General features: G+C 59.8%; 54 protein-coding genes (1 of these 54 cut by a window edge). 29 read left to right on the top strand and 25 right to left on the bottom strand.

Translation table 11 applies throughout. From position 1 onward, the window contains the following. Positions 1-11 precede the first annotated feature (11 nt). Both guaA and guaB read right to left on the bottom strand, forming a co-directional pair. Entirely contained in the window at positions 12-1,589 is a 1,578-nt protein-coding gene (gene guaA, locus B2589_RS02360) for a glutamine-hydrolyzing GMP synthase (RefSeq protein WP_232902268.1), read from the bottom strand. A 64-nt stretch (positions 1,590-1,653) separates the two neighbouring features. After that, a complete protein-coding gene (guaB, locus tag B2589_RS02355) occupies positions 1,654-3,117 on the bottom strand; it encodes an IMP dehydrogenase (RefSeq protein WP_286815481.1) in 1,464 nt (487 codons plus the stop codon). A 190-nt stretch (positions 3,118-3,307) separates the two neighbouring features. On the opposite strand from guaB, the gene xseA reads away from it, so the two are divergent. The 3 genes from xseA (at position 3,308) to B2589_RS02340 (ending at position 7,212) form a co-directional block, all read left to right on the top strand. Then, the gene (gene xseA / locus B2589_RS02350; protein ID WP_286815480.1) at positions 3,308-4,687 is read left to right on the top strand and encodes an exodeoxyribonuclease VII large subunit; all 1,380 of its coding nucleotides are present in this window, start codon (positions 3,308-3,310) and stop codon (positions 4,685-4,687) included. A 70-nt stretch (positions 4,688-4,757) separates the two neighbouring features. Next, positions 4,758-6,674, top strand: coding sequence for a propionyl-CoA synthetase (locus B2589_RS02345; protein ID WP_081697569.1), 1,917 nt, complete (start codon positions 4,758-4,760; stop codon positions 6,672-6,674). Positions 6,675-7,002: 328 nt separating this feature from the next. Next, positions 7,003-7,212 (top strand): cold-shock protein, encoded by a 210-nt coding sequence (locus B2589_RS02340; RefSeq protein ID WP_022989121.1) that lies wholly within the window; start codon positions 7,003-7,005, stop codon positions 7,210-7,212. Between the two features lie 101 nt (positions 7,213-7,313). Here the strand turns inward: B2589_RS02340 and leuA are convergent, their stop codons facing one another. After that, positions 7,314-9,008, bottom strand: coding sequence for a 2-isopropylmalate synthase (gene leuA / locus B2589_RS02335; RefSeq protein ID WP_286815479.1), 1,695 nt, complete (start codon positions 9,006-9,008; stop codon positions 7,314-7,316). Between the two features lie 137 nt (positions 9,009-9,145). Here leuA and B2589_RS02330 point away from each other — a divergent pair, with 137 nt between their 5' ends. Next, positions 9,146-9,643 (top strand): Lrp/AsnC family transcriptional regulator, encoded by a 498-nt coding sequence (locus tag B2589_RS02330; RefSeq protein ID WP_022989123.1) that lies wholly within the window; start codon positions 9,146-9,148, stop codon positions 9,641-9,643. On the opposite strand, the gene B2589_RS02325 is transcribed toward B2589_RS02330, so the two are convergent. Continuing rightward, complete coding sequence (locus B2589_RS02325) at positions 9,631-10,254, bottom strand: TetR/AcrR family transcriptional regulator (RefSeq protein ID WP_286815478.1); 624 nt, start codon at positions 10,252-10,254, stop codon at positions 9,631-9,633. The two genes, B2589_RS02330 and B2589_RS02325, sit on opposite strands and share 13 nt — an antisense overlap. A gap of 123 nt (positions 10,255-10,377) precedes the next feature. Here B2589_RS02325 and B2589_RS02320 point away from each other — a divergent pair, with 123 nt between their 5' ends. Continuing rightward, positions 10,378-12,111 carry a proline--tRNA ligase gene (locus B2589_RS02320; RefSeq protein WP_286815477.1) on the top strand — a complete coding sequence of 578 codons (1,734 nt, stop codon included), beginning with the start codon at positions 10,378-10,380 and terminating at the stop codon, positions 12,109-12,111. 72 nt (positions 12,112-12,183) lie between these two features. On the opposite strand, the gene murB is transcribed toward B2589_RS02320, so the two are convergent. The 9 genes from murB to B2589_RS02275 all read right to left on the bottom strand — a co-directional run bounded on the left by murB (position 12,184) and on the right by B2589_RS02275 (position 21,012). Beyond that, complete coding sequence (gene murB, locus B2589_RS02315) at positions 12,184-13,212, bottom strand: UDP-N-acetylmuramate dehydrogenase (RefSeq protein WP_286815476.1); 1,029 nt, start codon at positions 13,210-13,212, stop codon at positions 12,184-12,186. Further along, a complete protein-coding gene (locus B2589_RS02310; protein ID WP_022989127.1) occupies positions 13,209-13,700 on the bottom strand; it encodes a low molecular weight protein-tyrosine-phosphatase in 492 nt (163 codons plus the stop codon). The genes murB and B2589_RS02310 overlap by 4 nt, the downstream gene beginning before the upstream one ends. Next, complete coding sequence (kdsB, locus tag B2589_RS02305) at positions 13,693-14,478, bottom strand: 3-deoxy-manno-octulosonate cytidylyltransferase (RefSeq protein WP_094624176.1); 786 nt, start codon at positions 14,476-14,478, stop codon at positions 13,693-13,695. The genes B2589_RS02310 and kdsB overlap by 8 nt, the downstream gene beginning before the upstream one ends. 17 nt (positions 14,479-14,495) lie before the next feature. Then, positions 14,496-14,684 carry a Trm112 family protein gene (locus tag B2589_RS02300; protein ID WP_286815475.1) on the bottom strand — a complete coding sequence of 63 codons (189 nt, stop codon included), beginning with the start codon at positions 14,682-14,684 and terminating at the stop codon, positions 14,496-14,498. Next, positions 14,677-15,738 carry a tetraacyldisaccharide 4'-kinase gene (gene lpxK, locus B2589_RS02295; RefSeq protein WP_286815474.1) on the bottom strand — a complete coding sequence of 354 codons (1,062 nt, stop codon included), beginning with the start codon at positions 15,736-15,738 and terminating at the stop codon, positions 14,677-14,679. The genes B2589_RS02300 and lpxK overlap by 8 nt, the downstream gene beginning before the upstream one ends. Beyond that, a complete protein-coding gene (gene msbA / locus B2589_RS02290; protein WP_286815473.1) occupies positions 15,735-17,507 on the bottom strand; it encodes a lipid A export permease/ATP-binding protein MsbA in 1,773 nt (590 codons plus the stop codon). The genes lpxK and msbA overlap by 4 nt, the downstream gene beginning before the upstream one ends. Further along, entirely contained in the window at positions 17,504-17,929 is a 426-nt protein-coding gene (locus B2589_RS02285) for an ExbD/TolR family protein (protein ID WP_058340703.1), read from the bottom strand. The genes msbA and B2589_RS02285 overlap by 4 nt, the downstream gene beginning before the upstream one ends. A gap of 5 nt (positions 17,930-17,934) precedes the next feature. Further along, positions 17,935-18,561: a MotA/TolQ/ExbB proton channel family protein gene (locus B2589_RS02280; protein ID WP_022989133.1), complete on the bottom strand. Its 627-nt coding sequence runs from the start codon at positions 18,559-18,561 to the stop codon at positions 17,935-17,937. A gap of 72 nt (positions 18,562-18,633) precedes the next feature. After that, the gene (locus B2589_RS02275; RefSeq protein WP_286815485.1) at positions 18,634-21,012 is read right to left on the bottom strand and encodes a DNA internalization-related competence protein ComEC/Rec2; all 2,379 of its coding nucleotides are present in this window, start codon (positions 21,010-21,012) and stop codon (positions 18,634-18,636) included. 140 nt (positions 21,013-21,152) lie between these two features. Between B2589_RS02275 and B2589_RS02270 the strand changes: the two genes are divergently transcribed. Then, positions 21,153-21,698, top strand: coding sequence for a DUF2062 domain-containing protein (locus B2589_RS02270; protein ID WP_094624180.1), 546 nt, complete (start codon positions 21,153-21,155; stop codon positions 21,696-21,698). Here the strand turns inward: B2589_RS02270 and B2589_RS02265 are convergent. Both B2589_RS02265 and B2589_RS02260 read right to left on the bottom strand, forming a co-directional pair. Continuing rightward, entirely contained in the window at positions 21,686-22,396 is a 711-nt protein-coding gene (locus B2589_RS02265; protein ID WP_022989137.1) for an ABC transporter ATP-binding protein, read from the bottom strand. The genes B2589_RS02270 and B2589_RS02265 overlap by 13 nt on opposite strands. Then, on the bottom strand, positions 22,389-23,633 hold the full coding sequence (locus tag B2589_RS02260; protein ID WP_058340026.1) for a lipoprotein-releasing ABC transporter permease subunit: 1,245 nt from the start codon (positions 23,631-23,633) through the stop codon (positions 22,389-22,391). Before B2589_RS02260 ends, B2589_RS02265 begins: the two co-directional genes overlap by 8 nt. A 273-nt stretch (positions 23,634-23,906) precedes the next feature. Here B2589_RS02260 and B2589_RS02255 point away from each other — a divergent pair, with 273 nt between their 5' ends. The 8 genes from B2589_RS02255 (at position 23,907) to infA (ending at position 29,936) form a co-directional block, all read left to right on the top strand. Beyond that, positions 23,907-24,209 carry a hypothetical protein gene (locus B2589_RS02255; protein WP_286815472.1) on the top strand — a complete coding sequence of 101 codons (303 nt, stop codon included), beginning with the start codon at positions 23,907-23,909 and terminating at the stop codon, positions 24,207-24,209. A gap of 103 nt (positions 24,210-24,312) precedes the next feature. Then, positions 24,313-25,365 carry an agmatine deiminase family protein gene (locus tag B2589_RS02250; protein ID WP_286815471.1) on the top strand — a complete coding sequence of 351 codons (1,053 nt, stop codon included), beginning with the start codon at positions 24,313-24,315 and terminating at the stop codon, positions 25,363-25,365. Continuing rightward, the gene (locus B2589_RS02245) at positions 25,362-26,267 is read left to right on the top strand and encodes a carbon-nitrogen hydrolase (protein WP_094624184.1); all 906 of its coding nucleotides are present in this window, start codon (positions 25,362-25,364) and stop codon (positions 26,265-26,267) included. Before B2589_RS02250 ends, B2589_RS02245 begins: the two co-directional genes overlap by 4 nt. A gap of 7 nt (positions 26,268-26,274) precedes the next feature. After that, positions 26,275-27,186, top strand: a complete 912-nt coding sequence (locus B2589_RS02240) for an AAA family ATPase (protein ID WP_286815470.1) — start codon at positions 26,275-26,277, stop codon at positions 27,184-27,186. A 54-nt stretch (positions 27,187-27,240) separates the two neighbouring features. Next, positions 27,241-28,194 carry a thioredoxin-disulfide reductase gene (trxB, locus tag B2589_RS02235; protein WP_094624185.1) on the top strand — a complete coding sequence of 318 codons (954 nt, stop codon included), beginning with the start codon at positions 27,241-27,243 and terminating at the stop codon, positions 28,192-28,194. A gap of 14 nt (positions 28,195-28,208) precedes the next feature. Further along, positions 28,209-28,922: a leucyl/phenylalanyl-tRNA--protein transferase gene (gene aat / locus B2589_RS02230; RefSeq protein ID WP_273133035.1), complete on the top strand. Its 714-nt coding sequence runs from the start codon at positions 28,209-28,211 to the stop codon at positions 28,920-28,922. After that, entirely contained in the window at positions 28,923-29,636 is a 714-nt protein-coding gene (locus B2589_RS02225; RefSeq protein ID WP_022989145.1) for an arginyltransferase, read from the top strand. A gap of 81 nt (positions 29,637-29,717) precedes the next feature. Then, complete coding sequence (infA, locus tag B2589_RS02220; RefSeq protein ID WP_014421226.1) at positions 29,718-29,936, top strand: translation initiation factor IF-1; 219 nt, start codon at positions 29,718-29,720, stop codon at positions 29,934-29,936. A 53-nt stretch (positions 29,937-29,989) separates the two neighbouring features. Here infA and clpA read toward each other — a convergent pair whose 3' ends face one another. Continuing rightward, positions 29,990-32,260 carry an ATP-dependent Clp protease ATP-binding subunit ClpA gene (gene clpA / locus B2589_RS02215; RefSeq protein ID WP_022987988.1) on the bottom strand — a complete coding sequence of 757 codons (2,271 nt, stop codon included), beginning with the start codon at positions 32,258-32,260 and terminating at the stop codon, positions 29,990-29,992. Between the two features lie 18 nt (positions 32,261-32,278). Further along, the gene (clpS, locus tag B2589_RS02210; protein WP_022987989.1) at positions 32,279-32,638 is read right to left on the bottom strand and encodes an ATP-dependent Clp protease adapter ClpS; all 360 of its coding nucleotides are present in this window, start codon (positions 32,636-32,638) and stop codon (positions 32,279-32,281) included. A gap of 297 nt (positions 32,639-32,935) precedes the next feature. Between clpS and B2589_RS02205 the strand changes: the two genes are divergently transcribed. From B2589_RS02205 to B2589_RS02170, 8 genes are all read left to right on the top strand, one after another. Next, positions 32,936-33,247 carry a cold shock domain-containing protein gene (locus B2589_RS02205; protein ID WP_273133032.1) on the top strand — a complete coding sequence of 104 codons (312 nt, stop codon included), beginning with the start codon at positions 32,936-32,938 and terminating at the stop codon, positions 33,245-33,247. A 127-nt stretch (positions 33,248-33,374) separates the two neighbouring features. Continuing rightward, entirely contained in the window at positions 33,375-34,013 is a 639-nt protein-coding gene (locus tag B2589_RS02200; protein WP_286815469.1) for a pseudouridine synthase, read from the top strand. Continuing rightward, complete coding sequence (locus B2589_RS02195; protein ID WP_199455982.1) at positions 34,010-34,459, top strand: NUDIX hydrolase; 450 nt, start codon at positions 34,010-34,012, stop codon at positions 34,457-34,459. Before B2589_RS02200 ends, B2589_RS02195 begins: the two co-directional genes overlap by 4 nt. 51 nt (positions 34,460-34,510) lie before the next feature. After that, positions 34,511-35,677: a tRNA 2-thiouridine(34) synthase MnmA gene (gene mnmA, locus B2589_RS02190; protein WP_286815468.1), complete on the top strand. Its 1,167-nt coding sequence runs from the start codon at positions 34,511-34,513 to the stop codon at positions 35,675-35,677. Continuing rightward, entirely contained in the window at positions 35,674-36,294 is a 621-nt protein-coding gene (hflD, locus tag B2589_RS02185; RefSeq protein WP_286815467.1) for a high frequency lysogenization protein HflD, read from the top strand. Before mnmA ends, hflD begins: the two co-directional genes overlap by 4 nt. Positions 36,295-36,375: 81 nt before the next feature. Continuing rightward, positions 36,376-37,743: an adenylosuccinate lyase gene (gene purB / locus B2589_RS02180; protein ID WP_286815466.1), complete on the top strand. Its 1,368-nt coding sequence runs from the start codon at positions 36,376-36,378 to the stop codon at positions 37,741-37,743. A 14-nt stretch (positions 37,744-37,757) separates the two neighbouring features. Further along, positions 37,758-38,909, top strand: a complete 1,152-nt coding sequence (locus B2589_RS02175) for a cupin domain-containing protein (protein ID WP_286815465.1) — start codon at positions 37,758-37,760, stop codon at positions 38,907-38,909. Positions 38,910-38,912: 3 nt separating this feature from the next. Next, positions 38,913-39,878 carry a GNAT family N-acetyltransferase gene (locus tag B2589_RS02170; RefSeq protein WP_286815464.1) on the top strand — a complete coding sequence of 322 codons (966 nt, stop codon included), beginning with the start codon at positions 38,913-38,915 and terminating at the stop codon, positions 39,876-39,878. Here the strand turns inward: B2589_RS02170 and B2589_RS02165 are convergent. Continuing rightward, the gene (locus B2589_RS02165) at positions 39,867-40,877 is read right to left on the bottom strand and encodes a LysR family transcriptional regulator (protein WP_022987998.1); all 1,011 of its coding nucleotides are present in this window, start codon (positions 40,875-40,877) and stop codon (positions 39,867-39,869) included. The two genes, B2589_RS02170 and B2589_RS02165, sit on opposite strands and share 12 nt — an antisense overlap. 185 nt (positions 40,878-41,062) lie before the next feature. Between B2589_RS02165 and B2589_RS02160 the strand changes: the two genes are divergently transcribed. Beyond that, a complete protein-coding gene (locus tag B2589_RS02160) occupies positions 41,063-43,036 on the top strand; it encodes an ATP-binding protein (protein WP_286815463.1) in 1,974 nt (657 codons plus the stop codon). 30 nt (positions 43,037-43,066) lie between these two features. Here B2589_RS02160 and B2589_RS02155 read toward each other — a convergent pair whose 3' ends face one another. Further along, positions 43,067-43,552 carry a glutathione peroxidase gene (locus B2589_RS02155; protein WP_199455978.1) on the bottom strand — a complete coding sequence of 162 codons (486 nt, stop codon included), beginning with the start codon at positions 43,550-43,552 and terminating at the stop codon, positions 43,067-43,069. Between the two features lie 248 nt (positions 43,553-43,800). Here B2589_RS02155 and B2589_RS02150 point away from each other — a divergent pair, with 248 nt between their 5' ends. The 3 genes from B2589_RS02150 to htpX all read left to right on the top strand — a co-directional run bounded on the left by B2589_RS02150 (position 43,801) and on the right by htpX (position 46,476). Then, positions 43,801-45,015: a pyridoxal phosphate-dependent aminotransferase gene (locus tag B2589_RS02150; RefSeq protein WP_022988002.1), complete on the top strand. Its 1,215-nt coding sequence runs from the start codon at positions 43,801-43,803 to the stop codon at positions 45,013-45,015. A 12-nt stretch (positions 45,016-45,027) separates the two neighbouring features. Beyond that, positions 45,028-45,501 carry a hypothetical protein gene (locus tag B2589_RS02145; protein ID WP_286815462.1) on the top strand — a complete coding sequence of 158 codons (474 nt, stop codon included), beginning with the start codon at positions 45,028-45,030 and terminating at the stop codon, positions 45,499-45,501. 93 nt (positions 45,502-45,594) lie between these two features. Then, complete coding sequence (gene htpX / locus B2589_RS02140; protein ID WP_058340045.1) at positions 45,595-46,476, top strand: protease HtpX; 882 nt, start codon at positions 45,595-45,597, stop codon at positions 46,474-46,476. 79 nt (positions 46,477-46,555) lie between these two features. On the opposite strand, the gene pdxB is transcribed toward htpX, so the two are convergent. From pdxB to B2589_RS02125, 3 genes are read right to left on the bottom strand one after another with little or no spacing between them, the layout of a single operon-like run. Continuing rightward, the gene (gene pdxB / locus B2589_RS02135; RefSeq protein ID WP_286815461.1) at positions 46,556-47,710 is read right to left on the bottom strand and encodes a 4-phosphoerythronate dehydrogenase PdxB; all 1,155 of its coding nucleotides are present in this window, start codon (positions 47,708-47,710) and stop codon (positions 46,556-46,558) included. 21 nt (positions 47,711-47,731) lie between these two features. Continuing rightward, positions 47,732-49,015, bottom strand: a complete 1,284-nt coding sequence (locus B2589_RS02130; protein WP_058340047.1) for a DEAD/DEAH box helicase — start codon at positions 49,013-49,015, stop codon at positions 47,732-47,734. Continuing rightward, positions 49,012-49,575: an elongation factor P hydroxylase gene (locus B2589_RS02125; RefSeq protein WP_414673917.1), complete on the bottom strand. Its 564-nt coding sequence runs from the start codon at positions 49,573-49,575 to the stop codon at positions 49,012-49,014. The genes B2589_RS02130 and B2589_RS02125 overlap by 4 nt, the downstream gene beginning before the upstream one ends. 147 nt (positions 49,576-49,722) lie before the next feature. On the opposite strand from B2589_RS02125, the gene dsbD reads away from it, so the two are divergent. Beyond that, on the top strand, positions 49,723-51,639 hold the full coding sequence (dsbD, locus tag B2589_RS02120; RefSeq protein WP_286815460.1) for a protein-disulfide reductase DsbD: 1,917 nt from the start codon (positions 49,723-49,725) through the stop codon (positions 51,637-51,639). A gap of 26 nt (positions 51,640-51,665) precedes the next feature. Here the strand turns inward: dsbD and tusA are convergent, their stop codons facing one another. Next, positions 51,666-51,911: a sulfurtransferase TusA gene (tusA, locus tag B2589_RS02115; protein WP_022988009.1), complete on the bottom strand. Its 246-nt coding sequence runs from the start codon at positions 51,909-51,911 to the stop codon at positions 51,666-51,668. A 79-nt stretch (positions 51,912-51,990) separates the two neighbouring features. On the opposite strand from tusA, the gene B2589_RS02110 reads away from it, so the two are divergent. Beyond that, the gene (locus tag B2589_RS02110) at positions 51,991-52,284 is read left to right on the top strand and encodes an antibiotic biosynthesis monooxygenase family protein (RefSeq protein ID WP_058340050.1); all 294 of its coding nucleotides are present in this window, start codon (positions 51,991-51,993) and stop codon (positions 52,282-52,284) included. Positions 52,285-52,288: 4 nt separating this feature from the next. On the opposite strand, the gene rlmM is transcribed toward B2589_RS02110, so the two are convergent. Next, positions 52,289-53,365: a 23S rRNA (cytidine(2498)-2'-O)-methyltransferase RlmM gene (gene rlmM, locus B2589_RS02105; protein ID WP_286815459.1), complete on the bottom strand. Its 1,077-nt coding sequence runs from the start codon at positions 53,363-53,365 to the stop codon at positions 52,289-52,291. Positions 53,366-53,658: 293 nt separating this feature from the next. Continuing rightward, on the bottom strand, positions 53,659-54,312 hold the full coding sequence (locus B2589_RS02100; protein ID WP_286815458.1) for an alpha/beta family hydrolase: 654 nt from the start codon (positions 54,310-54,312) through the stop codon (positions 53,659-53,661). A gap of 234 nt (positions 54,313-54,546) precedes the next feature. Here B2589_RS02100 and ccoN point away from each other — a divergent pair, with 234 nt between their 5' ends. Beyond that, positions 54,547-54,693, top strand: the start of a protein-coding gene (ccoN, locus tag B2589_RS02095; protein WP_286815457.1) for a cytochrome-c oxidase, cbb3-type subunit I. Its footprint extends 1,284 nt past the window's final position; 147 of the gene's 1,431 nt are visible here — the first part of the coding sequence; the start codon lies at positions 54,547-54,549; the stop codon falls past the right edge of the window.

Here is a 54,693-nt window from a genome sequence, read left to right as displayed (position 1 = left end):
GTCGTTGCCGGCTACTCCCACTCGATTGTTGCAGGCGGCTTGGACGAGATGTCGTAGGTTACCCGGGACACACCGGAAATCTCGTTAATGATCCGGTTGGATACGGTTTCCAGCAGTTCGTACGGGAGCCGCGCCCAGCGTGCTGTCATAAAGTCCACGGTTTCCACGGCACGGATCGCGATCACGTATTCGTAGCGGCGGGCATCACCCACTACACCCACGGATTTCACCGGCAGGAACACGGCAAAAGCCTGGCTGGTTTTGTGGTACAGGTCCGCGCGGTGCAGCTCTTCCAGGAAGATGGCATCGGCGCGGCGCAGGATCTCGGCGTACTCTTTCTTCACTTCGCCAAGGATACGAACGCCCAGACCCGGCCCCGGGAACGGGTGGCGGTAGACCATGTCGTACGGCAGGCCAAGTTCGAGGCCGATCTTGCGGACTTCATCCTTGAACAGCTCGCGCAGCGGCTCTACCAGTTTCATCTTCATGGTTTCCGGCAAGCCACCCACATTATGGTGGGACTTGATAACATGGGCTTTACCGGTTTTGGACGCAGCGGATTCAATCACGTCCGGATAGATGGTGCCCTGGGCCAGCCAGTTCACATCCTTGATCTTCGCGGCTTCAGCATCGAACACATCAATAAAGGTGTTACCGATGATCTTGCGCTTCTGCTCGGGATCGTTCACGCCCTTGAGCTTGGACAGGAACAGGTCTTCGGCATCGGCTCGGATAACCTTTACGCCCATATTGCTGGCGAACATGTCCATCACCTGGTCGCCTTCGTGCAGGCGCAGCAGGCCGTTGTCCACAAACACGCAGGTCAGCTGCTCACCGATGGCCTTGTGCAGCAGCGCGGCGGTGACCGAGGAATCAACACCGCCGGACAAGCCCAGCAGCACCTTGTCGGAACCCACCTGCTCGCGAATCTGGCGAACGGCATCGTCAACGATCTTGGCCGGGGTCCACAGAGCCTCACAACCGGAGATGGTCAGGACAAAGTGCTCGAGGATGCGCTTACCCTGCAGGGTGTGAGTGACTTCCGGATGAAACTGAACGCCGTACAGGTTGCGGCTCAGGTCCTGCATGGCGGCAACCGGTGCGCTCTCAGTGGAAGCCAGCAGCTCGAAGCCTTCCGGCATGGCAACCACTTTGTCGCCGTGGCTCATCCATACGTCCAGCAGGGAATCACCGGCCGGCGTCAGGTGGTCGGTAATGTCTGCCAGCAGCGGGCCCTTGGCACGAACCTTAACCTGGGCATAACCGAACTCGCGCTTCTCGGAGCTGGCCACCCGGCCGCCGAGCTGCTCGGCCATGGTCTGCATGCCGTAGCAAATGCCCAGAACCGGGATGCCCTTGTCGAACAGGCCTTCCGGAGCGCGGGGACCACCCAGCTGGGTTACCGACTCCGGACCACCGGCCAGAATGATGCCTTTGGGATTGAACTCGGCGAGTTCTTCGTCTGTGATATCAAAGGCCTTGATCTCGCAGTAAACCCCGATTTCCCGAACGCGACGGGCAATCAGCTGGGTGTACTGGGAACCGAAATCAAGAATCAGGATACGGTGGTCGTGAATGTTCTGAGCCATGGAGTCCTCGGGCTTTAAAAAAACAACGCGGCCCGGAAACCGAGCCGCATCAGATCAGGCTGAATCAACCGATGCGGTAGTTCGGCGCTTCCTTGGTGATGGTCACGTCATGAACGTGGCTCTCACGCATACCGGCATTGGTAATCCGCACAAATTCAGGCTTGGTACGCATGTCGTCCATGGTGGCGCTGCCGGTGTAACCCATGGAGGCACGCAGGCCGCCAACCAGCTGGTGCACGATGTTACGCATCGGGCCCTTGCAGGCAACACGACCTTCGATACCTTCCGGAACCAGCTTCTCAATACCTTTGCTGGCGTCCTGGAAGTAACGGTCGCTGGAGCCCTGCCCCATGGCACCCAGGGAACCCATACCACGGTAGGCCTTATAGCTACGACCCTGGAACAGTTCGACTTCACCCGGGGCTTCGTCAGTACCGGCCAGCAGGCTGCCAACCATCACCGCGTGGGCGCCAGCGGCAATGGCCTTGGCGATATCACCGGAGAACCGGATGCCACCGTCGGCAATCAACGGCACACCGCGCTCTTTCAGGGCAGCGGCTACATTGGAAACCGCAGAAATCTGAGGTACGCCAATACCTGCCACAATACGGGTGGTGCAGATGGAGCCGGGGCCGATACCAACCTTCACAGCATCTGCGCCTGCGTCGGCCAGGGCGATGGCTGCGTCGGAAGTCGCGATATTGCCACCAATCACCTGCACATCCGGGTAGTTCTGCTTGACCCAGCGAACCCGGTCAATCACACCCTTGGAGTGGCCGTGGGCCGTGTCTACCACGATCACGTCTACACCGGCCTCGGCCAGTGCGGCAATACGGGCTTCGGTATCGCCACCGGTACCCACCGCAGCGCCAACACGCAGACGGCCTTGTTCGTCTTTACAGGCCAGCGGGTAATCCTTGGCCTTCTGGATATCTTTAACAGTAATCAGGCCGCGCAGCTGGAAGTCGTCGTTAACCACCAGCACTTTCTCGATGCGATGGCGGTGCAGCAGCTCTTTCACATCCTCAAGGCTGGCGCCTTCTTTAACGGTAACCAGCTTGTCTTTCGGCGTCATGATATCCCGCACCGGGGTATCCATGCGGCTTTCAAAGCGGATATCACGGCCGGTAACGATACCTACCAGGTCGTTGCCATCCACCACCGGCAGGCCAGAGATGCTGTTGGCCATGGTGATATCAACCAGTTCCCGCACGGTGGTGTCCGGGTTAACGGTAATCGGGTCTTTCACCACACCGCTTTCGTATTTCTTGACCTTGCGTACCGCAGCAGCTTGCTGTTCAACCGTCATGTTCTTGTGCATGATGCCAATGCCGCCTTCCTGCGCCATGGCGATCGCCAGCTCAGCTTCGGTTACCGTGTCCATGGCCGCTGATACCAGCGGAATGTTCAGGGTGATACCTTTGGTCAACTGGGTTTTCAGCTCAACCTGGTGAGGTAGAACTTCCGAGAATCCGGGAACCAGGAGAACGTCATCAAACGTGAGGGCTTCTTCGGCAATACGCAGCATTTGGGTCCGCCTTTTGAACATGCTAAGTTTGGAATTTCCCCGCTGCACCCGCGGCGGTGCAACAAAGCAAAATCCTTAATCGATCTATTATAAAGTGGTGACAGAACACAGTAAACCGCAGGGTTTTTGCGGTTTGGTTGCATCTTTCTGAATTTACGTTATTTTTGCCTGTCACCTTCGGCTATTGCGTATGAAAAAACCGGGAGCCCGCCCTTTGATACCCCCCTATCCGGACACCCGCCCAAGAGCACTGAGCGTTTCCGAACTCAATCATCAGGCCAGGCACCTGCTCGAATCCAGCTTCATGCAGGTGTGGGTGGAAGGCGAATTGTCCAGCTTTTCCCGGCCATCGTCCGGCCACTGGTACTTTTCGCTGAAAGACCAGAAATGCCAGATACGCTGCGCCATGTTTCGCGGGGCGAACCAGCGTATTCGCACCCTGCCGAAAGAAGGCGACCAGATCCGCATTCGCGGCAAGGTGACCCTCTACGAGAACCGGGGTGACTTCCAGATCATCGTAGAACACCTGGAACCTGCCGGCCTGGGGCCGCTGCAGCAGGCATTTGAAGCCCTGAAAATGAAACTGCAGGCCGAGGGCCTGTTCGACCCGGCTCGCAAAAAGCCCCTGCCCGTTACCCCGCGCCACATCGGCGTGGTCACTTCACCCACCGGCGCAGCCATTCACGACATTCTCACCGTGCTGGCACGGCGTTGCCCGGCCATTCCGGTCACGCTCTACCCCACTGCCGTTCAGGGGCAGGCTGCGACGGCCGACATCGTAAACGCCATCGATCGCGCCCAGCGCCACGGCGTGGCGGATGTGCTGATCATTGGCCGGGGCGGCGGCTCGCTGGAGGACCTCTGGTGCTTTAACGAAGAAGCCGTCGCCCGGGCGATTGCCGGATGCTCTATTCCCACCGTCAGTGCAGTGGGCCACGAAGTGGACGTTACCATCGCCGATTTCGTGGCAGACCTTCGGGCACCCACCCCCTCTGCCGCAGCGGAAAAAATCTCGCCGGATCAAAGCCAGTGGCTGCGCCGCCTGGCTGAACAGCAACTCCGGCTGGGGCAATCCGCCCGCCGTTTGCTGCTCCGGCTGGACCAGCAACTCGGCCACCTGGCCGCAAGGCTTCGGGACCCGCGCCGGGAACTCCAGGACAAAGCCCAGCGCATGGACGAGCTGGACATGCGCCTGAACCAGGCCATGAACCTGAAGCTGCAGCAACAGCAGCTTAAAACCGGACACCTGGCCCAGCGGCTGGGCACCCAGTCGCCAGCAAAAACCCTGCAGAATGCCGGGGAGCAGGTGCAGCGACTGAATGAACGGCTGAACAAAGCCATTCGCCAGAACCTGCGGCAGCAGCAGGAAAAGCTCCAGTTGAATGCCCAGACCCTGAACGTGGTCAGCCCGCTGGCCACCCTTGGCCGCGGCTACGCCATCGTGCGGGATGACAAGAACCGCATCGTACGGAGTGCCGATCAGCTGTCAGCCGGCCAGGCCATCAGCGCCCGCTTTGGACAGGGCAACGTGTCGGCAGAGGTGACGAAAGTCAATTCCGTCACAGAATAGGCCCGGAACCGATCAAAACTACGCCTATGGTCTAGTAGCCCCCTTTTTCAAAGCCCCTACAGTTGTAGCCATCAACCCTAAAATAAAAAACGATACAACTGAGGTGGAGCACATGAGCTACAACGCCGAATTCCGTCGGTCGATTGATCAGCGGGACGACTTCTGGCGCGACCAGGCGCAAAACATCGACTGGATCGAGCCACCCAAGACCATCTGGCAGGCCAAGGATAACGGCCACGGCGAATGGTTTCCCGATGGTGTACTCAATACCAGTGACGTAGCGCTGGACGCCAACATCCGCGCCGGCCGCGGCGACCAGACCGCACTGATTTACGATTCCCCCGTTACCGATACCCGCCAGACATTCACCTACAACGAACTGCGTGACGAAGTGGCCAGCTTTGCCGGCGCACTGCGTGATCGCGGTATCGAAAAAGGCGATCGGGTAATCATCTATATGCCGATGATCCCCCAGGCCGCCATTGCCATGCTGGCCTGCGCCCGCCTTGGTGCCATCCACTCTGTGGTGTTCGGCGGTTTTGCCGCCCACGAACTGGCGGTACGGATTGAAGACGCCAAGCCCAAGGCCTTGCTGACGGCTTCCTGCGGCATCGAAATCACCAAGGTGATCGAATACAAGCCGCTGGTGGATAAAGCCATCGAGCAATCCAGCCACAAGCCGGAATTCTGCGTGGTCTACCAACGCCCGCAGGCAAAGGCAGACATGCAAGACGGCCGGGACTTTGACTGGAACACCATTTCTGCCGCAGCCAGCCCCGCAGACCCGGTACCGGTTAAAGCCAATGATCCGCTGTACGTGCTGTACACCTCCGGCACCACCGGCAAGCCCAAGGGCGTGGTAAGGGATAACGGCGGCCACGCCGTCGCCCTGAAATACAGCATGGAACTGGTCTATGACGCCAAGCCCGGAGATGTGTTCTGGGCGGCCTCGGACGTCGGTTGGGTGGTTGGCCACAGCTATATTATCTACGCGCCGCTGTTTACCGGCTGCACCACCATCCTCTATGAAGGCAAGCCGGTACGCACCCCGGATGCCGGCGCCTTCTGGCGCGTGGTTGAAGAACACAAGGTGAACATGCTGTTCACCGCTCCGACTGCCTTCCGCGCCGTGCGCAAGGAAGACCCGGAGGCGGACCAGCTGGCCAAGTACGATGTGTCTTCCCTCAAGCGCATCTTCCTGGCCGGTGAGCGACTGGACCCGCCCACCTACGAGTGGCTGAAAGAACACACCGGCCTGCCGGTGCTGGACCACTGGTGGCAGACCGAAACCGGCTGGGCCATTTGCTGCAACCCGGTCGGCATTGAAATGATGGCCACCAAACCCGGCTCCGCCACGGTTCCCTCGCCCGGCTTCAACGTTCAGGTGGTGGATATGGACGGTCGCCAGGTACCCGCCGGCGAGCAAGGCCAGATTGCCGTTAAATTACCGCTGCCACCGGGCTGCCTGATGACCGTATGGGGCGACGACGAGCGCTTCCTGAACAGCTACCTGCGGCCCATCGAAGGCTTCTACAGCTCCGGCGATGGCGGTTTTATTGACGATGACGGCTACGTGTTCGTGATGGGCCGTACCGACGACGTGATCAACGTGGCGGGCCACCGCCTGTCCACCGGCGAAATGGAAGAAGTGGTTGCCTCTCACCCGGCCATCGCCGAATGCTGCGTGGTAGGTGCCCACGACGATATGAAAGGCCAGATCCCGGTCGGCCTGGTACTGATCAAGGACGGCGCCACCATCGACCAGGACGAGCTCGAAGAGGAACTGGTGGAAATGGTGCGGGAGAAGATCGGCGCTATCGCCTGCTTCCGCCGCGCCATTGTGGTGGAAAGGCTACCGAAAACCCGGTCAGGCAAAATCCTGCGGCGGGTGATCCGGCAGATCGCCGACGGTGAACAGTACAACGTACCCAGCACCATCGACGACCCGGCAATCCTGGAAGAAATCAGCGAGAAATTCGGACGCTGATCCGCCCCGGACCCTACCGTAAGAAAACCCATCAAGGCCTGCTCCCGACGGAACAGGCCTTGATGTCATTTTAATTACAACTCATTGTTTTTTATCACCAAAAACAAGAAAATCAATCTTCAGAAAATAATTGACGCCCCACAAACTCGGTCTATACTGAAAATTGCTGTGAACCTCTGCAGCGGTATTTGGCGAATGCGTTCCAACGTCCTGCCCCGGCTTTTCGTTGCCCCTTCCTCAGTACGCTCCGGATGTTTCAGCTCATAACTGCCTAAGTGCAAAAATGAAGGTCCCGTGAGGGCAAATTTCAGTAAGACAGGAAAGATCGATGTCCGATACCAAAACCGGCCACGTGAAGTGGTTCAACGAATCCAAGGGCTTTGGCTTCATCGCCCAGGAAGGCGGCAGTGACGTTTTCGTTCACTACAGTGCAATCAACTCAAACGGTTTCCGTACCCTGGCTGAAGGCCAGCAGGTACAGTTTACCGTTACCCAGGGCCCGAAAGGCCCGCAGGCGGAAAACGTAACCCCTCTGTAAGGGCGCGCGCCCCCGCCGGATGCCCCTCACGGGCAGACGGAAAACAAAACGGCCGGCAAATTTGCCGGCCGTTTTGCGTTCTGGCTTGATCGCCGGAGTCTTCAGGCGGTTTCAGTCGGTTCCGGCGCCTTGACTGCCGGCATTTCCGTACCTACGGCCTGGGCCACAGCAGAGAACAGGGCCTGCAGGGTCGCCGAGGTGGTGTCTTCCGCCAGGGCAGCAGCGCTGCAGTGCTGGCCATTGGCCGTCAGGCGGATACACGCCAGTGCGTTGGCGTTGGTGCCCTCACCCAGCGCAAACTCGTCATAGGCCTCTACGGCGACGGTTACACCGAAGCGCTTGGCCAGACCGTCCGACACCGCTTCTACTGCACCCAGACCACGCCCTTCGAGGGTAACCGGTGCCTTCTCGCCACCTACAACCACTTCTGCGCGCACGCCATCTTCGTCCCGGTGCAGGTCATACGAACGCAATGACCAGTCACCGTACACCTTCAGATAGCGGTCTTCGAACAACCGGTGAATGGTGTGGGAATCGATCTCGCCACCATTGGTTTCGGCCTCACGCTGCACCACCTTGCTGAACTCGATCTGCAACCAGCGTGGCAGGGTAATGTCATAGTCCCGCTCCAGCACGTAGGCAACGCCACCCTTACCGGACTGGCTGTTGATACGCACCACTTCTTCGTACCGGCGGCCCACGTCGAACGGGTCGATCGGCAGGTAGGCTACGTTCCAGACGTCGCCTTCCTTGCGCCGTGCCAGGCACTTGCGAATCGCATCCTGGTGACTGCCGGAGAAGGCGGTAAATACCAGCTCACCTGCATACGGATGGCGCGGATGAGTGGAAATCTCGGTGCAGGCTTCCACCACCTCGGTGATTTCCGCCATACCGGACAAATCCAGGGTCGGGTCGATGCCCTGGGAGTACAGGTTCATGGCCATGGTCACCAGGTCCATGTTACCGGTGCGCTCACCATTGCCCATCAGGGTACCTTCTACCCGGTCAGCGCCGGCCATAACACCCAGCTCAGCGGCGGCAACCGCACAACCCCGGTCATTATGGGTGTGCAGGCTGATGCTGATGTGCTCGCGGTAGCGAATGTTCTCGCAAATCCACTCTACCTGGTCGGCAAACACGTTGGGCGTGGACATCTCCACCGTGGCCGGCAGGTTGATAATGACCGGCTGGCCCTGGTCCGGACGCCAGACGTCGGTGACGGCATTAATCACTTCCGCGGCAAAGTCCAGCTCGGTACCCGTGAAGCTCTCCGGAGAGTACTGGAAGGTCCAGTCGGTATCCGGGTGGCGAGCCGCGATTTCTTTCACCAAGGTGGCGCCATTTACGGCAATCTCGCGGATACCGTCGCGATCCAGGCCGAACACCTGCTCCCGCTGCACCGTAGAGGTGGAGTTGTACACGTGCACAATCGCCTGCTTCGCACCTGCCAGCGCTTCATAGGTACGTTCGATCAGTTCCGGGCGGGCCTGGGTCAGCACCTGGATTTTCACATCCTCAGGAATGCGGTTTTCCTCGATCAGCTTGCGGCAGAAATCGAAGTCCGGCTGGCTGGCCGCCGGGAAACCGATTTCGATTTCCTTGAAGCCAAGCTTGACCAGCAAATCGAACAAACGCTGCTTCTGGGCAACGGACATGGGCTTGATCAGGGACTGGTTACCATCCCGCAGGTCAACGGCACACCAGGTGGGGGCTTTTTCGATAACCTGGTCGGGCCAGCGGCGGTCTTTCTTGGCAACCGGCTTGAAGGCAACGTATTTACGATGATCAAAGGCCATATCTGACAATTCCTTTCACGGGTCTGTGTAATGACACTATTCTAACGCCGCTATGACGCTATTTGGTTGCTATTTCGGGGCGCTTTCACTAACTTTACGCCATATAATTGCCATCATTAAAGGTTATGAAGAATAAAATGCCCACAAAAGAAAAGACCCTGATACAAATCGACAAAACAGACCGGAAAATCCTCGAACAATTGCAGAAAGACGGTTCGCTGACCAATCAGCAGCTGGCCGAAAAGGTAGGGTTATCGCCGTCGCCCTGCCTGCGCCGGGTCAGGGCCCTGGAGGAAGCGGGCATCATCATTCGCACCGTAACCATCCTGGATCACAAAAAACTGGGGCTGGCGTTGACGGCGATTATCCTGATCGGCATGGACCGGCACACACCGGAGCGGTTTGCCGCCTTCGAGGAACAGGTTGCCGACTACCCGGAAGTTCAGGAGTGCTACCTGATTACCGGCCAGAGCGCCGATTACATGCTGAAGATTGTGGTGCCGGACATGGACCACTATCACCAGTTCCTGCTGAACCGGATTACCCGTATCCCGGGGGTCAGTGGCGTACATTCCAGCTTTGTTCTGCGGCGGGTAATCGACAGCACCGCCCTGCCCCTGGGTTACCTCTCCTGACGGATCAGCTCGGCCACATAAGCCTGGGTCATCACTTTCAATTCACCGACCAGTTGCCGGCCCTGCTGGTCCGGCAGTGTCGCTGCCAGGCGCAGAATGGACCCGGCCGCCCGCGGTAGTAACAGGCTGGCATTCCAGCGGCGGTCATCCGGCAGGTCAGGGTATTCCTGTTGCAGGCGGGCATCCAGGTCACTGGCGTTGTTGTAGAGCTCTCGCAGGTCCAGGTCCCGCAACTCGGGCATGGCTTCAACGCCACTCCAGATGGCCGAATAGGCAGGCTCGGTGCGGTAGAAGGTGTAGAACTGCTCGATCAGCACCTCGATGGCCTCATCCAGGCCAAGTTGCGGCAGCTTCTCCCGGAGTGCACGTTCCATTTTCTCCACATGGCCTTCGGCAATGGCGTGGACGATGGCCGCCTTGTTCGGGAAATACCGGTAAAGGGAGGCGAGCGACATGTCCGACTGCCGGGCAATGGCCGACATGCTGGTGCCGTCTACCCCGTTCTCGTGAAAGATCGCAGCGGCGTGCCGCAAGATGGCGTCTACACGCTCCCTGCTCCGGGCCTGTACAGGCTTTCGGCGTGGTGTTACGTCGATAGATTCGTCAGTCATTATCTGTACCTTGTGCAGCAGGCTCCGTACAATAACGCCCACTTTACGACAAAGAAAGGCAGAGTCAGGCCAACAGACCTGCCAATTAGTCTTAACCCCGGATTTCAAAAAACGGAAGACACCATGCGAGCAAGCCGCTACCTGATTGCCACCCAGAAAGAGACCCCCGCCGATGCCGAGATCATCAGCCACCAGCTGATGCTGCGCGCCGGCATGATCCGCAAACTGGCCGCCGGCCTTTACACCTGGCTGCCCATGGGGCTGCGTACCCTGCGCAAGGTAGAGCGGATTGTTCGTGAAGAAATGGACAAGAGCGGTGCCCAGGAAGTGCTGATGCCCGCCGTTCAGCCTGCGGAACTGTGGCAGGAATCCGGCCGCTGGGAGCAGTACGGCGGCGAGCTGCTGCGCATGAACGACCGCCATGGCCGGGATTTCTGCTTCGGCCCGACCCATGAAGAGGTCATCACCGACCTTATCCGTAACGAGCTCAAGAGCTACAAGGAACTGCCGGCCAACTTCTACCAGATCCAGACCAAGTTCCGCGACGAGCGCCGCCCGCGTTTCGGTGTGATGCGCGCCCGGGAATTCATCATGAAAGACGCCTACTCGTTCCACGTGAACGCGGCGTCCCTGGATGATACCTATCAGCTGATGCACCAGACCTACTGCAACATCTTTGATCGGCTGGGCCTGGATTATCGCCCGGTGCAGGCGGATTCCGGTTCTATTGGCGGCAGCGCTTCCCACGAGTTCCACGTGCTGGCCTCCTCCGGTGAAGATGCCATCGTGTTCAGCACCGATAGCGACTACGCCGCGAACATCGAGAAAGCCGAGGCCGTGGCACCGGCGGGCGAACGCGCAGCACCGGGCGAAGCCATGCAGGAAGTACACACCCCGGGCCAGAAAACCATTGAAGCGGTGTCTACGTTCCTGGGCCTGCCGGCAGAGCGCAGCGTGAAAACCCTGCTGGTAAAAGGCGAAGCCGACGAGAACGGCGAATCCGGCCTGGTGGCACTGATCCTGCGCGGCGACCACACCCTGAACGAGATCAAGGCTGAAAACCTGGCCGGCATTGCCGAGCCGCTGACCATGGCCACCGATGAAGAAATCGTGAAAGCCATTGGCTGCAATCCCGGTTCCATCGGCCCGGTTAACCTGCCGGTGCCGGTCATTGTCGATCGCAGCGCCGCCCACCTGGCGGACTTCGTATGTGGTGCCAACAAGGATGACTATCACCTGACCGGCGTGAACTGGGAGCGTGATGTAGCCCTGGGCCGGGTGGAAGACCTGCGCAACGTAGTGGAAGGTGACCAGAGCCCGGACGGCAAGGGCACATTGGAGATCCGCCGCGGTATCGAAGTGGGCCACATCTTCAAGCTGGGCAACAAGTACAGCCAGGCCATGAATGCCACTGTACTGGACGAGAACGGCAAGGCCGTGATCATGGAGATGGGCTGCTACGGCATCGGCGTATCCCGCATCGTGGCGGCGTCCATTGAGCAGAACCACGATGACAAGGGCATCATCTGGCCCGACGCCATTGCTCCGTTCGAAGTGGCTATCGTTACCCTGAACGCCCACAAGAACGCCGTAGTGGCCGAAGCCGGTGACAAGCTTTACGAACAACTTCGCCAGGCTGGCTACGATGTGTTGCTGGATGACCGGAACGAGCGCCCGGGCGTGAAGTTTGCGGACATGGAACTGATGGGCATTCCGCACCGGTTTGTGGTTTCCGAGCGGGGCCTGGCTGCCGGCACCCTGGAATACAAGGGCCGTCGCGATGAAGATAAACAGGATATTGCCCTGGAAGAAGCCCTGCCCTTCCTGGTGAAGGCCTCACCTAAAGGCGGGCTCTAACCCGCCCGTCCGGTCTTTGGCGGGTGGCCGGCTTGGCCGCTCGCTGAAGGCAGGTAACACTGCAACAAAGTCTCAGTTACCGACGATACCCGGTTCTTGCTCCAGCTCCACCCCGAACTTGTTCCGCACCGATTCCCGCACCTCCTGCGCCAGTGCCAGGATGTCCTGCCCGCTGCCCCCGGAATGATTGATCAATACCAGGGCCTGGCGGTTATGCACACCGACCGTTGCGTTTCGGCAACCCTTCCAGCCGGCCTGGTCGATCAGCCAGGCTGCCGCCAGTTTGACGCCTTCAGCGACCGGGTAGGACACCACGTCCGGAAAACGGCTAACAATGTCTTCAAATTGCGCCTGGCTGACCACCGGATTCTTGAAGAAGCTTCCGGCATTGGGCAGCACAGCCGGATCCGGCAGTTTTCGGCGGCGAACTGCCATCACCGCTTCTGCCACAGCCAGGGGCGTCAGTTGATCGGTGTCCTCGCTTCCCAGGTACTCCTGCAAGTCACGGTAACCGAGCTTTATCGGCTCGGTTCGGGACAGGGCCAGGCGGATTTCAAGAATTATGTAACGACCGGGCTGATGCTTGAACAGGCTGTCCCGGTAGGCGAACTCGCAGTCGGCTGCCGGTAACTCGACCACTTCCATGGTCGTGCGATCCAGGGCCGTGACCGTTTTCAGGGTGTCGCACAGCTCCACACCGTAGGCGCCAATGTTCTGGACAGGCGCGGCCCCGGCGGTTCCCGGAATCAGTGCCAGGTTTTCGATACCCCGGTAACCGGAGCGGGCCGCATACAGCACCGCATCATGCCAGTTTTCCCCGGCCGCCAATACCAGTACCGCGTCAGCTTCCCGCACCTGCTCCCAGGTACGACCCCGGAGCGCCATGTGCAGCACCAGACCGTCAAAGTCCCCGGCGAAGACCAGGTTACTGCCACCACCGAGCACCAGCGTTTGCTGGCCATTCTTGCGGGCCCAGTCAAGGGCCGCTTCAAGCTCGTCGGCGGTGGTAATGTCCGCAAAATAACGGGCCTTAGCCGGCACTGCCAGGGTGTTCAGGCCTTGCAGGCTGACCTGCTCACGGATCTCGGGCAGTCGGCTCAAGCCAGCCGCTCCCGGATGGATTCCAGCAGCCCTTCGCTGGCCTCATGGATCAGGTCCAGCACCTGCTCGAAGCCGTCCTCACCGCCGTAGTAGGGGTCTGGCACCTCGGCATGGCCGGATCGACCGAACTCCAGGAACAGCCGGGGCTCTGTGCCACCGTTCTGGTTCCAGATATCCCGTACATCGGCCAGGTTGGAACGGTCCATCACCAGCACATAGTCAAACCGGTCAAGATCTTCGGCCTGGATCTGCCGCGCCCGAAGCTCCGCAATATCGACGCCGCGACGCTCCGCTGCGGCGGTGGCGCGGGCATCCGGGGCCTTGCCGATGTGCCAGTTACCGGTGCCGCAGGAATCAATATGCAGGCTTTCCAGCAAGCCCTGTTCTGCGGCCAGCTGCCGGAATACGCCCTCCGCGCTCGGCGAGCGGCAAATGTTACCCAGGCAGACAAACAGAACGCTGACTTTTCCGGATGCAGCATCAGACATAGCGCCCTCCCGCTTCAAGCAATGCCCGAATCCGGGCCAAGTCTTCTTCGGTGTCCACGCCGGCCGCCGGTGGCCGTTCGGCAATGTCCACATGGATACGGGCACCGTTGTAAAGCGCCCTCAGTTGTTCCAGCGCCTCTACCTGCTCGGTAGGCGCAGGCGGCCAGGTGACGAACTGCCGCAACACGCTGGCGCGGTAACCATAGATGCCGATATGGCGGAAATAACCCACACCGTCGGGCAGGTCTACATCCACCGCTGGCGCATTGGCCGGCCAGAAATCCCGGGCCCAGGGAATGGGCGCACGGCTGAAATAGTGGGCCATACCACGGGCGTCGAACACCACTTTCACCACATTCGGATTAAACACCTGGCGGGCATCGTGGAGCCGCTCGCACAACGTAGCGATCTCGGCTTCCGGGTACAGCTCCAGGTTCTCGGCCACCTGGTTGATCAGGGCCGGTGGAATCAGCGGCTCGTCGCCCTGTACATTCACCACCCGGTGGTCGGCATCGAGCTCAAGCTTGCGGGCCACTTCTTCCAGCCGGTCGGTGCCACTGGCATGGTTCGGTGAGGTCATCACCACCTCGGCCCCGAACCCCCGGCAGGCTTCTTCAATGCGGGCATCATCGGTGGCAACCACCACGCGGCTGGCACGGCTTTCTGCCGCCCGTTCGCACACATGCTGGATCATCGGCTTGCCGGCTATCATTGCCAGGGGCTTGCCGGGCAGTCGACTGGAAGCGTAACGGGCCGGGATAACAACGGTGAAAGACATGGACTACCCCGTACAGATCAGTGCTTGTCGAGACGTTCGTCGGTGCGCAGGGTCCGTGCCTCAACCGCCAGCATCACCGGAATACCCTCACGGATCGGGAATGCCATGGCATCCTGGTAACAGATCAGTTCGGTGCGGGCTTCGTTAAGCTTGAGTTCACCCTTGCAGACCGGGCAGGCCAGCAGGCCCAGCAGTTTTTTATCCATGGTCAGATCTCTCGGTATCATGTGGTTTAAGCTGCCCGGAACACTCCCTGAGCCGCTCGATAAAACGTTGTTCAAAAGGTTCCGATACCCGGGCCTCTACCGTCAACACCCAGGCATTGTCCGGGGCAAAACCGTGACACTTCACCGCATCCTTGGCGGTCATCACCAGCCACTCCAGGGCGCCGGAGGCCAGGTCTTCCGGGCGGAAATGGTGATGGTCAGGAAATGGCACTTCATTCACGTGGGCACCCAGGCCACGAAGCGTGTCGAAGAATCGCCCGGGGTTGCCGATACCTGCTACCGCCCGTACCGGTTTGCCTTTCAGCTTTTCCGGGGGCACGGTCTCACCGGAATTCAGGTTCACCAGGGCGGAGGACACCAGCTCCATGGCATGGATATCCGGATGGTCAACGCCGGCAAAGCTGTCCAGGGTCTCACCTGCTTCGGGGAATCCGGCGCCGTTAAGGATGACAAAATCGACACTGCCCAGGCGCTCGACCGGCTCCCGCAATGGGCCTACCGGAATAATCGCACCGTTGCCGATGCCCCGCCGGGCATCAAACACCGCCAGCTCGATATCTCTTGGCAGCCGGTAGTGCTGCAGTCCGTCATCGCAGATCAGCACGTCGCCCAGACCGTTCTCCAGTGCCCAGGCAGCGCCCCGGCACCGTTCCGGATCCACCACCACCGGGCAACCGGTTGCCTGGGCCAGCATCAGGGGCTCATCACCGCTCACACCCGGCGAAGTGCCTTCACTGACTAACAGGGGGTAGTGATTGCTTTTGCCGCCGTAGCCCCGGCTCAGAATGACCGGTTTCCAGCCTTCCTGCTTCATGCGCTGCACCAGCCGGGCGGTCAGGGGCGACTTGCCGGTACCGCCGGCGGTGATGTTACCCACCACCACCACGGGTACCGGGAGGGATTCGTTACGGGCCTGCCAGGCCTTCCGGCGCCGGGATTCCGACACCGCCCGATACAGCCAGGCCAGTGGCGTCAGCAGGGCCAGTGGCCTGCCCCGCCCGTACCAAAGCCGATCGACCAGGCTGGTACTCATGCCTGCTCGCTGAACTGAATCTGGTGCAGCTGGGCATAGGCGCCATCGGCCGCCAGCAGCTCGTCGTGGTTACCGGATTCAACGATGCGGCCCTTGTCCATCACCAGGATCCGGTCGGCTTTCTCGATAGTGGAAAGACGGTGCGCAATCACCATCGTTGTCCGCCCTTCCATGACCGTTTCCAGCGCTTCCTGGATATGCCGCTCAGACTCGGTATCCAGCGCCGAAGTGGCCTCATCCAGAATCAGGATCGGCGCGTTCTTCAGCAGCGCCCGGGCAATAGCCAGCCGCTGTCGCTGACCGCCGGACAACATCACACCGTTATCGCCGATCATGGTATCCAGCCCTTCCGGCATGCGGTCGATGAACTCCAGGGCATGGGCCTTGGCCGCTGCTTCCCGGATTTCCTCACGGCTGCAATCCCGCAACGCACCATAGGCAATGTTGGCGGCGATGGTGTCGTTGAACAGCACCACGTTCTGGTTTACCAGGGCAATCTGCGAACGCAGCGCCTGCAGGGAGAATTCTTTCAGGGAATGGTCGTCGATGCGGATATCACCGCCGGTGAACTCGTAGAACCGGGGCAACAAACTCACCAGTGTGGACTTGCCACTGCCGGAGCGCCCGACTAGGGCAACGCTCTGGCCCGCCGGAATGCTCAGGGAAATGCCTTCCAGTACGTTATCCAGCTGGTCGCGGTAGCGGAAAGATACCTGGTCAAACTCGATACGGCCTTCCACCCGCTCCGGCGCGAATCCGCCACGGTCTTCTTCCGGCTGTTCGTCCATGGTTTCGAACACGTCGTAGGCGGCGGCCACACCCTTCTGGATCTTGGCGTGCACCGAGGTTACCTGGCGGATCGGCTTCGCCATGGTGGTTGCTGCAGTGATAAAAGCAACCAGTTGTCCGGTGGTCATTTCACCACGAATTTCCGGGGCCAGCATGGTCCAGACCAGGGCCGCAATGGCAACCGCCACCAGCACCTGGATCACCGGCACACTGATGGCCTGGGTAGAAGCCATTTTCAGGCTCTGCTTCAGGTTGCGCTCGCTGACATCGCGGAAACGCTCCCGCTCGTAGTCTTCGCCACCAAAGGTACGCACCACCCGGTAACCGGTGATGGACTCCGAGGCCACGTGGGTAATATCACCCATGGAGCCCTGAATGCGCTTGCTGATCCGGCGGAAGCGTTTACTGGCATAGCTGACCACGAAACCGATCACCGGCCCTACGGTGAGGAACACCAGGGTCAGTTTCCAGTTGGTGTACAGCATGAAGCCCAGCAAGCCGACAATGGTCAGGCCTTCGCGCAGGGTAATGGTGATGGCATTGGTAGCCGCTTCCGCCACCTGCTCCACGTTGAACGTCAGCTTGGACACCAGCCGGCCGGCGGCGTTGTCGTCGAAGTAACGGGATGGCAGGGTCATCAGCCGGTCAAAGACATCGTTACGCAGGGCGTTGATGACATTACGGCCCACATAGCTGATGAAATACTGACTGAAGAAGGTACCCAGGCCGCGCAGGGCAAACACACCAACGATCAGGCCGGTCAGGAGCATCCGGTTCTGGTCGGTGGGGTTTTCGATGGCGGTGATCACATACTCCATGGCTGCCGCCATACCGGTAGACGCCGCCGCGTAGATAATGTTGCCCAGCACCGCCAGCGAAAAGGCCAGCCAGAAAGGTTTTACGTAGGTGAGCAGGCGCTTGTAGGTTGTCCAGCTTCCAACCGGCGGAGCTTTGAGCGGTTCCGGCCTTACATCGATCACTGGCTGTCAGCCTCCCGCTCTGTGGTTATGCTCAGTTTCGCAAACCCCAGGCGACCGGCCACATCCATGGCGCGCACAACAAATTCGTGGGGAGTACGGGCATCTGCCGTGATGATAAACGGCAGGTTGCTATCTCCCTCAGCCAGTTCCCTGACACCCCGCTCCAGGGTCTCGCGCCGGTTGTTCACCAGTGTCCTGTCATTCAGGATGTACTGGCCTTCGGCATTGATCACCACGTCAATCTGGTGCACTTCAGACGGCGTTGCCGGATCACCACTGGCTTGCGGCAATTCCACTTCCAGGTGGCTCTCCCGGGTGAATGTGGTGGATACCATAAAGAAAATCAGCAGCAGGAACACCACGTCGATCAGTGGCGTCAGGTCTACCCCGACTTCCTGGCTTCGTTGGCGCTTGAACTTCACTGTGTTCAGGCTCCTTCCACGTCGATTTCACGGTCACCATGAACCACTTCCACCAGTTTTATGGCTTCCTGTTCCATGTTAACCACCAGCTCGTCAACGCGGCGGATAAAATAGCGATGGCAGATCAGCGCAGGAATGGCAACGCTCAGGCCTGCAGCCGTGGTAATCAGGGCTTCGGAAATACCGCCTGCGAGGTTGCCTGCGTTACCGACACCGGCCAGCTGGATCTCGGCGAACACTTTGATCATGCCGATAACCGTCCCCAACAGGCCCAGCAGCGGGGTAATGGTAGCAATGGTTCCCAGCGGGTTCAGGAACCGTTCCAGCTCGTGGATAACCTGGCTGGCTTCGTGTTCGATGCTTTCTTTCATGACCTCACGGCCATGCTTGGCATTGATCAGACCACCGGCCAGAACCCGGCCCAGCGGAGAGGAGCCCTGCAGGGCTTTGAGCTTGCGACCGTTAAGCTCTTTTTTCTTGATCCAGCGCCAGAGCTCATTGATCGATTGCGGCGGCGCTACGCGGGAAGCACGCAAAGACCAGAATCGCTCCAGAACGATGGCAAGGGCCAGAATGGAACAGGCAACAATAGGCACCATCAGGATGCCACCGGCTTTCAACAGCTCGAACACGCTTGATCTCCCTGATTAATTACAAGCCGCGCTACTTTAGCATAGCTGCCGGTGCAGGCCACACCCGGAATGTCACGGTATATTACATTGGTCACGGGCCAGGCCCGGAGCGGCTACCCAGAAGGGTGCGGAATGGCGGATTTCTTCGATTTCCGGGCCTGTCGCCGGCAAGGTAATGGCAATCTGACCGGAACAGGCTGTATTCAACGCCCGGGCTCCAGCCTGGCGATAGCGGGCCGTCACCTCCGGATGGGGGTGTCCGAAACGATGGCGATATCCGGCGGTGTAGATGACCTGGTCGGGCCGCAGAGTCTCAACCCAGCTTTCTGACGACGAGGTTTTGCTGCCATGGTGGGGTGCCAGCACCAGGCGGTGGGCCGGCTGCCGGTGGAACCAGTCCAGCTCCGGGTCCGCCAGCATCCGGGCTTCTACCCCGTCGCTGATATCACCGGTCAGCCAGATCTCGGTATCGGACAACCCATGGCTTACCCGGAGCACGCAGGATGCATCATTACCCGCCCTTGCATCCGGCGCTTGCCAGAATGCCAGCTCCAGGTCTCCCCAGTGCTCAGCGACTGCCGGGCAGTCATGCACAAGGCGCAGGCCGTCCAAATTCCCGGATAACTCCCCGGCTTCACCGCTGGATATCCTCACCACATCGAAGGTATCGAGCAACACAGGCAAGCCGCCGGCATGGTCGTTATCGGCATGGCTCAGCACAAGGTGGTCTATCCGCCGGATACCCCGGGCGCTCAGCTCCGGTATCAACACCGAATCGGCCGCAGAAAACACGCCTTTCACCTCCGGGCCGGTGTCATAGAGCAGAACCTTGTCATCCACCCGGATCAGAACTGACAGCCCCTGCCCCACATCCAGGATGCGAATTTCCGGAACCGCCACTGACGAGTTCTCCGGCTCGCGATGGTACAGCGCCGCAAGACTCCATAAGGCGATGGCAGCGAATGCCGCGGGCCGGAACCCGGGCACCGGCAGCCGGATCATGACAACCACCACCAGTACCAGCAAGCCGGATTGCGCAACCTTGCCTCCTCCGGGCACAGGCCAGTCCAGCACCCGGACCCACTCAAGCCAGCCCCAGAGCAACGCCAGTGCTCCGTCCATCAGCACCATCGCGAAGCCCGACAACCCGCCGCCGGACAGCATCGACAGCAATGCACCCACAAACAACACCGGCATCACCACCAGGGACACCCAGGGAATGGCCAACAGGTTGGCCAGCAATCCAGCCACCGGCTGGCCCAGGCCGAAGTGCGACAGAACCGGCCACAAACCGGCGAACACCGCAAACTGCGCGAGCACCAGGCCTTTCAGCCAGCCCGGAGTTGCTACCCTGCCGGCAAACACCAGCAACAACACCGCCACTGCACCAAAGGAAAGCCAGAAGCCCTGATCCAGCGGCGCAAATGGATCCAGCAGCAACACCAGGAACAGAGCCGTCACAAAGGGTTGCCAGGCACTGGCTTCCCGCGCCATCAACAGATACCAGCCACCCACAACCACCATGATCAGGGCCCGGCGGGTAGGTACCGTAAACCCCGCCAGCAGGGCATAGGCCAGGCTGCACAGCATCACCAACGCAAACACCGCCACCCGGCCTTGATAAACGGACACCCACCCCGATGGCACCAGCAACAACAGCCGGCGCCCGAGCAACCCCACGGCTACCGCCACCAAGCCCAGATGCAGGCCGGAAATAGCCACCAGGTGAATGGTGCCGGTGGCTTTCAGGGTCTCCCAATGGGCGTTTTCCAGATGCCCTCGGTTACCGATCAGCAGCGATGCAATCAGGGGAAACTGTTGCGCCTCACCAAACCAGCCTTCCACCACAGCCGCCACCGACTGGTGCCAGGCCCGGTATTGGCAGTGCCAGCCACAGGCAAGCCCGGGCTCCGGGGCAACGCTCCTGACGCTTCCAGTGGCCCGGAAGCCGTTCCGGAACAACCAGTCCTCGTAGCGAAAGCCGGCCTGGTTCAGGTTGCCGTGGGGGCGTTTGAGGACGACTTCCAGGCGCAGCCGGTGGTCAGGCAGGTCTTTACCGTCACGCCCGTACCAGGCCAGCCGCAGGGTTTCCGGCAAGCGGGTGCCTTCGGGCACTGCCGCAGGTTCGTACCAGCGCTCGACACAGAAATTGAAACGGAGACTGCCAAAGCTGCCCGGTTGAGGAAGGCTGCACAGATGACCGGAAACTTCCACCTGCTCGCCCTCAAGCCCCTGGGGCAACCGCTCCGCCAGGCGCCCATCGGCATACCAGGTGGCCCAGAGCAGGCCCAGAAACCCGAAACAGAGCAATAAACAGAGACTGGAAAACCGGCTGCCCCGACCCCAAAACGCGGCGGCACCAACCATGAAGGTAAGCACAAACAACCATGTATAAGGTGGTAAGACTATCAGCCAATACAGTAAGATAACGCCGCTAGAGAAGGCGACCATGCAGGATGCGGCCAGCGCCGGTTTTATGCGCTCACAGCCGTTATGAACTTGCCCGGACACTCCCTGTCCTCCTCTGGTAAAAGCTGACAATTTCCGTTTGTCAGTGGTGTTTCACTGCAACGCAACAGGCCGAACTTCCAATGCCGAAGAAGTTCATGAAACGGTATTTGCCCAGCCCCGAGAGAGTGCGCGCCATGCGTTCGCTGCACTTTCTGGGCGATATCCTCCATGAACCCAACCTGTGGCACATCAACCGGCATTGCGTAGCACGGGCGTTCCTGGTCGGCGTCTGGTTCTGTTTTATTCCTATGCCCTTTCAGATGCTGGCCGCGGCCTTCTGTGCCATCTGGATCAACGCCAACCTGCCCTTGTCGGTGGCACTGGTGTGGATCAGCAACCCGCTGACCATGCCGCCCATGTTCTATTTCAACTACAAACTCGGGGCCTGGCTGCTGGATCGCCCGGTGCTCGACTTTGAATTCGAACTTACCTGGCACTGGATCAGCCACCGCCTGGTGGACATCGGCATTCCGCTGTACCTGGGGTCACTGATCATCGCCACCCTCTGTGCCTGCCTCGCCTATCTCGGCATCCAGTACCTGTGGCGGCGAAAAATCCGCACCGACTGGCGCCACAGACGCATAGCCAGGCGCGCTGGCCGCGCGCCCGGTAATCAGACTTCCTGAACCAGCCGGCCCTGTTCCAGGCGCAACACCCGCCCCAGGCTCCGGGCCATGGTCATATCGTGTGTCACCATGATGAACGCGATGCCGGACTGATCACGCAGTTCCTCGATCAAAGCCCGAACCCCCTCACCGGTGTGCTGGTCCAGGTTACCGGTAGGCTCGTCCATCAACACGCAATCCGGCTCGTTCACCAGGGCACGGGCAATGGCCACGCGCTGGCGCTCTCCGCCTGACAGTTCACCCGGCTTATGACGAAGCCGCTCCGCCAGGCCCACACGCCCCAGAAGCGCTTCGGCTTTCGGAAGGGCCTGGGCCGGCGACAAGCCACCCAACACACAGGGCAGCATCACATTCTCCAGTGCGGAGAATTCCGGTAACAGGTGATGAAACTGATACACAAACCCCAGATGGCGATTACGGAAGCGGGCCCGGCCGGCTTCCGAGAGTTTGTGAATGTTCTGGCCACAAATCTCGATCTGGCCGGACGAAGGCTTGTCCAGCCCACCCAGCAGGTTCAGCAAGGTGGTCTTGCCAGCGCCGCTGCTGCCGACAATGGCAACAGTTTCTCCGGGCGTCACCTCCAGCGAGATATCGGAGAAAATCGTGAGCTTCTCCGGGCCCTCACTGTAGGTTCGGGTTACCTGCCGGCAGTCGATCACCAGAGGCTTGCCTGCCTCGTTCGCTGTGACATCACTCATAGCGCAAAGCCTCCGCCGGTTCGACCCGCGATGCACGCCAGGCCGGGTAAATCGTTGCCAGCAGGCTCATGGCAAGGCCGGCACCGCTGATAATAAACACATCCTGCCACTGCAACTGCGATGGCAGATAGCTGATGAAGTACACATCCGCACTCAGGAACTGGTGCCCCATGGCGCTTTCCAGCCAGGCAATAATGCCGCTGATGTTGAGTGCGCCCAGCACGCCCAGGGTGGTGCCGACCAGCGTACCGAACACGCCGATTACCGCCCCCTGGATAATGAAAATGCGCATGATCCGGCCCGGAGTGGCCCCCATGGTGCGCAGAATGGCGATGTCGGCCGTTTTATCCGTTACCACCATCACCAGGGTGGACACAATATTGAAGGCAGCCACCGCCACAATGAACATCAGCAACAAGCCGATCATGGTTTTTTCCATGCGGATAGCCTGGAACAGGTTGCCGTGGGTGCGGGTCCAGTCGGATACGTAATAGCGGCCACCCAGCTCCTGGGCCACCTGGTTAACCACACGGGGCGCGGCAAACAGATCATCCACCAGCAAGCGCACACCTTCCGCCTTGCCACCGGTGCGCATCAGTCGCGCAGCATCGTCCATGTGGATCAGGGCGTAGTTGCCATCGAGTTCTGCGCCGACACTGAAAATACCCTTCACGGTGAAGCGTTTGAGCCTGGGCAACACACCGGCCGGAGTCACCGACGCTTCCGGCAACACCACCGTCAGCTTGTCGCCAATCGCCAACCGCAGGCTGTTTGCCATCAACCGGCCGATAATGATGCCGAATTCACCGGACTTGAGATCGTCCAGCCCACCTTCAATAAAGTGGTTCTCGATAATCGAAACCGAGGCTTCTTGTTCCGGCAGAACACCGCTGAGCATCACCCCGCGTACATTGCCACCACCGGTCACCATGCCCTGCCCCTGGATAAACGGCGCAGCCGCCAGCACCCTGGGGTGTTCCTGCACCAGCTGGTCAATCTGCTGCCAGTCTTCCAGCGGGCCATTGGCGCCCTGAATGGTCGCGTGGGGCACCATGCCCAGAATTCTCTGCTTGAGCTCCCGGTCGAAGCCGTTCATCACCGACAACACAATAATCAGCACCGCCACACCCAGCATAAGGCCGATCATGGAGGTCAGGGAAATAAAGGAAATAAAGTGATTGCGCCGTTTGGCGGCCGTGTATCGCAGGCCTATATAAAACGATAAGGGTCTGAACATTAGGAGGTGCCTGTCGCCACTTTCAGAGGGGTAGATGCCGGCGCGCATTATCGCCTTGGATCAAAATGCGTTGCAACCGCACCACCCGCCGCACCATGGCCGGCAGGCTGCCCGCAAAATTACGCCCGATGTGATCCAATGACTGAAAACACGGGGGCAAACCGGATAAACTCTCGAAAATATACTGACTTTTGCTAATATTTTCGGGATATTACGTTTTATACACATTCCGTGGACACACCACAGCATTCCGGCATCAGTGGAGAGCCATCTATGAACAACAAACGGAACCTGATCGCTGCCTTTACCATGGCCGCAGCAGTGGCGGTTGCAGCCCTGCCCCAGGCCCACGCAGAACAACTGACCGTCCCGGTTGGCAGCCAGGCCGACCGCAGCCTTGTCAAACTGCCGGCCAACGGCATGACCGGGGGTTCCGTGCAAAGCCGCTGGGGTGCCCCTATGGAGATTCGGGGCCCGGTTGGCCAGCCACCGATTACCCAGTGGCACTACCAGGACTTCGTGGTGTACCTGGAACACGACCGGGTTATCCATGCGGTCATGAAGCGCCGCAAATAACCGGTCGGGGGCAATACACCGGTTTTTCATTGCCCATGTCCTGACGTTGCCTTAGCGGTCAGATAGAATGACTGCTTTTTGCGAACCAAGGTGGCAGATAACAGTGACTTCCAGACGAGTGTTGCCTGCGGAATGGGCTCCCCAGAGCGCAGTAATGTTGACCTGGCCTCACCCCGGAACCGACTGGGCCCGGATGATGGCAGATGCAGAACAGGTCTTCCTCGACATCGCCAAAGCGGTACTGCGCTTTGAACATTTGGTAATCAGTTGCGAGTTTGTGGCCGGGCTGCAAAAGCTGGGGCAGGAACTGAACCAGTACGCTGAAGACAACCATCTCCCCGGCCGCGTTGTGGCCGTACCGGCCCCGGCCAATGACACCTGGGCACGGGACCACGGCCCCATTACCGTTACCGATGCTGACAGCGCCACGCTTCTGGATTTCAGCTTCAACGCCTGGGGCGGCAAATTCCCCTGGGAGAAAGACAACGCCCTCAACCGACACCTGGCCAATGCAGGCGTATTCGGCAAGACACCGATGCAAGCAGTGGATTTTGTCCTGGAAGGCGGCTCCATTGAATCTGACGGCCAGGGCACCATCCTGGCCACCAGCGAATGCCTGCTGACCCCCACCCGCAACCCGGACCTTGATCGCTCAGACATCGAACATCGGCTCTCCGAGTTGCTGGGCGCAGACCGCATATTGTGGCTCAACCACGGCTACCTGGCCGGCGACGACACCGACAGCCACATCGACACCCTCGCCCGCTTCTGCGCCCCGGACCACATCTGTTATGTCACCTGTCCGGATGTGGCAGACGAACACTACAGCGCCCTGGCCGCCATGGAAGAGGAACTGCAGGAGTTCCGCCAGCAGGATGGCAGCCCCTACAAGCTGACCGCCCTGCCCTGGCCCGATGCCATCTATGACGAAGAGGGCGAGCGCCTGCCGGCCACCTATGCCAACTTCCTGATTATCAACAATGCAGTTCTTTTGCCGGTCTACGATGTGCCGCAAGATCCGGAAGCCATTCGCATCATGGGTGAGATCTTCCCGGAGCGGGAAATTATTCCCGTTAACTGCCGCCCACTGATCCACCAGCATGGCAGCCTGCACTGTGTCACCATGCAGATTCCTGCCGGAGTCGTTTCCCTATGAGCCAGCTGAAAATCGCTGCTATCCAGCAAAAGTGCAGTAACGACAAAGCCGCCAGCCTGGCAACCTCCGAAAAACTGGTGCGGGAAGCCGCCACCGGGGGGGCGCAACTGGTGGTACTGCAGGAGCTGCACGCCACCCTGTATTTTTGCCAGACCGAAGACACCGCCGTTTTCGAACTCGCCGAACCCATTCCCGGCCCCACCAGCAACCGCCTGTCGGAGCTGGCCAGGGAGCTGGGCATTGTGCTGGTAGGCTCTATCTTCGAACGGCGGATGAACGGGGTGTATCACAACACCTCGGTGGTGTTTGATACCGACGGCAGCCTGGCCGGGATCTACCGGAAAATGCACATCCCGGACGACCCGGGCTTCTACGAAAAGTTCTATTTCACCCCGGGCGACGCCCGCTTCAACAATGGCGACAGCGGCTTTACCCCGATCAATACCTCCGTCGGCAAGCTCGGGGTATTGGTGTGCTGGGACCAGTGGTACCCGGAAGCCGCCCGCCTGATGGCGCTGGCCGGCGCGGAAATCCTGATCTATCCCACGGCCATCGGCTGGGATATTACCGACGAAGCCGACGAACAGGCCCGCCAGCTGGAAGCCTGGGTGACCGTTCAGCGGGGCCACGCGGTGGCTAACAACCTGCCGGTGATTGCCCCCAACCGGGTGGGCACTGAACCCGATCCGTCCGGCCAGGGCGATGGCATCCGCTTCTGGGGCAACAGTTTTATCTGCGGGCCCCAGGGCGAATTCCTGGCCCGGGCCGACGATGAAAGCGAATGTATTCTGACCGCCACGCTGGACCGCGACCGGACTGAATCCGTCAGGCGTATCTGGCCGTATCTTCGGGATCGGCGCATTGATGCCTACGACGACATTCTCAAACGGGTACGGGACTGAGGCCTGCATGAAACAGAAAATGGACAGCGTGGTTGCCGAGCTCAACAAGATCTTGCTGGGCAAAGACAACCAGATCCGCCTGGCCCTGTGTGGCCTGCTGGCCCGCGGCCACCTGCTGATCGAAGACATCCCGGGCATGGGCAAGACCACACTCTCCCACGCTCTGGCAAAGATCATGGGGCTGAGCTATCAACGCATCCAGTTCACCAACGACCTGCTACCCGCGGATGTTCTGGGTTACTCCATGTACGACCGTGAGGCCGGCAGCCTGGTGTTTCACCCGGGCCCGATCTTTGCCCAGGTGGTACTGGCAGACGAAATCAACCGGGCCTCGCCCCGCACCCAGAGTGCGCTGCTGGAAGCCATGGAAGAGCGCCAGGTATCCATTGAAGGCGAAACCCGGCCACTGCCCTCTCCGTTCTTTGTGATTGCCACCCAGAACCCCATTGAACAGGGTGGCACCTTTCCGCTGCCGGAATCCCAGCTCGACCGCTTTCTGATGCGACTGCAACTGGGCTACCCGGATCCGAAAGCGGAACGGGAGCTACTGGAAGGCGAAGATCGCCGGGCCATCACCGGGCGGCTGCAGGCCATACTGCCCCAGCCGGAGCTGGAAGCGGCTCAGGCCGCCGTCGAAAAAGTCGGCGCCAGCCCTGCCCTGCTGGACTATCTGCAGCGACTGCTTGAACAAAGCCGGCGCATGCCGGGCCTGGTCTACGGCCTGTCGCCGCGAGCCGGCCTCGGGCTGTTAAGGGCCGCCAAGGCCTGGGCGCTGATGGCAGGGCGTGACCACGTGCTGCCAGACGACGTCCAGGCAGTGTTCCCCTCCGTGGCTGAGCACCGGCTTGAGCAGGGCGAATCCGGCAAGAGCAAGGATCGGGTGCGACAGCTGCTGACCACGGTCTCGGTACTTGAATAATCCGGCTCCGGCCTCATACATCCAGATTACATATCACATACCAGCGAGATTCCCATGAGCGAAACACAGCACTCCCGACTGATCATTCTTGGTTCCGGCCCCGCAGGTTACACCGCAGCAGTCTATGCCGCCCGCGCCAACCTGAACCCGACCCTGATTACCGGCATTGAAGTGGGTGGACAGCTCACCACCACCACAGACGTGGACAACTGGCCGGGTGACAACGACGGCGTTCAGGGCCCGGAGCTGATGCAGCGCATGCAGAAGCACGCCGAGCGCTTCGAAACCAGCATCGTGTACGACACCATCAATGAAGCCGACCTGCAGAACCGTCCGTTCCGCCTCAAGGGCGACAACGGCGAGTACACCTGCGATGCCCTGATCATCGCCACCGGTGCCTCGGCAATGTATCTGGGGCTCGAGTCCGAAGAGAAGTTCAAGGGCCAGGGCGTATCAGCTTGCGCTACCTGCGACGGCTTCTTCTACCGCAAGCAGAAAGTCGCTGTGATCGGTGGTGGCAACACCGCCGTTGAAGAAGCCCTGTACCTGTCGAACATTGCCGATGAAGTGACCCTGGTGCACCGCCGTGACAAGCTGCGCTCCGAGAAAATCCTGCAGGACAAGCTGTTCGAAAAGGCCGAAAACGGCAACGTGAAGATCGTCTGGAACCACACCCTGGATGAAGTACTGGGCGACGGCACCGGTGTAACCGGCATGCGCATCAAGAGCACCGAAGACGGCAGCACCCGGGACATCGACCTAGCCGGCGTATTCATCGCCATCGGCCACAAGCCGAACACCAGCCTGTTCGAAGGCCAGCTCGACATGGACAACGGCTATCTGCGTATCCAGTCCGGCCTGAACGGCATGGCCACCCAGACCAGCATTCCGGGCGTATTCGCCGCCGGCGACGTAGCCGACCACGTATACCGCCAGGCTGTTACCTCCGCCGGTTTCGGCTGCATGGCCGCCCTGGATGCCGAGAAATTCCTGGACCAGCAGGACTAAACGGCCGACACGGAATGACCTCTCTACCCTGGCTGGAGCCGGAGGAACTCTGGTTCCCTCCGGCCGACGAAGCACTGGACGATCCGGACGGTCTTCTCGCCGTGGGTGGCGACCTGTCCCGGGGCCGGCTCCTGCTGGCTTACCGGAACGGCATCTTCCCCTGGTTCAGCGACGACCAGCCCATTCTCTGGTGGTCCCCCAATCCCCGTTGCGTCCTGTTTCCGGACGAAGTCCACGTATCCCGCAGCCTGCGCCGCACCCTGAACCAGCACCGGTTCGAGGTTACCGCAGACCGATGCTTCAGCCGCATCATCCGGTTGTGTGCCACCACCCGCGCCGAAGGCACCTGGATTACCGACGACATGATCCAGGCCTATACCGACCTGCACCGGCACGGCACCGCACACTCCATCGAAGTCTGGAACCGCAACGGCGAGCTGGCCGGGGGTATGTACGGCATTGCCCTGGGACGCTGCTTCTTCGGTGAATCCATGTTTTCCCTGGAAACCAATGCTTCCAAGGTTTTGATGGTGCACCTGGCCCGCCAGCTGGCACAATGGGGTTACAGACTGATGGATTGCCAGGTCGAAAGCGACCATCTGCTCAGCATGGGTGCGCGAACTATTCCCAGGGGCGAGTTTTTATCTATACTCGGGAAGTACGTGGATCAAAAACCGGAAAAGGAAGACTGGGCCTTCAACTGGCGCTGGCCCGGGCCGGAGGAATGAATGAGCAATCTCAGAACGCTGGTCTTCTTCGCAACGCCGCCCCACGACTGCAGCTACCTGCCGGATCGCGAAGCCACCACCATGTTTGTGGACCCGAGGGCCAACGTCGACAAGAAACTCTACAGCCAACTGACTGCACTGGGCTTCCGGCGCAGCGGCTCCCACTATTACCGCCCACACTGTGAACATTGCAATGCCTGCGTGCCGGTACGCCTGAAGGTAGATCAGTTCCAGCCGGATCGTAACCAGCGCCGTGTCTTGCGCAAGAATGAAGACTTGTCGTGCCGGCTGGTGCCCGCAGCTTTCAGCGAGCGTTATTACCGGCTGTACGCCCACTACATTGAAGAGCGCCACCGGGATGGCGATATGTACCCGCCCTCCAGGGAGCAGTTCACATCGTTCCTGGTAGACGGCGCTACAGACTCCTGGTTCCTGGAAATTTCCCTGGGAGACGAACTGGCCGGCCTGGCAGCGGTCGACCTGCTGGATGACGGCTTGTCCGCCATCTACACCATTTTTGCTCCGGAACTGGAAGACCGGAGCCTGGGCACCTTTGCCGTACTCTGGCAGATTGAAGAAGCCCGGCGCCGCGGCCTGCCCCATCTGTACCTGGGTTACTGGATCCGGGAATGCCGTAAAATGAACTACAAAACCCGTTTCAAACCCATCGAAGCGCTGCGCGACGGGCACTGGCGAGAACTGCAATCAGACTGACTTTTGCCAAACGGCAAGAATTCAGGCAGAATTGCGCAATTTAAAATCACCGAAAAGCATTCCGAACGAGGTTTCTACTGAATGGCGAAATCAGATGTCATTGAAATGGAAGGCGTTATTATCGACACCCTTCCCAACACCATGTTCCGCGTTGAGCTGTCCAACGGCCACGTTGTGACTGCCCACATCTCAGGAAAAATGCGCAAGAACTACATCCGCATCCTGACCGGAGACAAGGTCAAGGTTGAGCTGACTCCCTATGACCTGAGCAAGGGCCGCATCGTATACCGCGCCCGTTAATCTGCTCGAGTGACATCTGAAAAGCCCCGCAAGTGCGGGGCTTTTTTGTTGCTTCAGAGGGCTTCTGCCGGCTCGTTCTCGTACTCGAACACCAGCTCGTCGCCTTTCAGGTGGATGAACACATCCCCACCCTTCTCTGCCAGGCTTCCGAACAGGATCTGCTCGGCCAGTGGCCGCTTGATCTTGTCCTGGATCAGACGCGCCATCGGGCGTGCGCCCATAGTCACATCGTAACCCTTCTCGGCCAGCCACACCTTGGCAGCTTCATCCACATGCAACACCACGTGTTTCTCGTCCAGTTGCGCCTGCAACTCGGTGAGGAACTTGTCCACCACATGGGTAATGGTGGCCTTCTGCAGGTCAGCAAACTGGATAATGCCATCCAGGCGGTTACGGAACTCCGGCGTGAAGGTCTTGCTGATCACTTCCATGCCGTCAGTACTATGGTCCTGCTCGCTGAAGCCGATGGAACGGCGAGCCATGCTCTCGGCGCCGGCGTTGGTGGTCATCACCAGGATCACGTGGCGGAAATCCGCCTTGCGGCCGTTGTTATCGGTCAGGGTACCGTGGTCCATCACCTGCAGCAGCAGGTTGAACACCTCGGGATGCGCCTTCTCGATTTCATCCAGCAGCAACACACAGTGCGGATGCTTGTTGACCGCCTCGGTCAGCAGGCCGCCCTGGTCGTAACCGACATAGCCCGGAGGCGCACCGATCAACCGCGATACAGTATGGCGCTCCATGTATTCGGACATATCGAAGCGAACCAGTTCGATGCCCAGAACCTTGGCCAGCTGCTTGGTCACTTCCGTCTTGCCAACACCGGTCGGCCCGGCAAACAGGAAGGCACCTTCCGGCTTCTCCGGCGCTTTCAGGCCGGCGCGGGCCAGCTTGATGGCCGTGGCCAGGGATTCGATGGCCGGATCCTGCCCGAACACCACCATTTTCAGGTCCCGCTCCAGGTTACGCAGCAGGTCTTTGTCGCTGGTGGAAACGTTCTTCGGCGGAATGCGCGCAATATTCGCCACCACGTCTTCGATATCCGAAACTTCGATGGTCTTCTTGCGCTTGTCTTCCGGCTGCAGCCGCTGCCGGGCCCCGGCTTCGTCGATCACGTCAATGGCCTTGTCCGGCAGGTGGCGATCGGTGATATACCGGTCTGCCAGCTCTGCAGCCACGCGCAAGGCCTGGTCGGTGTAGGTCAGGTCGTGGTGTTTCTCGAAATTCGGCTTCAGGCCTTTGAGAATCTGGTAGGTATCTTCAACACTCGGCTCGTTCACATCGATTTTCTGGAAGCGACGGGCCAGGGCGCTGTCTTTCTCGAAGATTCCCCGGAATTCCTGGAACGTTGTCGAACCGATGCAGCGCAGTTCGCCGGAACTGAGCATCGGCTTGAGCAGGTTCGAGGCATCCATCACACCGCCGGATGCCGAGCCGGCACCAATGATGGTGTGGATCTCGTCGATAAACAGGATGGCATGATCCTGTTTTTTCAGGTCGCTCAGCAGGCCTTTCAGGCGCTTTTCGAAATCACCGCGGTACTTGGTACCGGCCAGCAACGCGCCCATATCCAGGGAATACACCACCGCATCGGAGATGATATCCGGCACCTGGCCGTCAACAATGCGCTTGGCCAGGCCTTCGGCGATGGCGGTTTTACCGACACCGGCCTCGCCCACCAGCAAGGGGTTGTTCTTGCGGCGGCGCACCAGGATCTGCACCACCCGCTCCACTTCGTGCTCGCGGCCGATCAACGGGTCTATCCGGCCCTGCCGTGCCTGTTCGTTCAGGTTGGTTGCGTAGCTGTCCAGCGGGCTGGACTGGCTGCCTTCTTCTCCGGCTTCTTCGTGGGCAGAGTGATCCATCCCGTCCTGGTCCTCTGCACCCTGCACCCGGGAAATTCCGTGGGAGACAAAGTTGACCACATCGATCCGGGCAATGTTCTGCTTCTTCAGCACATACACCGCCTGGCTTTCCTGCTCACTGAAGATCGCCACCAGTACGTTGGCGCCGGTGACTTCTTTCTTGCCGGAAGACTGCACATGGAATACCGCCCGCTGCAGCACACGCTGGAAGCCCAGTGTCGGCTGGGTTTCGCGTTCACTGTCGGTGCTCGGTATCAGAGGTGTGGTTGAATCCACGAATTCGACCAGCTCTTCCTCGAGCCGCTGGAGGTCTGCACCACAGGCTTTGAGAACGCCCACCGCCGATTCGTTGTCGAGAAGGGCCAACAACAAATGCTCCACGGTCATAAACTCATGACGCTTGTCCCGGGCATTTTTGAAGGCCGTATTCAGCGTAATTTCAAGATCTTTGCTCAGCATGGGCCACCCCGCCGTCTATCAGTCAGCACGTTCAATCTCACAAAGGAGCGGATGCTCACATTCCGAAGAATACTGATTCACCTGTGCCGCCTTTGTTTCTGCGATGTCACGGGTATATACCCCACATACGGCTTTTCCCTGCGTATGGACGAGCAGCATCACCTGCGTCGCCTTTTCCTCATTCATTCCGAAGAACTTCATCAATACTTCCACCACGAAGTCCATGGGTGTGTAATCGTCGTTCAGGAGCACCACCCTGAATCGGGCCGGGCGCTTCAGGGCAGGCTTTTCAGGCGCAACACTGACCCCCTCATGGCGCCCTGGCTGTTCGTCCTCCCCCTGATTGAATACTAGTAGAGAATTCTTAATTGTCCGCATGGTTCTGTTTACCGGTTATTCGGTTTCCTGACTAAATGTGGTTGCCCGACTGCGGCTTTTCAAGCCGGAAGCGGAGCAAGCGTGCGTTATTTATCAATACGGACATGATACAGCTTCCAGACCTGCTTCAACCACTCATTCACCCCGTCAGAACTCTTGACTCAGACGCCGGATTGGCAGAGAGTTAACCTGCATTGTAAAACAATGTAAATAAACGCAAGACTTATGTAACCAGAAGCAACACTCGCACAACGCTCAATCCAATAATAAGACAGACAGGGAACAAGGGAGTTCATCATGCCAAGAGGCAAAGTCAAATGGTTCAACAACGCCAAGGGATACGGCTTTATTATCGAAGACGGCTGCAGTGACGATCTGTTCGCCCATTTTTCTTCGGTACAGATGGAGGGTTATAAAACCCTGAAGGCGGGCCAGTCGGTCACCTTCGACAAAAAGCCGGTCGAAAAAGGCGTTCACGCCATCAACATCGTACCCGATGAAGCGCCAGCAAAGCGGGAACCGGGCCAGGAGTCCAGGCAAGGCGGCGAGTCCCCGGATAGCGGGCTGTCAGGCCACTCGGGGTATCCTCCGAGAGCTGTTAACGGCTGAGACAGTCGCGGCGATTATTTCCCCGATTCCTGCCGGGTAGCCGGCAGGCCGTGTTTTTTTGTGCTTTTTCCGGAATTCCGAATCCTTTAGGCTTGCCACTCCTCCGTATTACCAACAGGAACCGTGCATGGCCGAGCTGATTCTGTTCAACAAACCTTTCCAGGTGCTGAGCCAGTTCACCGATGACCGCGCCGGACAACCCCGCGCAACCCTTGCCCAATGGATCAAGAAACCCGGTTTCTACCCCGCCGGCCGGCTGGACTATGACTCCGAAGGCCTGTTGCTACTGACCAACCACGGCGCGCTGCAGCACCGGATCGCCTCCCCCGCCAACAAAATGCAGAAAACCTACTGGGTACAGGTTGAAGGGGAAATCTCCGACGATGCAATCGGACAACTGTGCAGCGGTGTCGAACTGAAAGACGGTCTGACCCGCCCCGCCAGCGCCAGGCGGATAGCAGAACCGGAGGTCTGGGCCCGGGTACCTCCGGTGCGTTACCGTGAATCCATCCCCACCAGCTGGCTGGAACTCACCATTACCGAAGGCCGTAACCGGCAGGTGCGGCGCATGACAGCCGCTGTGGGCTACCCTACCCTGAGACTGATCCGCTACCGGATAGGGGACTGGACACTGGACGGCCTGAAACCCGGCCATTTCCGCCTTGAAACCATTCACTTGCCAGACACTCCGCCGGCTGGCAAGCAAAACCCACGCAAGGCCAAGCCCGGGCGCCGCACGACCAACAGGAGGCCAAGCCGAAAATGACCTGGAAACCCCATGCCACCGTGGCCGTTGTGGCCGAAGACGAACAGGGCCGCTTTCTGCTGGTTGAAGAAGAAAGCCACGGCAAAGTCGTTTTCAACCAGCCTGCCGGGCATATCGAGGAAGGCGAAGCCATTCTGGATGCAGTCCGGCGCGAAGCACTGGAAGAAACCGGCTGGCAGGTTGAGCCGGAGTCCTTCCTTGGCGTTTACACCTACAAGGCCCCGGCCAACGGCGTTACCTACTACCGCTTCTGTTACGCCGCCAAAGCCGTCAGGCAAATCACCACCGAGCTGGATACCGGCATTATCGCCCCGCACTGGCTTACCCTGGACGAAATCCGCAACCTGGGCACCCGGCTGCGCAGCCCGCTGGTGCTGCAGTGCATCGAGGATTACCGAAACGGCCGGCGATTCCCCCTTGAAGTGGTGGTCGACGGACAGACGTAACCGCCACAAGATGGTAAAATCGCCCCTTTTCAGCGGTAACCCGGAAAACCAATGACCCAGACTGCAGAACCCAAGACTCCCCAGAATACCCGCGTGATCGTCGGCATGTCCGGCGGCGTGGACTCCTCCGTAGCTGCCTGGTTACTGAAAGACCAGGGCTACCAGGTGGAAGGCCTGTTCATGAAGAACTGGGATGAAGACGACGGCACCGAGTACTGCACTGCCATGACAGACCTGGCCGATGCCCAGGCGGTGGCCGATGCCATCGGTATCAAGCTGCACACCGCCAGCTTTGCCGCCGAATACTGGGACCGGGTGTTCGAGCATTTCCTGTCCGAATACAGCGCCGGGCGCACCCCGAACCCGGACATCCTGTGCAACAAGGAAGTAAAATTCCGCGCTTTCCTGGATTACGCCGTCACCCTGGGCGCCGACTACATTGCCACCGGCCACTACACCCGCCAGCGCCCCCTCAACGATGGCAGTGGCAAAGCGCAACTGCTGAAGGGACTGGATCCGAACAAAGACCAGAGCTACTTCCTGCACGCCGTCTCCGGCGACCGCATCGCCCGCACCCTGTTCCCGGTGGGCGAACTGGAAAAGCCGGAAGTACGCCGCATTGCCGAAGCCCAGGGCTTTGTAACCCACGACAAGAAAGATTCCACCGGTATCTGCTTCATCGGCGAGCGCAAGTTCACCGACTTCCTGAAGCAATACCTGCCGGCCCAGCCCGGCAACATTGAAACGCCGGACGGCAAGGTGATCGGCAAGCACCAGGGACTGATGTACCACACCATTGGCCAGCGCCAGGGTTTGGGCATTGGCGGCCTGGCGGAGTTTGGCGATGAACCCTGGTACGTCGTAGAAAAAGACCTGTCCCGCAACGTGCTGATCGCCGTTCAGGGCAAGAACCACCCGCTACTGTTTTCCCGGGGCCTGGTCTCCGGCCCCATCGACTGGGTCGCGGGCGAACCGCCGGCACAGCAGTTCCGCTGCAAGGCAAAAACCCGTTACCGTCAGCCGGATCAGGACTGCGAAGTCACGGTCATCGACGGTGGCGTGAAAGTTGTCTTTGACGAGGGCCAGCGTGCAGTCACACCCGGGCAATCCGTGGTGCTCTATCAGGGCGAGGTCTGCCTGGGCGGCGGTGTGATTGAAGAAACCTGGCGCGATGGCGAACCCCTGCCCGCCCGCCTGGCTGCGGAAGCCGACGCATGAGCCGTTCCCTGCACGACCAGACCCTGGCCCTGGCGGGTATCTTTCAGGCAGCCGCGCTGGTGCGGGAAATTGCCCACACCGGCTACTGCAACGAAGCGGCCATGGAAACCTGCATCCGCTCGCTGTTTGCCACAGATCCCGAGACCACGCTGGATGTTTACGGTGGTGAGTTGTCCGACATCCGCAATGGCCTGGAGGTGCTGTCGACCGTATTCGCCCAGCAAGCCCGCCCGCAGGACGCAGAGGTCCTGCGCTATGTGCTGAACCTGATCCACCTGGAATCCAAGCTCAAGCGCAAGGGCGATGTGATGGATGTGCTCGGCAACCGCATTGAGCAGGCCCGCCACACCGCCAGCCATTTCGGTTACACCCACAGCAACCTGCTGAGCAACCTGGCATCCGTATACAGCGACACCATCAGTACCCTGGGCCCGCGCATCCAGGTCAGCGGTAACCCCAACATGCTGCAGCGGGAAGACAACCAGCACAAAGTCCGTGCCCTGCTGCTGGCCGGCATCCGTTCGGCTGTACTCTGGCGCCAGAGTGGCGGCCACCGCTGGCAACTGATCTTCAAGCGCAAAAAAGTGATCCTGCACGCTAGGGAGCTGCTGCGCTGATTCGCAGCGCCCTCTGGTGTATCATTAACGCCTTCGCATTTTTCCGATCCGATTTTTCTTTGATGAACTGAGAGGTTTTCGATGGAACTCACCGCCCTGACCGCTATTTCCCCGGTCGATGGCCGCTACGGCAGTAAAGTCAGCGTATTTCGCAGCATCTTCAGTGAATACGGCCTGATCCGTAACCGGGTAACCGTCGAAATCCGCTGGCTGCAACAATTGGCCGCACACCCGGCCATTACCGAAGTGCCGGCGTTCTCTGCCGAAGCCAATGCCTTCCTGGACAAGCTGGTCAGCGAATTCAGCCTGGCCGATGCCGAGCGCATCAAGGAAATCGAACGCACCACCAACCACGATGTGAAAGCGGTCGAATACCTGATCAAAGAAAAGATCGCCGATGTGCCCGAGCTGCACGCAGTGACCGAATTCGTGCACTTCGCCTGCACCTCCGAAGACATCAACAACCTGTCCCACGCCCTGATGCTGCGCGAAGGACTGGACCATGGCCTGCTGCCAGGCATGGAAAAGGTGGTCGACAAGCTGGCTGAACTGGCCAAGGAACACGCCGAACAGCCGATGCTGTCCCGCACCCATGGCCAGACCGCCTCTCCCACGACCGTGGGCAAGGAACTGGCCAACGTGGTTTACCGCCTGCGCCGTCAGTTGCTGCAGATTCGTGAAGTGGAAATCATGGGCAAGATCAACGGTGCCGTGGGCAACTACAACGCCCACCTGTCTGCCTATCCGGCTGTAGACTGGGCCGCCAACGCCGAAGAATTCGTGGAGAGCCTCGGCCTGGACTGGAACCCGTACACCACCCAGATCGAGCCCCACGACTACATTGCCGAGCTGTACGATGCCGTTGCCCGCTTCAACACCATCCTGATCGACCTCGACCGGGACATCTGGGGCTACATCTCACTGGGTTACTTCAAGCAGAAGACAGTGGCCGGCGAAATTGGCTCCTCTACCATGCCCCACAAGGTGAACCCCATCGACTTCGAAAACTCCGAAGGCAACCTGGGCATCGCCAACGCCATCTTCGGCCACCTGTCTGCCAAGCTGCCGATTTCCCGCTGGCAGCGTGACCTGACCGACTCCACCGTACTGCGCAACCTGGGTGTTGGTTTCGCCCACAGCCTGATTGCCTACGAAGCCTCCCTGAAAGGCCTGGGCAAGCTGGAAATCAACCCGGCGCGCCTGAACGAAGACCTGAACAACGCCTGGGAAGTACTGGCCGAGCCGATCCAGACCGTGATGCGCCGCTACAACATCGAAAAGCCCTACGAAAAACTCAAGGACTTGACCCGCGGCAAAACCATGAGCGCGGAAGTCATCAAGAATTTCGTGGAGACCCTGGAAATTCCGGAAGAAGCCAAGGCCGAACTGCGCACCCTGACTCCGGACACCTACATCGGTAATGCCGTCGAACAGGCCGGCAACATTTAAACGGGAGCAACACCATGGACATGCTTGGCGGATTGACAGCTTCTGAATTTCTGCGGGATTACTGGCAGAAAAAGCCCCTGGTGATCCGTCAGGCATTTCCCGGTTTCCAGTGCCCGGTCAGCCCGGACGAACTGGCCGGCCTGGCTTGTGAAGAAGCGGTGGAATCCCGCATCGTCATCGAGAACGATGCCGGCAAACCCTGGCAACTGCACAACGGCCCGTTCAACCCGGATCGCTTCAGCGACCTGCCGGAACAGGACTGGACCCTGCTGGTTCAGGGCCTGGACCACTGGGTACCGGAAATTGCCGACCTGCTCGACAATTTCCGTTTCGTCCCCAACTGGCGCCTGGATGACATCATGGCCAGCTACGCCCCGAAAGGTGGCAGCGTCGGCCCTCACTACGACATGTACGACGTCTTCCTGCTGCAGGCCCAGGGCCATCGCCGCTGGACCTTTGGCGGCCACTGCGACCACACATCGCCAAGGGTGGAAGGCACGCCCCTGCGCATCCTGAGCAGCTGGGGCGGCGAAGAAACCGTCACCCTGGCACCGGGCGATATGCTGTACCTGCCCCCGGGTATCGGCCACCACGGTGTGGCGGAAGACGACTGCATCACCCTGTCTGTCGGCTTTCGTGCGCCCACCATCGACGACATCCTGACCAGCTTTACCGATTTCCTGAGTCAGAAAGAAAAGGCCGCCGAACACCTGGACGACCCGGACCTGCAGGTTCAGGACAACCCGGGCACCATCGGTGCTGAGGTTATCGACCGGCTGGATACGGTAATCCGCGAACAGCTGGGCGACCGCCGCAACCTGGCCCTGTGGTTCGGCCAGTTCACCACCGCTCCCAAGAGCATGGACATCGTGGTGCCGGCAGAGGAGCCCGCTGAAGCAGAAGACCTGGCGGAAGCCATCCGCGCCGGCGAGCAGCTGCGCTGGAACGAAGGCTCCCGCTTTGCCTACCATGAACTGGCCGGTGAAACCGCCCTGTTTGTGGATGGTGAGCAATACCTGCTGAAAGGCGATGCCCAGCTACTGGCACCCGTGCTGTGTGCCGGAGCCCGCATAGATATGTCGGCCCTGGCCGAATTTGCCGGTGACGAGGCCCTGCTGGGCCTGCTGACCAACCTGTATAACCAGGGTTCATTGTACTTCGAGTAAGCCATGACTCCGAGATTTCGCAAATACAGCTGGCAACTGGCCCCTGCCTCCATCCGCGACATCCGCCAGCGGGTGTTTATCGATGAGCAGAAGGTGCCGCCGGAGCTTGAGTGGGACGACACTGACGAGATTGCCGATCATTACCTGGCAGTCGATCAGGCCAATACCCCCATGGCCACGGCCCGGCTGTTTTCCACCATGGAAGAAACCGGTTTTATCGGGCGAATGGCCGTGCTTCCGGAATACCGTGGCCAAGGTGTGGGCGAGGCGCTGCTGCGGCACCTGATTGCGGAATCTGCCGGGCGCTTCCAGGAACTTCGGCTATCAGCCCAGAACCACGCCACCGGCTTCTACGAGCGCTTCGGCTTCCACATCTGCTCCGAGCCCTACGATGACGCCGGCATCCCGCACCTGGATATGCGTTGCCTGGCGCCCTCGCTGGCCCACCAGGCACTTGCTGACCGCACCCAACCGCTGATTCTCGGGGCCGACACCGAGAGTTGGCTGTTCCACGACGAAGCCACCATGCTCGGCCTGATGGATTCGCTGGTGGGCCAGGCCGGCCAGCGCCTGTGGCTGTATGACAACCTGCTGGACCACGACCTGTATGACCGTTACCGGCTGCGGGAACTGATTTCTGCGGTAGCCCGCCGACACCGCCTGAGCGAAGTCCGCCTGCTGATCCACGACGACAAACCCCTGGTGAAACGCCGGCACCAGCTGGTTGAGCTGATGCGTCGCCTGAGCAGCCGCATGGAGCTAAGGCTTGTAAACGCCGACTACCCGATGGAAGACCAGCCGTTCATGCTGGTTGACCGTGAAGGGGTTCTTTACCGCCACCACTTCAACAAACCCGACGGCTTTGCAGGCTTCGCCGCATCAGGCCGGGTAAAACTGATGGAAGAATCCTTCCAGCGCATGTGGGACGCCGCCCGTCCCTCCATGGAACTGCGGGAACTACCGCTCTGAGTGTTGCCCGTAGATTGCCTGGGGCGATTCGAAACGGGCACCGAACGGCGCAAATTCCTCATCCACCTCCTCGGCCACTTCGATAATCAGCCGGCGCAACCACTGATGGTCACTGTTGTGCTGCAGCAAGGGGCTCCAGGCCATTTTCAGTTCGAACGGCGGGATTTCGAACGGCGGCACCTTTACCACCAGGTTCGGATTATCTTTCTGCAGCCAGGCCGCCCGTGACGGCAGCGTTGCAATCAGGTCGTGCTGCTCGGCCAGCAACATGGCCACCTGGTAATGGCGGGTAAACACGGAAATCTGGCGTTTACGCCCCATCCGCCCCAGAGCTTCGTCTACCCAGCCCAAACGCTGGACATCTTTCGGGTTTACCCCGACACCCACACCAAAACCGGTTTTGCTGACCCAGATATGGCTGGCTTCCAGGTAGGTGTCCAGGGTGAACGGCTGCCTGAGGATCGGATTGTGGGAATTCATCAGGCAGGCAAAGTATTCGGTCCAGAGGGTTTTCTGGTGAAACGACTGGGGAATCTTGTCGAAGCGGTTGATGGCCATGTCGAGCCGGCCCTGCTCCACGTCCAGGAAGCTGACATCACTGGGGGTCAGGACATCCAGGGTCACATGGGGCGCTTCCTGGCGAATCCGCCGCAATACCCTCGGCATCAGGCAGGATTCTGCGTAGTCACTGGCCATGATCCGGAACACGCGCTGGCTGTCGTGGGCCGCAAACGGCGTCTTTTCCTGCACCGCCTGTTCGATGTTCGACAAGATCCCCCGCACCAGGGGCTGCAGCTCCCGGGCCCGTTCAGTCGCGGTCATGCCTTCGCTGGTACGAACCAGCAAGGGATCACCGAACAAGTCCCGCAAGCGGCGCAGGCCGTTACTCATGGCCGGCTGGGTAATGCCCAGATGGTTGGCGGCCTTGGTTACATTGCGCTCCCGCAGCAACACATCCAGGTATACGAGCAGGTTGAGGTCTACGCGGGAAATATCCATGGGCGACTCCATCAGGGGTTCACGGCTTGACAACCGGACGACTATTCACCGCTTCAATATACAGGAATCACATGATTCATTAAATGAATGGGATGATGCGGTTACCCAGGTTAACGGACTGATCCGGAGAATTCTGCTACGCTCTGGCGCAAAACACCGCGCTTATCCAGGGATCAACCACCACCGTGTTCAAAAGTTTCAGGCAACGGCTCTCCTACCGCCTTACCCGGGACACCGTTCTGGTTGCCATGGCCGTAGGCCTGGTGCTGAACCTGATCCAGATTACCCTGGATTATTTTGACGCCCGCGATTCCATGGAACGGGAAGTCAAAGCCCTGATTGAAACCAGCCACAGCCCCGCGTCCCAGATTGCCTACAACATAGACATGCGGCTGGCAGATGAACTCCTCGATGGCCTGCTGCAGCACCCTGCAGCAATCGATGCCCGGCTGATCGACAACGAAGGCCAGACCATGTCGGCCTCCAGCGAAAGCAGCCCGGAATCCCGTTACCGCTGGGCCAGCGACCTGCTGTTCGGCGCGGACCGGGTGTTCCGGGAAGACCTTCGGGTACCCCAGCTGGCAGACCTGCCCCTTGGCCAGCTGGTGGTGACCATCGATACCTACCACTACGGCATAAGGTTCCTTGAGCGTGCCACCTACACCCTGGTTATCGGGCTACTGAAAAGCCTGGCGTTATCCGGGGTGTTGCTGGCCATTTTCTACTTTGTGCTCACCCGCCCCATGCTCAACGTAATCAACGCCCTGAGCCAGGTAAACGCCAGCTCCCCGGAAAAAGTTCGCCTGCCGGTTCCGGAAAACCACCGGGAAGACGAGATCGGCACCATGGTGGGCATTATCAATGAACACCTGGAAAACATGGACAACAGCGTTTCGCAACTGCGAACGGCTGAAGCTACCATGAAGAACTATTCCAGCCAGCTGGAACAGGAAGTTGCGGACCGGACCCGGGAAATTTCCGAGAAAAACGACGCCCTTCAGCGGGGTAACCGGGCCCTGGTCAAGGCAAAGGAGGATGCGGTACGGCGCGCCCGCACGAGGGCCAACTTCCTGGCCAGCATGAGCCATGAAATCCGAACGCCCCTGAACGGCGTGCTGGGGATGCTGGGGCTGGCGCTGGAAAGCGAAAAAGACCAGGGCCAGCGCAATCGCCTGGAAATTGCCCTGAATGCCGGGGAAAACCTGCTTGGCCTGCTCAACGACATCCTGGACATTTCCAAGGTGGAGGCCGGAAAGCTAAGCCTGGAGACCATACCGTTCAGCATGCGCGAGCTGATCGACGAATGCACCACGCTGCATCGCCAACAGGCCGAAGGCAAACAGATCCAGCTGATCAGCGAAACCGATCCGGACTTACCCGCCTGCTTTCTGGGTGATCCCACCCGCACCCGGCAGATCATCAATAACCTGCTGGGCAACGCCATCAAATTCACCGACACCGGCAGTGTGAAAGTACGCACCAGCTGGACCGGTGGCAGCCTGCGTATCGAAGTGATCGACACAGGCATTGGCATGTCCGAGCAGGGGCTGAAAAGCATTTTCTCGCCCTTCTCCCAGGCCGATACCGGCACAACACGGCTCTATGGCGGCACCGGCCTGGGGCTGACCCTTTGCCGGCAACTGGTTGAGCACATGCACGGGCGTATCCTGGTGGATTCCAGCAAAGGAGCCGGCACTCACTTCACGGTCATCTTACCGCTGGCCGTGGCAGAAGCGGACACCAGGCTACCGGCCCCGGAAGCCATCACGGAACAGGCAAGCGACCGGCCTTTATCGATCCTTCTGGTGGAAGACAACCGGGTAAACCAGCTGGTTGCCAGTGGCCTGCTGAAGAAACTCGGGCACCGGGTAGACCTGGCAGAGAACGGTGAACGGGCACTGGCGGCACTGGAAAGCCGCCGTTACGACATCATTCTGATGGATTGCCAGATGCCGGTGATGGACGGTTTCGAGGCTACCCGTGCTATCCGGCAGAACCCGGAATGGGCGGATCTTCCGGTTATAGCGGTAACCGCCAATGCCTTACAGGGAGACCGGGAACACTGCCTGGCGTCCGGCATGAACGACTATGTGACCAAGCCTTACCGGCGGGATGAGTTGCGGGCCATTATCAGCCGCTGGGCACCGCCGGCCGGGTAGTTGCCGGCAGAGCCCGGAGTGGCGCCGGAATCAGAGCAGCTTTTCGATATCCGCCCGGATTTCTTCCGGCTTGGCGGTAGGCGCATAGCGGCGAACAACGCGGCCGTTGCTGTCCACCAGGAACTTGGTGAAGTTCCACTTAACCTTTTCCGAGCCCATCAGCCCCTTGGCTTCTTTTTTCAGGAACCGGAACAGCGGATGGGTGCCTTCACCGTTCACCTCGATCTTGGCGAACATGGGAAAGCTGACACCGTAATTCAGGGAGCAGAACTGGCTGATGGCATTTTCATCACCCGGGTCCTGGCTCAGGAACTGGTTACAGGGGAAGCCCAATACTTCAAAGCCCTTGTCACCAAGCTCCTTGTGCAGGTTCTGCAGACCCTCGAACTGCGGCGTAAAACCACACTTGGAGGCGGTATTGACGATCAATAATACCTTGCCCTGATAGTCCGCCAGCGATACTTCATTACCCTTGATATCCTTGGCGCTGAAATCGTAGATGGTTGCGTCCGACATGGTTTGACTGCCTTGTATTGAATGGGCGGGTTCGCATTGTGCGCAATTTGGTTGTGTCCAACCATCCCTTTATACGGCATTTCGGGACAGAGTTGGCACTTCCGGTAGGCAACCTTCCCGCGATCAATCGGTAATTCGCCACAATTGGTCACAATTGCCCCTGTTACCCCGGTACATCCCTCCGCTAGAATAGTAAGCTTCCGTTATCCGGAAACTTTTCCCGTTTTTCGTTGAGGACGCATCACGCCATGCAGAACTATTTCAAATCCGCCAAACTTGACAACGTATGTTATGAAATTCGTGGCGTGGTTCTGCGTGAGGCGCGTCGGCTCGAGGAAGAAGGCCACCGGGTACTCAAGCTCAATATCGGCAACCCGGCCGCCTTCGAACTGGATGTGCCCGAAGAGATCCAGCAGGATGTGATCTACAACATGCACCAGGCCCAGGGCTATGTGGAGTCCAAGGGCCTGTTCTCTGCCCGCAAGGCGGTCATGCATTACAGCCAACAGCGCGGCATTCCCCGGGTAGACATCGATGACATCTACCTGGGTAACGGCGTCAGTGAACTGATCGTGATGTCCATGCAGGCCATGCTCAATACCGGCGACGAAGTACTGATACCGGCCCCCGACTATCCGCTGTGGACCGCAGCCGTCACCCTGTCCAGCGGCAAGCCGGTACACTACCGTTGCGACGAGCAGCAGAACTGGTTCCCGGATATCGACGATATCAAGAAGAAGATCACCCGTCGCACCAAAGCCATTGTTCTGATCAACCCGAACAACCCCACAGGCGCGGTGTATTCGGATGAGCTGCTGCACCAGGTGATCGAACTGGCCCGCAAGCACAACCTGATCATCCTGGCTGACGAAATCTACGACAAGATTCTGTACGACGGCACCGTGCATACGTCCATCGCCTCCCTGGCCGAAGACGTGCTGTTCTTTACCTACAACGGCCTGTCGAAAAACTACCGGGCTGCCGGCTACCGTTCCGGCTGGATGATCATCAGCGGCGCCAAGCACCGGGCACGGGACCTGATCGAAGGCATCGAGATGCTGTCGAACATGCGCTTGTGCGCCAACGTGCCGGCCCAGCTGGCCATCCAGACCGCCCTGGGCGGCTACCAGTCCATCAACGACCTGGTGGCACCCGGGGGACGGCTCTATGAGCAGCGCGAAACCACCTGGCGCATGCTCAACGACATTCCGGGTGTCAGCTGCGTGAAGCCCCAGGGCGCCCTGTACATGTTCCCGAAGCTGGACCCGAAGCACTTCCCCATCGCCAACGATGAAAAACTGGTGCTGGACTTGCTGCTGCAAGAAAAAATCCTGCTGGTACAGGGTTCCGCCTTCAACATCGACGACAAGCAACACCTCCGGGTGGTGTTCCTGCCCCGCCAGGACACCATGGCAGACGCCATGGGACGGCTGGCCAACTTCCTGGAACACTACCGCCAATAATCGGGATCTATCATGGCCGACATTCATGTCGAGGAATTCTACAAGGACGTAGCCATCGCCCTGGCGCAGTTGTACGCGGCCTTCCCCAGGCGCACCAACCTGTTTGTGGAAGACATTGCCGGCCCGGATGAGCCGGACGAATTCGGGCTGCACAGCAAACGCCACATGGCTTGCTTCGGCGCCCTGCTGTGGCTGCAGGAAGAAGGTTTGCTGCGATATGTCGACACCATCCGCCAGGAAGCCCTGGACCAGGCGGTGCTGACCCGGGAAGCCTTCGTTCGCCTCAGCGCACCAGCACCACAATCACTGGCCCGGAAGCTGAATACCCTGCCCGAGGAAGCGAACCTTCCGGCCTCAGTCCAGCAGGACCTGTCTACCTATATCCACCTGCTTCGGGCCGCCCTGAAAAACGGCAGTTCCACCCGTATCAGCCTGGCCGTCCAGGCCGCTTTCTTTACGGATTTCAGTGCCGAAGGGCTGCATTAAATCGCGGTAAGGATCTTGAAGCAGTGAACCCGGGCCACATATAACGGTCAGACAGCCAACACGATTCAGCGTACGTCACTACAGGAAAACTCTATGCGCATTCTGTTGTTTCTGGCCACTAACCTGGCCGTTATTCTGGTGGCAAGCTTTACCCTGCGCCTGCTCGGGGTCGACAGTTACCTGGCCGGGCAAGGCATTGATTACGGCTCCCTGCTGGCCTTTGCCGCCGTCTTCGGCTTTGCCGGTGCGATCATTTCCCTGCTGATTTCCAAGCCCATGGCCAAGTGGAGCACCAAGGCGCAGGTGATTGAGTCGCCCCGCACCCCTGCCGAGCGCTGGCTGGTGGATACCGTCGCGGAACTGGCGAAGAATGCCGGCATCGGCATGCCGGAAGTCGCGATTTTCCCGGCGTCCCAGTCCAACGCCTTTGCCACCGGCTGGAACAAGAACGATTCGCTGGTCGCCGTCAGCGAAGGCCTTCTGCACCGTTTCAACAAGGATGAAATCCGGGCCGTGCTGGGCCATGAGATCGGCCACGTGGCCAATGGCGACATGGTGACCCTGACCCTGATTCAGGGCGTGGTGAACACCTTCGTGATTTTCGCATCCCGGGTGATCGGCTCGTTTGTCGACCGGGTGATTTTCAAGAACGAAAACGGCCACGGGCTTGGTTTCTTTGTGGTCAGCATTGTTGCGGAAATCGTCCTCGGTATCCTGGCCAGCACCATTGTGTTCTGGTTCTCCCGTCGCCGGGAATTCCGGGCTGATATCGCCGGCGCCCAGCTCGCTGGCCGCGGCGCCATGATCAATGCCCTGGCCCGCCTGAAACAGGAAAGCGAGGTGCCGGACCAGATGCCGGATACCCTGCAGGCCTTCGGTATCAACCGCGGAGCCCGCTCCGGCCTGGCGGCCATGTTCATGACCCACCCGCCGCTGGAAGACCGGATTGCCGCGCTGCAGAACGCCAAGCTGTAAGCGGATCAGCCAGGCCATAACGAAGAAGGGGCGCACTATGCGCCCCTTCTGCTTTTCGCCAACCAGGCAAGCATCCTGGTCAGATTTTCAGCTTGAAACCGATGGCCTTGAAACTGTCCTGCAGCGACTTGCTACTGCCCTTGAGCTGAACCTTCAGGCTGGAACATTCCCGCCGTACCGGGTAGTCCCGGCGCAGCTGGTCAAAAGCCATGCCCCGCTCTTCCGGGGTTCCTGTCATCGCCAATCGCAGGCGGGCGTCGTCCTGGCGGGGGTCATAACAAGCCCGGAGCGCAATGCGGATCGCCGCATCCTCGGCGGCATTGCTGGTAAACGAGACCTTGCTCATGGCCGGTTCCGGCAAAAACTGGCCGGCCTTCTTACGCACCGGCAACCCCAGAAACTGACTCAGAGCCTGGTAGATCATCTCGGTGCCCTGAACCTTGCCTTCCAGGCTATAACCGGCAATATGGGGCGTCGCCAGCCAGGTCAGCGCCACCAGTTCGGGATCGATACGGGGCTCGCCTTCCCAGACATCCAGCGCTGCCAGTGGTGCATCAGCCTGTTCGAGGCGATGTTTCAGGGCCTGGTTATCGATGACTTCGCCACGGCCAGAATTGATCAGCAGCTGGTCGGACCGAAGTGCCGCAAGCTCCGCTGAGGAAATCATATGGTGGGTAGCATGGGCACCGGTTCGGGTCAGCGGCGTGTGCAGGGTCACGACATCGCACTCCAGCGCTTCCGCCAGGCTCACAAAGGCTTCGCCTGACTCCGGCTCGGCGTCCTGCCTCGGCGGATCACACAACCGAACCTCGAAACCGAGCCGGTCAAGAACCCGGGCGAGGGTTCCGCCAACATTGCCAACGCCGACAATCCCGACACTCAGAGAGCTCCAGTCATCACGCCCCTGGCGCTCGGCAAACAGCGAAAGCACCGACAACACGTATTCCGCCACGCTGCTGGCATTACAGCCGGGGGCAGCCGCGAAGGCAATGCCCTGCTGTTCCAGCCAGTCCAGGTCCACGTGATCGGTGCCGATGGTGGTGGTACCGACAAACTTTACCCGGGTGCCTTCCAGTAACCCGGGCCCGACCGGGGTTACCGACCGCACCAGCAGGATGTCGGCATCTTCCACCTGGTCCCGGGTCAGGGTTCTTCCGGTAACCCGGCGAATCTCCCCGATATCCCCGAAAAAGGCATCGAGTAACGGAATATTCTCATCTGCAACGATCAACATAACCTGTCTCCGGGCTCCCGATCAGTTGCGGCGCGGGCGCGGGCCACCACGGCCACCGGAGCCACGGTTGCCCTGAGGCCGGCGACCTCCGCGCTTGCGGGTGATCGGCGGATTTTCCATGGTCGCCATCAGGTCCTCGTCCGGCACCGCGGTCTTCAGCTTCTGGCTGATGTATTTCTCGATCTCCGGCAGCGCGAACGCATCTTCTTCGCCGGCAAAGCTCACCGAAACACCGGTACTGCCTGCCCGGCCGGTACGGCCGATCCGGTGCACGTAGTCCTCGGCGTTCTCCGGCAGGTTGTAGTTGAACACGTGGGTGACACCGTTTACGTGAATACCCCGGCCCGCCACGTCGGTTGCCACCAGCACCTGGATCTGCCCTTTCTTGAACTGGTCCAGGGTTTTCAGGCGCTTGTTCTGGGCAATTTCTCCGGACATCAGGGACACTTTCACGCCCTGGTTACGGAGGTCTTCTTCCAGGTCACGGCACTGGTCACGACGGTTGGCGAAGACAATAGCCTTGTCCACTTCCGGCCGCTTCAGGTAATTCACCAGTACTGGCAGTTTGTCGTCGTCAGACACCAGGTAGACCGTTTGCTCAACCCGCTCGGCAGTTTTCTGTTCCGGCTCGATTTCCACAAACTCGGCGTTACGGGTCCACATGGAAGCCAGGTTCAGTACGTCCTGGTTGAAGGTGGCGCTGAACAGCAGGGTCTGGCGCTCATCCTTGGGCGTGCATTTGCGGATAATGCGCTTTACGTCCGGGATAAAGCCCATGTCGAGCATCCGGTCTGCTTCGTCCAGGATCAGGATGTCGAGCTGGTCCAGGAACACATCCTGGGAGCCCAGAAAGTCGATCAGCCGGCCCGGGGTAGCCACCAGGATGTCCACGATTTCGTTCTGCAGCTGTTCCCGCTGCTTGTCGTAGTTCATGCCGCCTACCACGGTCACCACGTTATGGCCGGTGTACTGGCACAGCTGCTCGGCGTCCTTGGCAATCTGCATGGCCAGTTCACGGGTCGGCGCCAGGGCCAGGACCCTCGGTTCCGAGGCAAAGCGGTCTTTCTCGTCGATCGGGGTTTCCAGCAGGGTCTGGATGGCGGTAATCAGGAAGGCCGCGGTTTTGCCGGTGCCGGTCTGGGCCTGGCCGATCAGGTCTTCACAGGCCAGGGTCCAGGGCAGGGTTTCCGCCTGGATAGGCGTGCAGTATTCAAAGCCGATTTTGGTAATGGCATCCAGCAGGCGTTGATCCAGGTTGAGGTCACCGAAGCGTAGGTCGCCCGTATGTTTGATTTCAGATGTCATAGAGTGTCTGCTGTCCTTGATTTAAGGTATTCATTCCCCGCCGGCGCTATGCGAACCTTGTCGTAGTTCCAGTCGTGGCCGATGCGGGTTGAAGTGTTGTAGAACTGCTTGAGTGTGTCAAAAAACTGCTGGGCCCGTTCCGGCAGGCCATGCTCGAGGTAATCCGCAGCCTGTTTACAAACGTTACGCCGGAAGGCCTGTTCGTCGGCCGCGCCGTCGCCTGCCAGGTTGTCCACACTGATATGGAACCGCGAACCGGCCGCCAGCGAAAACAGCCACTCGATGGCCTGGGGCCGGATTTCAACGTTCTCGAAGGCTTGCTGCTGTTCCAGGGTACGCCCGTCCGGACAATACCAGTAACCATAGTCGTGCAGTGTGCGGCGGTGCTCACCGGCAATACACCAGTGGGCAATTTCGTGCAGGGCGCTGGCAAAATATCCGTGGGCAAAAACCACCCGGGCAAACCCCTCGGGCTCACTGGCAGGAATGTATTCCGGTTCGTCGCTGCCCCTGACCAGTAGCGTCCGGCAGCTTTCCCGGAACAGGTCATTGAACAGCATGATAAGATCGTCTGGATTGTGGTTCATCGGTTGGCTATTGTGCGACTTTACTCCGGCCAATACCAGAGGGAACTTTAGCGGGGCCCCCGTGTCCACCCCCCGGCAGAACGACTTCATGCATTTACGACACAGGATTATCACGAATTCATGACAACGCTCTCTGATCCCGGTATCCGCCGCCACGCCCTTTTGCTGCCTGCACTGCTTTTGCTCGCCATGCTGGGCCTGTTGGCGTCCTCGCCCGCGCAAGCTTTCGGCAACTCCGGAAACTCCCTGTTCGGCGGCGGAAACGGCGACTTCCTGCCCGTGGATGAAGCCCTCCCGTTTAACTTCTCCACCGATCAGGGCGCTGTTGTGCTGTCCTGGGATATCACCCCCGGGCACTACCTGTACAAGTCCCGCATCCGGATTAACCCCGTCACTGACGGCGTCACCCTCGGAGAACCCGCTTTTTCCCTGCCGGGCACCCTGACCGAAGACGACTTCTTTGGTGAAATGGAAGTGTTCTTTGATCCTGTAGACGCCCGGGTGCCGGTAAACCTGCCGGATGGTGTCCGCGAAGCAGAACTCCAGGTGACCTACCAGGGCTGTGCGGAAGCCGGTCTTTGCTACCCGCCACAGACCCGGGATGTGCTGTATTATCCAGGCGGAAACGGTGGTGAATCCGCCGCTGCCGCAACCAGCAACAGCAGTGGCAGCGCTTCCGGCACCAATTCCGGCCCGGGCTCTGTTCCGGGGGCAGACACTTCCAGCGCCAGCGGCCTGGCCAGCTTCCTTTCCAGCCAGACCATCTGGATGATTGCCGGCCTGTTTTTCCTGCTGGGGCTGGGCCTGACCTTTACCCCCTGCGTGCTGCCCATGGTGCCGATCATTTCCAGCATGGTTTCGGGCCATAACACCCGCTCCACCGGCCAGGCGCTAATGCTGTCCGGCAGTTATGTGCTGGGCATGGCCATTACCTATGCCGCCGCCGGGGTGATCACCGGTTTGCTGGGAGCCAGCTTCAACCTGCAGGCGCACCTGCAATCGCCCTGGGTGCTCGGGGTCTTTGCGGCGATGTTTGTTGTCTTTGCCCTGTCGATGTTCGACATGTTTGAAATCCAGCTGCCGCGCTTTATCCGGGAGCCCCTGAACGATGCCAGCCAGAAGATGACCGGCGGCCGGGTACTGAGCCTGTTCGGTATCGGCGCGCTGTCTGCCCTGATTGTCTCACCCTGCGTGTCGGCTCCCCTTGCCGGCAGCCTGCTCTATATTTCCACCACCCAGGATCCGGTCATCGGCGGCGTTGCCCTGCTGTCCCTCGGCCTGGGTATGGGCGTGCCACTGATCCTGGTAGCCGTGGGCGGGCGCAAGCTGCTGCCTACCTCGGGCCACTGGATGACTACCGTCAAACACTTCTATGGTGTGATGCTGCTGGCCGTGGCCATCTGGCTGGTCGAGCGGCTGATTCCGGCCTGGGCCGGGCTGACGCTCTGGGGTCTGCTGATTGCCATCACCGGCGTGCAACTGGGCGCCTTTGATGCCGCCAGGGCCGGTTGGGAGCGCACCCGCAAAGGCTTCGGCCTAGTGTTTTTTGCCTACGGCCTGGCCTTGCTGGCCGGCGCGGCTGGCGGGGCCAGTGATCCCCTGCGCCCGCTGGATCCCTTTGTAGCCACCGCCGGTACCGTGTCAGCGGCTGGCGCTGCCGAAGCCCACGCGCCTTTCGAGCGGGTAGAAGACCCGGAGCAGATTCGCGCCATGCTGGCCGATGCCCGCAGCGCCGGGCAGCCCGTAATGCTCGACTTCTACGCCGACTGGTGTATTTCCTGCAAAGTGATGGAACGCAACGTGTTCAGCAAGCCGGATGTGATTCAGGCATTACGGCCCTACACCCTGTTGCAGATTGATATGACAGACAACACCCGGGCCCAGCAGGCCCTTCTGGACGAACTGGGCCTGTTCGGCCCGCCGGCCATCCTGTTTTACCGCAACAATGGCGAGGAGCTGGGCCAGGCCCGGATTCTGGGAGAAATGGACAGGGAGCAGTTCATGGATCATCTGGACAAGGTCGCCCGGGAAATCTGAGCTGACTTGCGTTGACCTGGCCGGCGTCAGCCTTCGCTGCGCCGGATCAGGTATACGTATTCCCCATCCTGCTCGTGTTCACCTATCAGCTCATGGCCAAGGAACTGGCAGAAACGCGGAATATCGCGGGTCGTCGACGGGTCTGTGGCCAGTACCCGCAGCACTTGCCCGGGCTCCACATCGTTAATGCGGTTGTGCAGCATCATCACCGGTTCCGGGCAAAACAGCCCCCGGGCATCAAGTTCCGCGTCAAAATCTGAACCTGCCAACATTGCCTCCAGAAGTTCTCGTGATTTTTCAGAATTCAGTGCTAAATTATTGTTTATAGCATCGAAAATAAAGGAGATTTTAATGATCCGGGTTCTGATTGAACGCCATATTGCCGAAACACTCGAAACTGCCTATGAAGAGCGGTCCCGACTGGTGCTGCAACAGGCGGTGGGCGCGCCGGGGTTTATTTCCGGCGAAACCCTGGTCGACAGCCACGACCCCAACCATCGCATCACCCTGGCCAACTGGCGCTCCGAAGCCGACTGGCAACGCTGGTTCCACTCGGAAACCCGCAAGAACCTGATGGCCGAACTGATACCGATGATGGACCAGGATGAGGCCATCACCGTGCTCGAGCAAAGCCCCATGCCTTGAGAGGCTAGTCGAGCCGCTCGATAAAACAGGTGATCTCTTCACGGTCATGGTACAGGTGGCGGGCCTTCAGCTGACAATGCAGGCCCGCATCCTCCAGGCCCTGAACCAGGATTTCCCGGCACACCAGCCATTCCTCGTATCGCTTTTTCATCGGCAGCTTGAGATTGAATACCGTGTAACGGCACAGCTTCTCACCCATCCAGTCCACCGCCATCCGCGCCGTCCGGCGGGGTTTATCAACAATATCGCACACCATCCAGTCCACGGCCCGCTTCGGCCGCCAGGCGTAGCCATCGGCCTCCACATGTTCCACATGGCCACTGGCCATCAGCTCCGGGTTCATCGGGCCATTATCCACGGCCGTCACCATCATGCCTTGCCGAACCAGTTGCCAGGTCCACCCGCCGGGCGCCGCACCCAGGTCAACCGCCTTCTTGCCACCGCCGAGATACTCTAACCAACGCTCTTGCGGCAAGAATACCTTCCAGGCTTCTTCAAGCTTCAGCGCCGAGCGGCTGGGGGCCGACGCCGGCAGCCGCAACCGGGGTATCCCGCCAACAAAGGGTGCCCGGTTGCCGGTCAGGCTGTAGCCCACCACGGCGGTGGTAAAGCCGGCCAGCAGGATTTCCAGCCGCGCCGGTGCCGGAGCCTCGGGGTCGTCTTTCAGCAGGCCGGCCCCGCGCAGCCCCTTCGACAGGGGGGCAACCCATTTGCGGGCGAAGTTGCCCAGGTCGCGGTCGTCGTTGGTTTCCGGCAACCTTACTTCAAGCCGGGCACAGCGGTTGCCCTGCCAACCCTGATCGTTCATAAACGCCAGGATTGCCCCTACCCGGTCCTGGACCGGCAGCTCACAATCGCCCAGAACCGCAAACCAGTCCCGGGTGAAGACCAAGTCCTCCAGGGCCACACGGCGCATCAGCTCTTCGGCCGGCTCGTTTCCACCAATGGTGAAGCGGAGTAACCCGGTGTTTTTGCCGGGCTGAAAGAACCCGAAGATACCGGCCGCTGCGGCCTGGTCGGTCAACTCCTGACCGGCTTCGGTCTCGAAACCTGGCCGGCATATCAGCATGATCTGTTGCATATAATGTGTTTCCCGGGGCCGTCAGGAAAATGGCACCTGGCCGGCCAAGAAAGTTGAACCTGCTTAACGGTCGTTCTGGTCTGTTCTGGCTACACTTCCCGCTTTGCTGTTACGGAATGTTGTCTATGCTCAAGGAACCACCCCTGCAAACAGGTGACCGCTTCCCCTTCGCCCGCCGGGGCGTAGATTACCGTTATTACCTGCTGCCCGTCACACTGGAAACTGCTGGATATCGAGCACCAGGCGCGGACCGAGCCGAGGAACTCTGTGCCGAAGCCCGTCGCACCGGGCATTCACAAGGCGGGGACAAAATCCGCCACAAACTGACGGGTATGGCGCGCGGCCTGCTGAATCAGGCTGGCCTGGGTTTCCAGATGCCGGACCGGCGGCTGGAAATCATGGTTGCCGCCATCCAGCCACACCAATTTCGAAATGCCGGAAATATCGCCCTGGGCTGCCAACTCATCCGGCTTACCGAACGGGTCCCGGGTACCCTGCACCACCATCAGAGGGCAAGTCACCCCAGCCAGGTGATCGATGCGCCAGCGGTCCAGCTTGCCCGGAGGGTGGAACGGATAGCCAAAACACACCACACCACTGACTCCCGCTCCGGCTTCGCCGGCCAGCACTGAGGCCATGCGCCCGCCCATGGACTTGCCGCCGATCAGCAACCTGGCCCCGGAGCCGATTTCCTGCCGGACGGCCGCGATCACTCCGGAAAAACATTCGAGCAATTTCGGCTGACGGTCTGGCGGTCGCTTCCTGCCGTCTTCCCGCCGCTTCTGCATGTAGGGAAATTCGAAGCGAACACAGGCAATGCCCTGATCATCCAGAGCTTCGGCCAGGGCCTCCATGAACGGAGAGTCCATCGGCGCACCGGCCCCATGGGCCAGAATCATGATCATTTCGGCCTGTTCACCATAGCCTTTGGTCTTAATCAGCTCCACATCGTTCACCTGTTAACTCTGAGGGGGTATCATTTAACCCCGTGCAAGGGGGTACCCGTTGACCTGGCACTACCGCCGGGCCAGGAATGATTTTCATTGCAACTTACTGGTAAAACGCCGGAATCCGGCGAATTTGACGGATATCAGGAGTTGACCTGAATCATTGCAAACACCTAACGGTTTCTCCATACTTGCGCCCGCATAATTCCCCATCCTGAACCCATTGGTAAGGCTATGAGCACAGTAAATGCGAACCTGACATACAACTACAAGGTGGTGAGACAATTCGCCATCATGACAGTGGTATGGGGTATTGTAGGCATGGCTCTGGGTGTGCTGATTGCAGCGCAGCTGGTTTGGCCATCCCTCAACCTCGACCTG

The sequence above is a fragment of the Marinobacter sp. UBA3607 genome (assembly GCF_002375525.1).
Classification (GTDB): domain Bacteria; phylum Pseudomonadota; class Gammaproteobacteria; order Pseudomonadales; family Oleiphilaceae; genus Marinobacter; species Marinobacter vinifirmus.
The sequence above is the reverse complement of the archived record's forward strand: the minus strand, read 5'-3'. Positions and strand labels throughout refer to the sequence as shown.

What these genes read in the sequence shown, in the direction of transcription:
- guaA (WP_232902268.1), bottom strand. Translation starts at nt 1,589, where the DNA reads ATGGCTCAGAACATTCACGACCACCGTATCCTGATTCTTGATTTCGGT.
- guaB (WP_286815481.1), bottom strand. Translation starts at nt 3,117, where the DNA reads ATGCTGCGTATTGCCGAAGAAGCCCTCACGTTTGATGACGTTCTCCTG.
- xseA (WP_286815480.1), top strand. Translation starts at nt 3,308, where the DNA reads ATGAAAAAACCGGGAGCCCGCCCTTTGATACCCCCCTATCCGGACACC.
- B2589_RS02340 (WP_022989121.1), top strand. Translation starts at nt 7,003, where the DNA reads ATGTCCGATACCAAAACCGGCCACGTGAAGTGGTTCAACGAATCCAAG.
- leuA (WP_286815479.1), bottom strand. Translation starts at nt 9,008, where the DNA reads ATGGCCTTTGATCATCGTAAATACGTTGCCTTCAAGCCGGTTGCCAAG.
- B2589_RS02330 (WP_022989123.1), top strand. Translation starts at nt 9,146, where the DNA reads ATGCCCACAAAAGAAAAGACCCTGATACAAATCGACAAAACAGACCGG.
- B2589_RS02325 (WP_286815478.1), bottom strand. Translation starts at nt 10,254, where the DNA reads ATGACTGACGAATCTATCGACGTAACACCACGCCGAAAGCCTGTACAG.
- B2589_RS02320 (WP_286815477.1), top strand. Translation starts at nt 10,378, where the DNA reads ATGCGAGCAAGCCGCTACCTGATTGCCACCCAGAAAGAGACCCCCGCC.
- B2589_RS02310 (WP_022989127.1), bottom strand. Translation starts at nt 13,700, where the DNA reads ATGTCTGATGCTGCATCCGGAAAAGTCAGCGTTCTGTTTGTCTGCCTG.
- kdsB (WP_094624176.1), bottom strand. Translation starts at nt 14,478, where the DNA reads ATGTCTTTCACCGTTGTTATCCCGGCCCGTTACGCTTCCAGTCGACTG.
- B2589_RS02300 (WP_286815475.1), bottom strand. Translation starts at nt 14,684, where the DNA reads ATGGATAAAAAACTGCTGGGCCTGCTGGCCTGCCCGGTCTGCAAGGGT.
- lpxK (WP_286815474.1), bottom strand. Translation starts at nt 15,738, where the DNA reads ATGAGTACCAGCCTGGTCGATCGGCTTTGGTACGGGCGGGGCAGGCCA.
- B2589_RS02275 (WP_286815485.1), bottom strand. Translation starts at nt 21,012, where the DNA reads ATGGTCGCCTTCTCTAGCGGCGTTATCTTACTGTATTGGCTGATAGTC.
- B2589_RS02270 (WP_094624180.1), top strand. Translation starts at nt 21,153, where the DNA reads ATGCCGAAGAAGTTCATGAAACGGTATTTGCCCAGCCCCGAGAGAGTG.
- B2589_RS02265 (WP_022989137.1), bottom strand. Translation starts at nt 22,396, where the DNA reads ATGAGTGATGTCACAGCGAACGAGGCAGGCAAGCCTCTGGTGATCGAC.
- B2589_RS02260 (WP_058340026.1), bottom strand. Translation starts at nt 23,633, where the DNA reads ATGTTCAGACCCTTATCGTTTTATATAGGCCTGCGATACACGGCCGCC.
- B2589_RS02255 (WP_286815472.1), top strand. Translation starts at nt 23,907, where the DNA reads ATGAACAACAAACGGAACCTGATCGCTGCCTTTACCATGGCCGCAGCA.
- B2589_RS02245 (WP_094624184.1), top strand. Translation starts at nt 25,362, where the DNA reads ATGAGCCAGCTGAAAATCGCTGCTATCCAGCAAAAGTGCAGTAACGAC.
- B2589_RS02240 (WP_286815470.1), top strand. Translation starts at nt 26,275, where the DNA reads ATGAAACAGAAAATGGACAGCGTGGTTGCCGAGCTCAACAAGATCTTG.
- trxB (WP_094624185.1), top strand. Translation starts at nt 27,241, where the DNA reads ATGAGCGAAACACAGCACTCCCGACTGATCATTCTTGGTTCCGGCCCC.
- aat (WP_273133035.1), top strand. Translation starts at nt 28,209, where the DNA reads ATGACCTCTCTACCCTGGCTGGAGCCGGAGGAACTCTGGTTCCCTCCG.
- B2589_RS02225 (WP_022989145.1), top strand. Translation starts at nt 28,923, where the DNA reads ATGAGCAATCTCAGAACGCTGGTCTTCTTCGCAACGCCGCCCCACGAC.
- infA (WP_014421226.1), top strand. Translation starts at nt 29,718, where the DNA reads ATGGCGAAATCAGATGTCATTGAAATGGAAGGCGTTATTATCGACACC.
- clpA (WP_022987988.1), bottom strand. Translation starts at nt 32,260, where the DNA reads ATGCTGAGCAAAGATCTTGAAATTACGCTGAATACGGCCTTCAAAAAT.
- clpS (WP_022987989.1), bottom strand. Translation starts at nt 32,638, where the DNA reads ATGCGGACAATTAAGAATTCTCTACTAGTATTCAATCAGGGGGAGGAC.
- B2589_RS02205 (WP_273133032.1), top strand. Translation starts at nt 32,936, where the DNA reads ATGCCAAGAGGCAAAGTCAAATGGTTCAACAACGCCAAGGGATACGGC.
- B2589_RS02200 (WP_286815469.1), top strand. Translation starts at nt 33,375, where the DNA reads ATGGCCGAGCTGATTCTGTTCAACAAACCTTTCCAGGTGCTGAGCCAG.
- B2589_RS02195 (WP_199455982.1), top strand. Translation starts at nt 34,010, where the DNA reads ATGACCTGGAAACCCCATGCCACCGTGGCCGTTGTGGCCGAAGACGAA.
- mnmA (WP_286815468.1), top strand. Translation starts at nt 34,511, where the DNA reads ATGACCCAGACTGCAGAACCCAAGACTCCCCAGAATACCCGCGTGATC.
- hflD (WP_286815467.1), top strand. Translation starts at nt 35,674, where the DNA reads ATGAGCCGTTCCCTGCACGACCAGACCCTGGCCCTGGCGGGTATCTTT.
- purB (WP_286815466.1), top strand. Translation starts at nt 36,376, where the DNA reads ATGGAACTCACCGCCCTGACCGCTATTTCCCCGGTCGATGGCCGCTAC.
- B2589_RS02175 (WP_286815465.1), top strand. Translation starts at nt 37,758, where the DNA reads ATGGACATGCTTGGCGGATTGACAGCTTCTGAATTTCTGCGGGATTAC.
- B2589_RS02170 (WP_286815464.1), top strand. Translation starts at nt 38,913, where the DNA reads ATGACTCCGAGATTTCGCAAATACAGCTGGCAACTGGCCCCTGCCTCC.
- B2589_RS02165 (WP_022987998.1), bottom strand. Translation starts at nt 40,877, where the DNA reads ATGGATATTTCCCGCGTAGACCTCAACCTGCTCGTATACCTGGATGTG.
- B2589_RS02155 (WP_199455978.1), bottom strand. Translation starts at nt 43,552, where the DNA reads ATGTCGGACGCAACCATCTACGATTTCAGCGCCAAGGATATCAAGGGT.
- B2589_RS02150 (WP_022988002.1), top strand. Translation starts at nt 43,801, where the DNA reads ATGCAGAACTATTTCAAATCCGCCAAACTTGACAACGTATGTTATGAA.
- B2589_RS02145 (WP_286815462.1), top strand. Translation starts at nt 45,028, where the DNA reads ATGGCCGACATTCATGTCGAGGAATTCTACAAGGACGTAGCCATCGCC.
- htpX (WP_058340045.1), top strand. Translation starts at nt 45,595, where the DNA reads ATGCGCATTCTGTTGTTTCTGGCCACTAACCTGGCCGTTATTCTGGTG.
- pdxB (WP_286815461.1), bottom strand. Translation starts at nt 47,710, where the DNA reads ATGTTGATCGTTGCAGATGAGAATATTCCGTTACTCGATGCCTTTTTC.
- B2589_RS02130 (WP_058340047.1), bottom strand. Translation starts at nt 49,015, where the DNA reads ATGACATCTGAAATCAAACATACGGGCGACCTACGCTTCGGTGACCTC.
- B2589_RS02125 (WP_414673917.1), bottom strand. Translation starts at nt 49,575, where the DNA reads ATGCTGTTCAATGACCTGTTCCGGGAAAGCTGCCGGACGCTACTGGTC.
- dsbD (WP_286815460.1), top strand. Translation starts at nt 49,723, where the DNA reads ATGACAACGCTCTCTGATCCCGGTATCCGCCGCCACGCCCTTTTGCTG.
- tusA (WP_022988009.1), bottom strand. Translation starts at nt 51,911, where the DNA reads ATGTTGGCAGGTTCAGATTTTGACGCGGAACTTGATGCCCGGGGGCTG.
- B2589_RS02110 (WP_058340050.1), top strand. Translation starts at nt 51,991, where the DNA reads ATGATCCGGGTTCTGATTGAACGCCATATTGCCGAAACACTCGAAACT.
- rlmM (WP_286815459.1), bottom strand. Translation starts at nt 53,365, where the DNA reads ATGCAACAGATCATGCTGATATGCCGGCCAGGTTTCGAGACCGAAGCC.